Annotated in this window: 59 protein-coding genes and 1 pseudogene (1 of these 60 only partly in view); 52 read left to right on the top strand and 8 right to left on the bottom strand. The window is 55.6% G+C overall.

The window, feature by feature from the left end; all coding sequences use genetic code 11:
- A protein-coding gene (gene yegQ, locus D9N14_RS06445; protein WP_290578173.1) for a tRNA 5-hydroxyuridine modification protein YegQ crosses the window boundary here: on the bottom strand, nucleotides 1-131 show its 5' portion. It extends 1207 nt beyond the left edge of the window; only the first 131 of its 1338 coding nucleotides appear in the window; the start codon lies at nucleotides 129-131; its stop codon lies beyond the left edge, outside the window.
- A gap of 330 nt (nucleotides 132-461) precedes the next feature.
- Here yegQ and D9N14_RS06440 point away from each other — a divergent pair, with 330 nt between their 5' ends.
- Nucleotides 462-977 (top strand): Hcp family type VI secretion system effector, encoded by a 516-nt coding sequence (locus D9N14_RS06440; protein ID WP_290578172.1) that lies wholly within the window; start codon nucleotides 462-464, stop codon nucleotides 975-977.
- A gap of 111 nt (nucleotides 978-1088) precedes the next feature.
- Here the strand turns inward: D9N14_RS06440 and D9N14_RS06435 are convergent, their stop codons facing one another.
- Together D9N14_RS06435 and D9N14_RS06430 are read right to left on the bottom strand one after the other, a co-directional pair.
- Entirely contained in the window at nucleotides 1089-1853 is a 765-nt protein-coding gene (locus D9N14_RS06435) for a hypothetical protein (protein WP_290578171.1), read from the bottom strand.
- A 76-nt stretch (nucleotides 1854-1929) separates the two neighbouring features.
- Nucleotides 1930-2631, bottom strand: a complete 702-nt coding sequence (locus tag D9N14_RS06430) for a DUF6901 family protein (RefSeq protein WP_290578170.1) — start codon at nucleotides 2629-2631, stop codon at nucleotides 1930-1932.
- Nucleotides 2632-2887: 256 nt separating this feature from the next.
- Between D9N14_RS06430 and tssA the strand changes: the two genes are divergently transcribed.
- From tssA to D9N14_RS06395, 7 genes are read left to right on the top strand one after another with little or no spacing between them, the layout of a single operon-like run.
- Nucleotides 2888-4507: a type VI secretion system protein TssA gene (tssA, locus tag D9N14_RS06425; RefSeq protein ID WP_290578169.1), complete on the top strand. Its 1620-nt coding sequence runs from the start codon at nucleotides 2888-2890 to the stop codon at nucleotides 4505-4507.
- 48 nt (nucleotides 4508-4555) lie between these two features.
- Nucleotides 4556-5041 (top strand): type VI secretion system contractile sheath small subunit, encoded by a 486-nt coding sequence (gene tssB / locus D9N14_RS06420; RefSeq protein WP_290578168.1) that lies wholly within the window; start codon nucleotides 4556-4558, stop codon nucleotides 5039-5041.
- Between the two features lie 44 nt (nucleotides 5042-5085).
- The gene (gene tssC / locus D9N14_RS06415) at nucleotides 5086-6555 is read left to right on the top strand and encodes a type VI secretion system contractile sheath large subunit (RefSeq protein ID WP_317622584.1); all 1470 of its coding nucleotides are present in this window, start codon (nucleotides 5086-5088) and stop codon (nucleotides 6553-6555) included.
- Between the two features lie 53 nt (nucleotides 6556-6608).
- Nucleotides 6609-7025: a type VI secretion system baseplate subunit TssE gene (tssE, locus tag D9N14_RS06410; RefSeq protein WP_290578166.1), complete on the top strand. Its 417-nt coding sequence runs from the start codon at nucleotides 6609-6611 to the stop codon at nucleotides 7023-7025.
- A gap of 2 nt (nucleotides 7026-7027) precedes the next feature.
- Nucleotides 7028-8815, top strand: a complete 1788-nt coding sequence (gene tssF / locus D9N14_RS06405) for a type VI secretion system baseplate subunit TssF (RefSeq protein WP_290578165.1) — start codon at nucleotides 7028-7030, stop codon at nucleotides 8813-8815.
- Nucleotides 8779-9789, top strand: a complete 1011-nt coding sequence (gene tssG, locus D9N14_RS06400) for a type VI secretion system baseplate subunit TssG (protein WP_290578164.1) — start codon at nucleotides 8779-8781, stop codon at nucleotides 9787-9789. Before tssF ends, tssG begins: the two co-directional genes overlap by 37 nt.
- A gap of 21 nt (nucleotides 9790-9810) precedes the next feature.
- On the top strand, nucleotides 9811-11502 hold the full coding sequence (locus D9N14_RS06395; protein ID WP_290578163.1) for a sigma-54-dependent Fis family transcriptional regulator: 1692 nt from the start codon (nucleotides 9811-9813) through the stop codon (nucleotides 11500-11502).
- A 47-nt stretch (nucleotides 11503-11549) separates the two neighbouring features.
- On the opposite strand, the gene D9N14_RS06390 is transcribed toward D9N14_RS06395, so the two are convergent.
- On the bottom strand, nucleotides 11550-12980 hold the full coding sequence (locus tag D9N14_RS06390; RefSeq protein WP_290578161.1) for a hypothetical protein: 1431 nt from the start codon (nucleotides 12978-12980) through the stop codon (nucleotides 11550-11552).
- Between the two features lie 268 nt (nucleotides 12981-13248).
- On the opposite strand from D9N14_RS06390, the gene D9N14_RS06385 reads away from it, so the two are divergent.
- The 13 genes from D9N14_RS06385 (at nucleotide 13249) to D9N14_RS06325 (ending at nucleotide 25781) form a co-directional block, all read left to right on the top strand.
- Nucleotides 13249-14019: a hypothetical protein gene (locus D9N14_RS06385; RefSeq protein ID WP_290578159.1), complete on the top strand. Its 771-nt coding sequence runs from the start codon at nucleotides 13249-13251 to the stop codon at nucleotides 14017-14019.
- Between the two features lie 78 nt (nucleotides 14020-14097).
- Entirely contained in the window at nucleotides 14098-14619 is a 522-nt protein-coding gene (locus D9N14_RS06380; protein ID WP_290578157.1) for a hypothetical protein, read from the top strand.
- A 20-nt stretch (nucleotides 14620-14639) separates the two neighbouring features.
- Entirely contained in the window at nucleotides 14640-16199 is a 1560-nt protein-coding gene (locus D9N14_RS06375) for a type II secretion system protein GspD (RefSeq protein WP_290578155.1), read from the top strand.
- A 24-nt stretch (nucleotides 16200-16223) separates the two neighbouring features.
- Nucleotides 16224-17084 carry a hypothetical protein gene (locus tag D9N14_RS06370; RefSeq protein ID WP_290578153.1) on the top strand — a complete coding sequence of 287 codons (861 nt, stop codon included), beginning with the start codon at nucleotides 16224-16226 and terminating at the stop codon, nucleotides 17082-17084.
- A gap of 1 nt (nucleotide 17085) precedes the next feature.
- Nucleotides 17086-17556, top strand: coding sequence for a hypothetical protein (locus D9N14_RS06365; RefSeq protein ID WP_290578151.1), 471 nt, complete (start codon nucleotides 17086-17088; stop codon nucleotides 17554-17556).
- A gap of 8 nt (nucleotides 17557-17564) precedes the next feature.
- Entirely contained in the window at nucleotides 17565-18032 is a 468-nt protein-coding gene (pilP, locus tag D9N14_RS06360) for a type IV pilus biogenesis protein PilP (RefSeq protein WP_290578149.1), read from the top strand.
- Between the two features lie 4 nt (nucleotides 18033-18036).
- Nucleotides 18037-19803 (top strand): GspE/PulE family protein, encoded by a 1767-nt coding sequence (locus D9N14_RS06355; protein WP_290578147.1) that lies wholly within the window; start codon nucleotides 18037-18039, stop codon nucleotides 19801-19803.
- A 35-nt stretch (nucleotides 19804-19838) separates the two neighbouring features.
- A complete protein-coding gene (locus tag D9N14_RS06350; protein WP_290578145.1) occupies nucleotides 19839-20342 on the top strand; it encodes a type II secretion system protein in 504 nt (167 codons plus the stop codon).
- 3 nt (nucleotides 20343-20345) lie between these two features.
- Nucleotides 20346-21515, top strand: a complete 1170-nt coding sequence (locus D9N14_RS06345) for a type II secretion system F family protein (RefSeq protein WP_290578143.1) — start codon at nucleotides 20346-20348, stop codon at nucleotides 21513-21515.
- On the top strand, nucleotides 21515-22039 hold the full coding sequence (locus tag D9N14_RS06340; protein WP_290578141.1) for a prepilin-type N-terminal cleavage/methylation domain-containing protein: 525 nt from the start codon (nucleotides 21515-21517) through the stop codon (nucleotides 22037-22039). Before D9N14_RS06345 ends, D9N14_RS06340 begins: the two co-directional genes overlap by 1 nt.
- Nucleotides 22029-22850, top strand: a complete 822-nt coding sequence (locus D9N14_RS06335) for a type II secretion system protein (protein ID WP_290578139.1) — start codon at nucleotides 22029-22031, stop codon at nucleotides 22848-22850. The genes D9N14_RS06340 and D9N14_RS06335 overlap by 11 nt, the downstream gene beginning before the upstream one ends.
- On the top strand, nucleotides 22843-23718 hold the full coding sequence (locus tag D9N14_RS06330; RefSeq protein WP_290578137.1) for a type II secretion system protein: 876 nt from the start codon (nucleotides 22843-22845) through the stop codon (nucleotides 23716-23718). Before D9N14_RS06335 ends, D9N14_RS06330 begins: the two co-directional genes overlap by 8 nt.
- Nucleotides 23719-23723: 5 nt before the next feature.
- Nucleotides 23724-25781 (top strand): hypothetical protein, encoded by a 2058-nt coding sequence (locus D9N14_RS06325; protein ID WP_290578135.1) that lies wholly within the window; start codon nucleotides 23724-23726, stop codon nucleotides 25779-25781.
- A 91-nt stretch (nucleotides 25782-25872) separates the two neighbouring features.
- On the opposite strand, the gene D9N14_RS06320 is transcribed toward D9N14_RS06325, so the two are convergent.
- On the bottom strand, nucleotides 25873-26163 hold the full coding sequence (locus D9N14_RS06320) for a PAAR domain-containing protein (RefSeq protein WP_290578133.1): 291 nt from the start codon (nucleotides 26161-26163) through the stop codon (nucleotides 25873-25875).
- Nucleotides 26164-26297: 134 nt separating this feature from the next.
- Here D9N14_RS06320 and D9N14_RS06315 point away from each other — a divergent pair, with 134 nt between their 5' ends.
- The 26 genes and pseudogenes from D9N14_RS06315 to D9N14_RS06190 all read left to right on the top strand — a co-directional run bounded on the left by D9N14_RS06315 (nucleotide 26298) and on the right by D9N14_RS06190 (nucleotide 50448).
- Entirely contained in the window at nucleotides 26298-26561 is a 264-nt protein-coding gene (locus D9N14_RS06315) for a DUF4404 family protein (protein WP_290578131.1), read from the top strand.
- Between the two features lie 69 nt (nucleotides 26562-26630).
- Nucleotides 26631-28499, top strand: a complete 1869-nt coding sequence (locus D9N14_RS06310) for a flagellar hook-length control protein FliK (protein WP_290578129.1) — start codon at nucleotides 26631-26633, stop codon at nucleotides 28497-28499.
- A gap of 269 nt (nucleotides 28500-28768) precedes the next feature.
- The gene (locus tag D9N14_RS06305; RefSeq protein ID WP_290578127.1) at nucleotides 28769-29317 is read left to right on the top strand and encodes a flagellar basal body-associated FliL family protein; all 549 of its coding nucleotides are present in this window, start codon (nucleotides 28769-28771) and stop codon (nucleotides 29315-29317) included.
- Between the two features lie 2 nt (nucleotides 29318-29319).
- Nucleotides 29320-30282: pseudogene (fliM, locus tag D9N14_RS06300) on the top strand (flagellar motor switch protein FliM); the annotation flags it as partial.
- A 104-nt stretch (nucleotides 30283-30386) separates the two neighbouring features.
- Entirely contained in the window at nucleotides 30387-30800 is a 414-nt protein-coding gene (gene fliN, locus D9N14_RS06295) for a flagellar motor switch protein FliN (RefSeq protein ID WP_290578121.1), read from the top strand.
- A gap of 7 nt (nucleotides 30801-30807) precedes the next feature.
- The gene (gene fliO / locus D9N14_RS06290; RefSeq protein ID WP_290578119.1) at nucleotides 30808-31338 is read left to right on the top strand and encodes a flagellar biosynthetic protein FliO; all 531 of its coding nucleotides are present in this window, start codon (nucleotides 30808-30810) and stop codon (nucleotides 31336-31338) included.
- Nucleotides 31331-32092, top strand: a complete 762-nt coding sequence (gene fliP / locus D9N14_RS06285) for a flagellar type III secretion system pore protein FliP (RefSeq protein WP_290578117.1) — start codon at nucleotides 31331-31333, stop codon at nucleotides 32090-32092. Before fliO ends, fliP begins: the two co-directional genes overlap by 8 nt.
- Before the next feature lie 9 nt (nucleotides 32093-32101).
- Complete coding sequence (fliQ, locus tag D9N14_RS06280) at nucleotides 32102-32371, top strand: flagellar biosynthesis protein FliQ (protein WP_290578115.1); 270 nt, start codon at nucleotides 32102-32104, stop codon at nucleotides 32369-32371.
- Nucleotides 32372-32374: 3 nt separating this feature from the next.
- The gene (fliR, locus tag D9N14_RS06275) at nucleotides 32375-33148 is read left to right on the top strand and encodes a flagellar biosynthetic protein FliR (RefSeq protein WP_290578113.1); all 774 of its coding nucleotides are present in this window, start codon (nucleotides 32375-32377) and stop codon (nucleotides 33146-33148) included.
- Nucleotides 33149-34285 (top strand): flagellar biosynthesis protein FlhB, encoded by a 1137-nt coding sequence (flhB, locus tag D9N14_RS06270; protein WP_290578111.1) that lies wholly within the window; start codon nucleotides 33149-33151, stop codon nucleotides 34283-34285.
- 102 nt (nucleotides 34286-34387) lie between these two features.
- On the top strand, nucleotides 34388-36508 hold the full coding sequence (gene flhA / locus D9N14_RS06265; protein ID WP_290578109.1) for a flagellar biosynthesis protein FlhA: 2121 nt from the start codon (nucleotides 34388-34390) through the stop codon (nucleotides 36506-36508).
- 37 nt (nucleotides 36509-36545) lie between these two features.
- Nucleotides 36546-38048: a flagellar biosynthesis protein FlhF gene (gene flhF, locus D9N14_RS06260; RefSeq protein WP_290578107.1), complete on the top strand. Its 1503-nt coding sequence runs from the start codon at nucleotides 36546-36548 to the stop codon at nucleotides 38046-38048.
- Nucleotides 38049-38081: 33 nt separating this feature from the next.
- Nucleotides 38082-38903, top strand: coding sequence for a MinD/ParA family protein (locus tag D9N14_RS06255; RefSeq protein ID WP_290578105.1), 822 nt, complete (start codon nucleotides 38082-38084; stop codon nucleotides 38901-38903).
- Between the two features lie 25 nt (nucleotides 38904-38928).
- The gene (locus D9N14_RS06250) at nucleotides 38929-39654 is read left to right on the top strand and encodes an RNA polymerase sigma factor FliA (protein ID WP_411267924.1); all 726 of its coding nucleotides are present in this window, start codon (nucleotides 38929-38931) and stop codon (nucleotides 39652-39654) included.
- A 179-nt stretch (nucleotides 39655-39833) separates the two neighbouring features.
- On the top strand, nucleotides 39834-40220 hold the full coding sequence (cheY, locus tag D9N14_RS06245; RefSeq protein WP_290578098.1) for a chemotaxis response regulator CheY: 387 nt from the start codon (nucleotides 39834-39836) through the stop codon (nucleotides 40218-40220).
- A gap of 35 nt (nucleotides 40221-40255) precedes the next feature.
- Nucleotides 40256-41026, top strand: a complete 771-nt coding sequence (locus tag D9N14_RS06240) for a protein phosphatase CheZ (RefSeq protein ID WP_290578096.1) — start codon at nucleotides 40256-40258, stop codon at nucleotides 41024-41026.
- Nucleotides 41027-41038: 12 nt separating this feature from the next.
- Nucleotides 41039-43345: a chemotaxis protein CheA gene (locus D9N14_RS06235; RefSeq protein ID WP_290578094.1), complete on the top strand. Its 2307-nt coding sequence runs from the start codon at nucleotides 41039-41041 to the stop codon at nucleotides 43343-43345.
- 42 nt (nucleotides 43346-43387) lie between these two features.
- A complete protein-coding gene (locus tag D9N14_RS06230) occupies nucleotides 43388-44551 on the top strand; it encodes a chemotaxis response regulator protein-glutamate methylesterase (protein ID WP_290578092.1) in 1164 nt (387 codons plus the stop codon).
- Nucleotides 44552-44555: 4 nt separating this feature from the next.
- Nucleotides 44556-45299 (top strand): flagellar motor protein, encoded by a 744-nt coding sequence (locus D9N14_RS06225; protein ID WP_290578090.1) that lies wholly within the window; start codon nucleotides 44556-44558, stop codon nucleotides 45297-45299.
- A 12-nt stretch (nucleotides 45300-45311) separates the two neighbouring features.
- Entirely contained in the window at nucleotides 45312-46289 is a 978-nt protein-coding gene (gene motD, locus D9N14_RS06220; RefSeq protein WP_290578088.1) for a flagellar motor protein MotD, read from the top strand.
- Nucleotides 46290-46298: 9 nt separating this feature from the next.
- On the top strand, nucleotides 46299-47102 hold the full coding sequence (locus D9N14_RS06215) for a ParA family protein (RefSeq protein WP_290578086.1): 804 nt from the start codon (nucleotides 46299-46301) through the stop codon (nucleotides 47100-47102).
- 65 nt (nucleotides 47103-47167) lie between these two features.
- Nucleotides 47168-48214, top strand: coding sequence for a chemotaxis protein CheW (locus D9N14_RS06210; protein ID WP_290578084.1), 1047 nt, complete (start codon nucleotides 47168-47170; stop codon nucleotides 48212-48214).
- Between the two features lie 132 nt (nucleotides 48215-48346).
- Nucleotides 48347-48829 carry a chemotaxis protein CheW gene (locus D9N14_RS06205; protein WP_290578082.1) on the top strand — a complete coding sequence of 161 codons (483 nt, stop codon included), beginning with the start codon at nucleotides 48347-48349 and terminating at the stop codon, nucleotides 48827-48829.
- A 94-nt stretch (nucleotides 48830-48923) separates the two neighbouring features.
- Nucleotides 48924-49406, top strand: coding sequence for a chemotaxis protein CheW (locus D9N14_RS06200; protein WP_290578080.1), 483 nt, complete (start codon nucleotides 48924-48926; stop codon nucleotides 49404-49406).
- 10 nt (nucleotides 49407-49416) lie between these two features.
- The gene (locus D9N14_RS06195; protein ID WP_290578078.1) at nucleotides 49417-49824 is read left to right on the top strand and encodes a hypothetical protein; all 408 of its coding nucleotides are present in this window, start codon (nucleotides 49417-49419) and stop codon (nucleotides 49822-49824) included.
- Nucleotides 49825-49992: 168 nt separating this feature from the next.
- Nucleotides 49993-50448, top strand: coding sequence for a rhodanese-like domain-containing protein (locus D9N14_RS06190; RefSeq protein WP_290578076.1), 456 nt, complete (start codon nucleotides 49993-49995; stop codon nucleotides 50446-50448).
- Nucleotides 50449-50617: 169 nt separating this feature from the next.
- Here D9N14_RS06190 and D9N14_RS06185 read toward each other — a convergent pair whose 3' ends face one another.
- The 3 genes from D9N14_RS06185 to D9N14_RS06175 all read right to left on the bottom strand — a co-directional run bounded on the left by D9N14_RS06185 (nucleotide 50618) and on the right by D9N14_RS06175 (nucleotide 53660).
- Nucleotides 50618-50956 (bottom strand): EscU/YscU/HrcU family type III secretion system export apparatus switch protein, encoded by a 339-nt coding sequence (locus D9N14_RS06185; RefSeq protein ID WP_290578074.1) that lies wholly within the window; start codon nucleotides 50954-50956, stop codon nucleotides 50618-50620.
- Nucleotides 50953-52836 (bottom strand): flagellar hook-length control protein FliK, encoded by a 1884-nt coding sequence (locus D9N14_RS06180; RefSeq protein WP_290578072.1) that lies wholly within the window; start codon nucleotides 52834-52836, stop codon nucleotides 50953-50955. Before D9N14_RS06180 ends, D9N14_RS06185 begins: the two co-directional genes overlap by 4 nt.
- 68 nt (nucleotides 52837-52904) lie before the next feature.
- The gene (locus D9N14_RS06175) at nucleotides 52905-53660 is read right to left on the bottom strand and encodes a sulfite exporter TauE/SafE family protein (RefSeq protein ID WP_290578070.1); all 756 of its coding nucleotides are present in this window, start codon (nucleotides 53658-53660) and stop codon (nucleotides 52905-52907) included.
- A 195-nt stretch (nucleotides 53661-53855) separates the two neighbouring features.
- Here D9N14_RS06175 and ccmA point away from each other — a divergent pair, with 195 nt between their 5' ends.
- From ccmA to ccmE, 5 genes are read left to right on the top strand one after another with little or no spacing between them, the layout of a single operon-like run.
- Entirely contained in the window at nucleotides 53856-54515 is a 660-nt protein-coding gene (gene ccmA, locus D9N14_RS06170; protein ID WP_290578068.1) for a cytochrome c biogenesis heme-transporting ATPase CcmA, read from the top strand.
- A 35-nt stretch (nucleotides 54516-54550) separates the two neighbouring features.
- A complete protein-coding gene (ccmB, locus tag D9N14_RS06165) occupies nucleotides 54551-55225 on the top strand; it encodes a heme exporter protein CcmB (RefSeq protein ID WP_317622583.1) in 675 nt (224 codons plus the stop codon).
- Nucleotides 55226-55249: 24 nt separating this feature from the next.
- Nucleotides 55250-55996, top strand: coding sequence for a heme ABC transporter permease (locus D9N14_RS06160; RefSeq protein ID WP_290578066.1), 747 nt, complete (start codon nucleotides 55250-55252; stop codon nucleotides 55994-55996).
- On the top strand, nucleotides 55996-56175 hold the full coding sequence (gene ccmD, locus D9N14_RS06155) for a heme exporter protein CcmD (RefSeq protein ID WP_290578064.1): 180 nt from the start codon (nucleotides 55996-55998) through the stop codon (nucleotides 56173-56175). The genes D9N14_RS06160 and ccmD overlap by 1 nt, the downstream gene beginning before the upstream one ends.
- The gene (ccmE, locus tag D9N14_RS06150) at nucleotides 56172-56612 is read left to right on the top strand and encodes a cytochrome c maturation protein CcmE (protein ID WP_290578062.1); all 441 of its coding nucleotides are present in this window, start codon (nucleotides 56172-56174) and stop codon (nucleotides 56610-56612) included. The genes ccmD and ccmE overlap by 4 nt, the downstream gene beginning before the upstream one ends.
- The last annotated feature ends 61 nt before the right edge of the window (nucleotides 56613-56673 follow it).

The following is a 56673-nucleotide window of genomic DNA, read 5'->3' as shown; positions in this document are numbered from 1 at the left end:
TTGAACTCGTTATTGCGAACACGCAGGCTGTAGCGGGGCTGCCCGGCATAGATTGCATCGGCGCCGTAGGCGAAGGCATAACGCATGCTTTTCAGGGAGCCGGCAGGAGACAGTAATTCGGGTTTGTGCATGATTGTGACACCAAATTGCGTTGGCTGAAGCAAAGGGCCGGGGATTTTAGTGCATATGGACACAGCAAAGTATTAATCCAGATCAAATTGGCGGTTGGTCGTACATCAGTGGAAAAAGTTGAGCAATAAAATGCTCAGGTTAGCGGTGTTTTGCTTCTCGTGGTCGTCACTAATTTTGGCAATGCCGGTTATTTGTCAATAAAAACAATAAGATAGAGTTTGTGGCACGGGCTTTGATATAAGGCTTGTGTCAGCGAATAAATGGACCAATAGGGGTTATCGCTGCAGAAACTGAACATTAAACGGATTTTATAGATAGAGGTATCGGCAATGCCAACTCCCGCGTATATGAGCATCGAAGGCGAACTGCAAGGTTTGATCACCGCTGGCAACTTCACTGAGCCCAGTGTTGGTAACATTTTCCAGGAAGGTCACGAAGACCAGGTTCTGGTTGAAGCATTCAAGCACAACATCATTCTGCCCCGTGATCCGCAAAGCGGTCAGCCCACCGGCCAGCGCGTGCACCAGCCGGTTACCATTACCAAGGTGTTCGATAAGTGTTCCCCTCTGCTGTACTCCGCGCTGACCTCCGGTGAGCGCATGGTGGGCTGCAAAATCGAGTGGTGGCGTACGTCCGCTACGGGTACTCAGGAGCATTACTTCACCATCGAACTGGAAGACGCCATCATCGTTGACATCAAGGCCTACATGCCCAACTGTCAGGATCCAGGCCAGTCTCACTTCACTCACCTGGAAGATGTGTCCTTCACCTATCGTAAGATCACTTGGACACACGAAATTTCCGGCACTTCCGGTCACGACGACTGGCGGGTACTCAAAGTGTAGTCCTGACCTGTCAGGCACAAAAAAGCTGGTTGCCGCAAGGCACCAGCTTTTTTTGTGTCTAGCGATAATGCTGGAGGGCGGAAGGGAGCGAACAGGTGTGCCTCGAACCTCCTAAAAGCAGCCGGTGATTTCTTCCACGGCGCGATGATACCGTTGCCCAAACTCCTCTTCGTCCTTATGGGACGCCTTGATGATCCAACCCAGATTAACCGGATTAATGGCCTGCTGTTGATAGTTGGCGTTGTAATCATTCTGAAACAGGTAATTGGCGTTGGTGGTGCTGGAACCAAGATGATCATCCTGATCCCAAAGCCCAGCCTGGGATTTTGGGGTGCCAGACAACGTGTCAATGACGTAATGGGATTGATTGGGTGGCTGATAAATGAGAATGGTCTTTTTGTTGTAGGTCACAATGGAAAACTGATGGCTGCCGCAATGCTTGGGAAACTGATAGGTGCACTGTTGCAAGGTGCCTTTATCCTTTCCCCAAAAGCTGTTTTCACTGGTGTTGATCTGATAAGCCAGAGGCTGGCAGTGGATCTGGGCGGTCTTGACGATTTTATTGATGAGCCCGGGGTGGCCGTAGCGCACCATGTGGTTCCCCAAATGGCTTGTGGTGCCTGCCTGGCGGGATAGGCGGGTGGTTTCCCCCGGGAAGTCCGGCACCGGGGCCGGTACGCTTCCGGTGTTCAGATTGCCGGTTCGGCTCTCGAATTCTTCGTCAACGTATTTTTGTACCTGTTTCGGGGGCTGATGACCGATAGAGCGATAAGAACCATCGTCCATTTTGGTATTCGTGCCGCAGGCGGTCAGCAGACAGGCTGACGCCAGGGTGCAGAAAAACGTGCCACTGTAAACCGATATTGTTGCTTTCATGATGGATTCCAAACCGCTGATGTACCTGTATATAGACAGGCGCCAGGTAAAACTGGAGTCAATCGTGGGGCTTGGATCAGTTGAAGAGGTTTTTGTGGCTCTCGAACAGGCGCTTGAGCTCATCCAGATCCTCATCCACCGCGATTGGAAGGTCGTTGGTGATCAGGTCCAGCAAGACGATGGCGTTCAGGGCGGAGTCAGTATCCGAGTAATTCTTGATGCGGGCGGCTATCTGCACATTGATCTGGTGGATGTTGTGATAGATCACCTTCAAGGCGGAAAAGTCCAGCTTCTTGCCATCCCGTCGATGAATGTAGTGGGAGAACAGGTAAGCCGTACACACCCGGTACATGGTTTCTTCCGGGGTGGAAAAGGGCTGATGGTACCAGGCCATGGGTTTGAAAAAGCTGGTGTGAGGGCAGCCGCTGGTGGCCATCACCAGGCCGAGTACCGAGCTGAACGCCTCCTGGGCTGAGGTCTCCGCAATGATGGTTTTGTGATTCAGGGTGACTTCTGCCCGCACTTCATCGTAAGAGTTGCATGCAGGCAGCTTGACGAACGGGATCAGGCGTACGGCAAGGGGGCAGTGCTCATGCCAGATGCTGCTCAACGTGCAATTCGGGCACTTCTTGAATTCCAGATTGCACCACTCCGGTATCTCCTCATCAGGCGCCGGGTGCTCGTAGGTTTCGTCATTCAGATGGATGGTCTGGTCGAAGACATAATCCTGGGTCTTGAAAAAAATCTGATAACGAACCGACTTTTCTTCAGTGCTCATTAGCCCCACTCCTACCTAATAAGCTAAGTGTAGACCATGATGTCGGACCGTTTAGCGTAAATTGTAAAATTGTGTTGGTTGAAAATTATCCAGAGTGGCGGTGCAAGAGGAATAAATTCACCCTCCTAAAAAGATTTTCCAAAAACAGACTGCTTTTTTAACGGTCACCGGTCTCTATTTACATAAATCTGCGCACTTTGGTGCACGAGCTTGTCGTAAGCCTTGCCTAAAACCAGCAAACCCAAATGGAGACTGAATGAGCCTGCTTTCGGTGGAAGAGATCAGCCTACTGGCCACCCAGCCAATCCCCGGGGACAATCCGGCGGGTGAGAGTGTGCGCCTGGAACCGGCATTCGAATCCATTGCGCAGGAAATCGCAAAACTGGATTCATTCACCGCCGATGATCCGGTACGTTGGGAAACCATCCGCGACACCGCCCGTCAGATCTTACAGGAACAATCCAAGGATTTTCTGGTAGCCTGTTTCCTGACCCGCTCCCTGTGTGAAGTGGACCTGCTGGACGGACTCCATCAAGGGCTGCAAATCGGAACCGGTATCGCCGAGACCTATTGGGAGCACGCATTTCCGCCTAAAAAGCGATTGCGCGGTCGGTCCCAGGCATTTGAATGGCTGGTGGAGAAGTGTCACCCCCTGCTGGAGGATTATAACCCTTCGGTGCATGATCTTGAGCGCATTCGCCAGGTGGAAGAAAGCCTGTCCGCCCTGGATGGCATGTTGCTGGAGAAAATGTCGGACCAGGCGCCGAACATGGCGGAGTTTCGCCAGGCGTTGAAGCGTCTGCGGCAGGGCCTGGAGGTAGAAGCGCAAAAGAACGTGGCGTCCAGTGCAGTCCAGACCGGCTCCGGCGCGCGCCAGGCCAGCACTTCATCCACTCCGTCCGCCTCGGCGGTGTCCTCTGTGGCGACTTCAGCGGCTGCGGCCAACGCTCCGGCCCAGGTAGCCAGCGACCGTGACTTGATGGCGGTTTACCGCTTGTGTCAGGAACAGTTGCGCAACGCCAGTCAGCATCTGGCAGGCAAAAACCCACTGGATGCCGAGATCTTCCGCATCAACCGCTTCATCACCTGGCTGGGAGTGAACCAGCTGCCCCCGGCCACCCAGCAAAAAACCCAATTGCGTCCCATCTCCAAAGAGAAATTGGACACCTTCAATGGGCTGTATCAAGAGCAGCGCTGGCGGGATCTGATCGTGGAGCTGGAGCCAAGCCTGGTTAAGGCGCCGTTCTGGATTACCGGGCAGCGTCTGCTGGCAGAAGCACTGGATCACCTGGATGCCGAACTGGCGCTCAATGCCGTTAAACAGGGCGTGCGCGATTTTGTCGGCCGCCTGCCAGATGTAGTGAATCTGGCCTTCAACGATGACACCCCTTTTGCCGATGAAAAAACCCGCCAATGGCTGCAACAGATCGTCCAGCCCACTGCCTCGTCTGCGGGGGCTGCTCTTATGGTGGATGCGTCCGAGATCAGCAAGGACTGGGAAGGCGCCCTTCAGCAAGGGGCGGCCCTGGCCCGGCAAAAGAAAATCCGTGAGGCGCTGGACCTGTTCCAGGGCGGCGTATCCCGCTCCACGTCTCTGCGGGAGCAGGCGCTGTGGCGCTTGAGTCAGGCGCAATTCTGTTTCGACCAGGGCATGTTGAAATTGGCATTGCCTTTGTTGGAGAACCTGGACACCCAACTCAGCCAACAGGGAGTGGCCGAGTGGGAGCCCCAGGTAACAAAGCGGGTACTGGAGTTGCTGTTACGTTGCCATCAACAGGGTGATGACTCAGAGCACAGGAGCCGCAGGGTGGAGCAACTCCACGGCCGGCTTTGCAAATTGGATCTGGCATTGGCATTTGATCTGGCCGCACATTAACCACGTAATCATTCAAGACTAACCAGGATAACCAGGAAAGGTGACGTTATGTCCAAAGAGGGTACGGTAGCGCCAAAAGAGCGCATCAACATCAAATATCGCTCAGAACACGGCGGGGCGCAGGAATCCATCGAGCTGCCCTTCAAAATGATGGTGGTGGGCGATTTCACACAGCGCGAAGACGACCGGGTGATCGAGGCACGAAAACCCATCAACGTTGACAAGGACAACTTTGACGACGTATTGCGCAATCAGAAAATCGGTGTGGACATGACCGTGCCGAACCGACTGTCAGAGGAAGAAGGTGCCGAAATGGGACTCAGCCTCAAATTTGACACGATGAAAGATTTCAGCCCCGAGAACGTGGCCCGCCAGGTTCCGGAACTGAAAAAACTGCTGGAGCTGCGTGAAGCTCTGGTGGCGTTGAAAGGCCCCCTGGGCAACGTTCCCGCTTTCCGCAAAGCCATTGAGAGCATTCTGGAAGATGATGAACAGCGCAAAGTCGTGCTGGGTGAACTGAAGATTGAAGGTTAACAGGATCTACTGATCAGGAGAGTATCATGGGCAATCCCGAACGCATGGTACAAAATGGCGACAACGCGCTGGAAGTCACCGAAGGCTCGTTGCTGGACCAGATTGTATCTCAAACCCGAATGAATCCAGGTGATGAAGGTTACGACGTTGCAAAACGTGGTGTAGGTGCCTTTATCGCAGAATTGCTTCGTCCGGAGAACAAAGAGGAGCGGGTCAATAAAAATCTGATTGACCGTATGATTGATGAACTGGACGTCCAGCTCAGCGCGCAGATGGATGAAATTCTCCATCACAAGGAGTTTCAATCTCTGGAGTCCGCTTGGCGCGGGCTGAAATTGCTGGTGGATCGAACTGATTTTACCCAGAACATCAAAATTGAAATGCTGAACGCGTCCAAGCAGGACCTGTACGACGATTTCGAAGATGCTCCGGATATCACCAAATCCGGCCTCTACAAACTGGCGTACACCGCTGAATACGGTCAGTTCGGTGGTCAACCGGTGGGGGCGATCATTGCCAACTACGAATTCAATCCCAGCTCCGCGGACATGAAGGTCATGCAGAATGCGGCTGCCGTAGCGGCGGTATCCCACGCGCCGTTTGTCGCGGCGGCCGGGCCCAAGTTCTTCGGGCTCGATGAATTCGAAGGCCTGCCCAACCTGAAAGAGTTGAGCTCTATTTTTGAAGGCCCTCAATTCGCCAAGTGGCGCAGTTTCAGGGAATCCGAGGATGCGAAGTATGTTGGCCTGACTCTGCCGCGTTTCCTGCTGCGTTCTCCCTATCATCCGGAAGACAACCCGTCCAAAGGATTCAATTACACCGAAACGGTAAGTGAATCCCACGAAAATTACTTGTGGGGTAACACCTCGTTCGCGTTTGCTTCCCGCCTGTCCGATTCCTTCGCTCAGTTCCGTTGGTGCCCGAACATCATCGGTCCCCAGAGCGGGGGTGCAGTGGAAGACCTGCCAGTGCATGTGTATGAGTCCATGGGTGAACTGGAATCCAAGGTACCCACCGAGATTCTGATCTCGGATCGTAAGGAATTTGAACTGTCCGAAGAAGGCTTCATTCCCCTTACCATGCGCAAGGGCAGTGACAACGCGGCTTTCTTCTCTGCCAACTCGGTACAAAAAGCCAAGTACTTCGGCAATAACGAAGAGGCCAAGTCGAAAGAGCTGAACTACCGTCTGAGCACCCAGTTACCCTATATGTTCATCATCAACCGTTTGGCGCATTACCTGAAAGTGCTGCAGCGGGAGAACATCGGAACCTGGAAAGATCGGGTGGAACTGCAGCGGGAGCTGAACCACTGGATCAGCGCCTATGTGGCCGATCAGGAGAATCCCTCCGCCGCCGTTCGCAGCCGCCGTCCGTTGCGATCTGCCGCCATTGTGGTGGAAGACGTGGAAGGCCAACCGGGCATCTACCGTGTGGACCTGAAAGTGCGCCCCCATTTCAAATACATGGGTGCGGATTTCGAGCTCTCCCTGGTGGGTAAACTGGAGAAATCCTGATCTGAGCCGGGCTGAATTGTCAGCCCGGCACGAACAGGGAAGAGGGGCTTGATGTGAGAAAAGAGCATAGCTTGTTGGATCGTCTGGATAACGAAGTGCTTCCGGCCAGTTATACGACGCGCTTTGACTGGAATGCGTTTCTCGACAGCGTGACCCTCAATATTCAAAATATGCTGAACGTGCGTCTGGGGAGTGTGAAAGCGCTGCAGGAGTTCGGAATGCCGGACTTTAATGATGTGGTGAACCAGTTCCCCGACGCCGTACAGTATATTCGCAATGCCATTCAGCATTTTATCGAACAGTATGAACCCCGCCTGGAAAGTGTCAGTGTCTACTATGTGCCGGATACCGAACAGCCCTTGTTGATGAAGTACTCCATAGAAGGTCGTCTGCGTTATCAGGGTCAGGTATCCAGGGTCGCGTTTGATACAGTGCTCACCGGCAGTGGCCAGGCCACCGTCAGGGTGTAAGTGTGTCCTTCAATAAATACTTTCACGATGAACTGTCCACGATCCGTGAGCTTGGCAGGGAGTTTGCAGAGCGCAATCCGCGGTTGGCGCCTTTTCTGACCGTGGAGGGTCAGGACCCGGATGTGGAGCGCCTTTTGGAAGGGTTCGCGTTCCTGACCGGTCGGCTTCGGCAGAAGCTGGATGATGAGCTGCCGGAAGTGACCCATTCCCTGATGGCGTTGATGTGGCCGCACTTTTTACGACCGATTCCAGCCCTTTCCATCCTGGAATTTACCCCGTTGACCACGCTGTCAGAAAAGCAACGTATCTCCCGTGGTGTGGAAGTGGAATCCCGTCAGGTGGATAGCACAGCCTGTGTGTTTCGGACCTGCTACGATGTTGACCTGCTGCCGTTGGCCGTGGGGGATGCCAGACTGCATCAGCGTCCAAGTGGGGCCAGCGTCTCCGTGATGTTAGGGCTGACCGCGCACATCAGTTGGCAGGACGTGGCACTGGATAGGCTCAATCTGTATTTGCATGGTGAGGTCCACGTCGCCCAGTCGCTCTACCTATGGATGTTTCGCTATTTGGAGTCAGTGGATGTGGTGGCCCACACCCAGGATGGTGACGAGCTTCTGATCACAAGACTCGGTTGCGAATCCGTGACCCCCAGTGGCTTTGCCGATAACGAAGCGCTGTTGCCGGCCTCACCGCATTTGCTGAATGGATACCGTTTGGTGCAGGAGTACTACGCCCTGCCGGAAAAATTCCATTTTATCAATGTGACCGAGCTTGGGTCTGTCCAGGCACGGGCAGGGCGGGATGAGCGCGTTGCCGGCGCCACACAGATGGAAGTCCGATTTAACTTTGATCGACCATTGGACAGCCATGTGCATGTAGGGCCGGACAATTTCCGGCTGTTCTGCACGCCAATCGTCAATTTGTTCAACCACGAAGCCATTCCCATTCGTGCCGATCATAAGAAAGCCGAGTATCGGGTGATGCCCGGGGGGCAAAATCCGTCACATTATGAGATTTTTGATATTGTGCGTGTGCAGGGTTGGGGACACCAAAGCCACCACAATCGTGAATTCAAGCGCTTTGAATCCTTCGAGCATTTCCAGAGCGCTCCGGTGGACAATCAAAAACGCTTCTATCGGGAACGGCAAAAACCGTCTGTCACTGGCTACGGGCTGGACAGCTATTTGAGTTTTGTGAATCAGTACGAACATGGTGTGTTTCCGGAAACCGAGACAATTTCCATTGATCTGGTGTGTACTAATCGGCACTTGCCCACCTTGCTGGGGGTTGGGGACGTTTGTGTGGAAACCGGGAGCAGTCCTGAGTACGCCCGCTTCCAGAATATCACCCATGTTACGCCTTCGTTTGCCCCCCCTTTGGACAAGGCGTTTCACTGGCGCCTGATCTCAAACATGTCACTCAATTACCTGTCGTTGACCGATATGAATTCGTTGAAGGCCATTCTGTCGACCTATGATTACAAGAGCTATTACGACCGCCAGCAGGCCCTGGCCGCCCAGCACCGGCTGGATGCGTTCGACGGAATCCAATGCGGCAGTGAAGACCGGGTTCACAATGGCTTGCCGGTGCGCGGTCGGAAAACGGTGCTTCGACTGAAAGAAAGCCACTTCGCTAGTGAAGGGGACATGTTTCTGTTTGCGTCCGTACTGAACGAATTGTTTGCACTGAACAGTACTATGAACAGTTTCCACCACCTTTATGTACACGGTGTTGAGAACGGTGAGATTTACGAATGGAAACCAAGAACCGGCTCATACCGTCTACTGTAAATGAAGAGCTTGAAAAAGCCGGCGACTATGCTTTTTTTCAGCTAAATGCGCTGTTGCAGCAGTTCCGCACGGTGTACAACAAAGCCAATGACAAGCCAGTGGATATTCGCTATCGCGCACTGGCCAGTCTTGGGTTTCCGGCGTCGGATATCGCCGGTGGGCGCTGGCTAGAGCAGGCGGACCGGGAATTCATCGAGCTTACGGTGAGTTTTATGGGGTTGTATGGCCCGGCTTCGCCCTTGCCGGTGTATTACACTGAGCGGGTGTTGCACTCCAATGACCCCCAGCACCCCAGCCGGGATTTGATGGACATGTTCAATCACCGGTTGATCAGCCTGATGCAGGTGTGTTGGGAAAAGTATCGCTATTACATTCAATATGGTGTCGATGGTAAGGATCACTATTCCCGTTGGTTGCTGAGCCTGGCGGGGGTGGATCAGCCCCTGCTGCGGCAGCAAAGCCGGTTGAAGTGGCACCGCCTGTTGCCCTTTGCCGGCGTGTTGGCGGGTGCGAATGGGGGGGCGGATTTTATGTCCAAGGTGATCGCCCGCTACTTTCGGCTACCGTCAGTTGAGTTTGAGCCCTGGGCCGTGCGTACGGTTGTTGTTCCAGCGGGGCAATGTAATGCCATGGGGATGCGTAATGCCAGTCTCGGCAGCGATCTGGTGATGGGGGACAGCATGCAGGATTGCATGGGAAAGTTCCTGATTCACCTGAAAGGATTGGCGCAAGATCAATATGAGAGCTTTTTGCCGGATGGTGACGGCTTCGACGAACTGATCGAGTTGCTTCAGCTGCTGATGTCTGACCCCTACGAATATGAGCTGTTGCTGCATGTGGAGGGAGAGCAGGCTGTAGGGTCAGGCGATAGCCTGGGTGGCGCACTGGGATGGAACCTGGCGCTGGGTGAGCCGGAGGGAGACAAGTCTCCCGAGCCGGTGAGAATTTGTGTAACGGATTACCGTTCTATTTAACCCTAAGTTGTCTTTGTAGGTATGAACGATATCGGTAAGCTCGTCAAATCCCTCAGCTTCATTGAAGAGTTTGTGGAAACCACCACAACCCTGGCGACGGAGCGCAATGTCCAGAACCTACTGAGTAAGGTGCTGCTGTCTGCCCGCAACTTTACCAATTGCGATGCCGGACGTATCTATGTTCTGGACGTGACCAAGCGGATGCTGCAGTTGCGCATCAGCCAATGGGAAGACGAATCCCCGGATCCGGGCTGGTATCAGGTGCGGGATTTCGGTCAGGTGGGTTCACTCGCTGCCAATGATCCGCTGCTGTACTGTGGCATGACGGGATCTGTGGTGTTGATCGATGATGTCTACAGTTACAGCGGCTTTGACCTGGAATATATCTATCAACATGATCAGGATAGCGCGGTTCGTACCCAATCGCTGATTCTGGTGCCCCTGAGGGATCACGACGGGCAAACCATCGGTGTGCTCGAGCTGATCAATGCCAAGGACGCCTACAACCGGCGTTACGTCTCATTCAAATCGTTGGAACCCATCATTTGTGCCTTTGCGGCTCAAGCCGCGGTGTGCATCAATAACGCCCTGTTGATAGAAACCAATAATCACCTGATTGAGCTGTTGAACGACACCAACCAGCGTCTGGAGGAAGAGAACCGGCAGTTGAAGGAGCGCGGTAGTCGTAAGCAGGAGTACAACATCATCGGTCAAAGTGAATCGATGCAGAAAGTGTTCGGGCTGATGGAAAAGGCTATGGATACTGGCGTCAGTATCCTGCTGACGGGGGAAACAGGCACCGGTAAGGAAGTCTTCGCCCGTGCCATTCATGAGAACAGTGTCCGCAAGTGCAAGTACTTTGTGACGCAGAATTGTGCTGCATTACCAGAGCAATTGCTGGAAAGTGAGCTGTTTGGCTATAAAAAAGGTGCATTCACCGGTGCCACCACCGAAAAGAAGGGGCTGTTTGAACTGGCCAATGGTGGCAGTATTTTTCTGGATGAGATCGGGGATATGCCCCTGAACCTGCAGAGTAAAATTTTGCGGGTATTGCAGGAAGGTGAAGTCAGACCCTTGGGGGGTACAACCTCAATTAAAGTGGATGTGAGAGTCATTGCCGCAACCCACTGCAATCTGGGCGAAAAGATTGAAAAAGGCGAGTTCCGGGAAGATCTGTTCTTTCGATTAAACGTGTTTCCCATTACGTTGCCCGCGTTAAGGGATCGGGGTGGGGACATCAAGCTGCTGTTGGATCACTTTGTCAGCAAATACAAAAAGCAATACAGCAAACGGGTCACCGGCATTTCGCCCGCTGCGTTGGATGTGTTGCTCAAGTATCACTTTCCCGGTAACGTGCGGGAACTGCAAAACGCGATAGAGCGCGCGGTATTGCTCTGTGAACAGGAAGGCGCTGTTTTGATCGAGCACTTGCCGGATGCGATGCAACAGCAGGTGCGCAGCAAGGTCTCCCTCGCGGGGCGCACCGGTGGCACCCTGGTGACACCCCAGCCCGCTGACCAACGGTTCTCGTCACTGAAAACCGCAGTCAATGCCTATGAGATCTCCGTGATTGAGCAGCATTTGCAGGCCAACAACTGGAATCAGACGCGCACCGCAGAGACTTTACAGATTCCGCGCCGTACGCTTATTGACAAAATGAGCCGCTACAACATCAAGACACCAGATCGGAAAAGACGCCGTAGCCTTCAGTGAATACGGCTATTCACCTTGTCGACAAAAAATCCCGTTTATCCAGGCCGCTAGCCAGCTCTTTTTGATCGTTTGCTGGGGGGCGTGGTCTGGAATTCATCCAGATATTGGGTTAACTGGTCCGCAATACGCCGAATTTCCTCTTGCCCGTTTGGGGTCCTGGTGGGGTTGCCGGCATTCTGAGTATCCACAATGCTATCCCGCCAGCCTTTGCGAATCCGAACCCGGATTTCATCCAGAAGGTGATCGGTGCGAAGGCATTGGGCTAATATCAGCTTGCGGTTATCCTGGCCCTCCGTCGTCAGGGACTTGGTGCGGCGGATGATCCCCTCCAGCTCAGCCTGGGCTTTATAGGTCAGATCTTCCAGCGGCTTGGTGTCGATCTGGATATCGATCTGTTCTCCATCATCCACCGGACTATGGGTCAGCTCGCTTTGCAATGATTCCGCCAGTGCGCGCAGGTGCTCAATACGCTGGATCAGTGCCTCCCGGCTGTGATTGAAACAGCGGGCCAGATCGCTGGTGGACTCGTAATGCTCATCAGCGCGTATGTACAGAATCCCATCGGCCAACGGCCGGATATCGTTCATCAATTTGTTTTTATCGGTTTTGATTTGGTTCAGGAAGTGGCTGCTGGTGATTTCGCTGGCGGCTTCCGGCTGGGTCACTGGTACCGGTTTCGGGGCGCTGGCCCGTTTGTTCAGCGCGAGAAATGTGCCAGCGAGAGCACTGGCAACGGCCACCAACCACAGCCCGGCTGTCAGAAGCCAAAGGGACGTAAATCCGGACAGCAATTGCACTTCCACCGTCTCCATCGCCTCCGCGAACACCGTTTGGGCTTTCTGCAGTTGCGTGACCTGGTTTGAAACCGACTCTTCCAGGGTGGAGAACTCCTGAATCCCGTCAGCCTTCGCCGCAAATGCCTCGATGTTGTCCAGAAGGTGGGCGGCGCTGCGCCGTAAAATGGCAGACTCTGATGCCTGGCCGCCGCGGGTGAGCGTACCGATGGCACTGCGAATGTCGTCAAGGTCGAGGAGCGCATAACGGGCGGCGTTGTTAAAAACCTGATTCACGTTCCGGTGGTGTTTTGCCAGTACCAGCGCCAGCTCATAGGCGGTAGCGACCTGGGGCGTGCTGGCGCCGTACTGCAGAATGCCCTGGGCCAGGTCCGATGCCTTGTCGGCCAGGTCCCGGGATGCCAACAGCGCGTCCTCCTTTTTCGCGGCCAGTTGAGTCAACCGGGTACGACTCTGCAGCAGGCCGGAAACGTGGTTCGAGAACTGATTGAACTGCCCGTTGAGGTTTGTCAGATCGGTGTCGAGCAGGTCATCAAGTGGGGGCAGTCCCTGTTTGATACTCCCATGGGTGATGGCCTGGAACTCAACAATGTTCTGGTCCTGGAGTGACTGAATGATGGTGAGGCTATCGGCCTGTTGCAATAGCGAACGGGACTCCCCCGCCAGGCGCTTGGTTCCGTGCACGAGGTGTTGGATATGCGCTGCATGCTGGAGTTGGTCATCGCGGACGCTGTTGTAGTTAACCAGGGTCCAAACCGCCAAAATGGTGAACGTCAGGCAAGTAAACAAAGAGGCCCCTAGAGGTCTGGAAATGGTCTGCATCGTGGATATCCCTGTTGGTGCTTCGTAAATAGACAGGATCGGGTCATAAAACCTCCCTTTTTTTAACCCGATGCTGTCTTTGAACTAGATGAGCTTTTTGTCACGGATTGGAGTCCATTGGGAGGTAGAAATGGTCAAGCGAATGGTGGTGTTGAGTGGTGCAGTGTGGCTGTTGGCCGGGTGTTCGCTGTTTGGGGAAATGGCGCCGGGCTCTGAGGAAGGCTACTTTGAGCCAAGATCCGCAGCGACCCAGGACCCTTATTGGGAGCGTTTCTACGCACTGGAGCAGGAGATAGCCCGCCTGCGGTCGAAAATGGGGGAGCCCGCTGCGGTTCCGCAAGCAACTCAGGTCATTACAGGCGAATCGGCCCCCATTGCCGATCGTCAGGCCGATGAATTTCTCGCGCGCCTGAAATCCAAAGCAGATAAGGCGGTACAGGTGATTGATCAGGCCATCGCTGCTCTCGACGTGGCGCCAGCGGCTCAGGAGCAAACGGAAGCGCTGGCGGCGGTGCCTGAACCTGTGACGCCTGCTGACTACGCTGTTACTTCTCTCTCCCCCCAGGTCGCTGTTGCAGGCAGCGTTCAGCGGGGTGAGCAGGGCCAGGTGGTGGGGCAAGTGACGCATTCGCAATCCCGGCAGGCTAAATACAACTATTCATTGGTCTATGTCTATCAGGAGCCACAGCCCTGGAATGACATGTGGGAAAAGTTGGAAGAGGCCCAAGAGCGTGATAAATGGAGAGGCTCCAACCCCGCCAAGCCCAGCTATTTCATTTATGTAGGGGCGTATTACCGGGAATCCGATGCGCTCAAGCGGCATGACACATTAAGTGCCTTGTTCGGTGAGGGGCCTGAAATGCGTGCGAATGTGCAATCCTCTGCACTTGCCTCCAATTAAGTGAGCAGTTTTTCGTAAGTTCTTTGCGAGCTCACTGTCTTTGTTAACGATCATTGGAAAATCTTGGAGTAACTGATCATGAATCGATCTTTGGCGTTAGGGTTGACGCTTATTGGGGTGCTGAGTAGTGCCGATGCCGTCTTGGCTGCGCAGGAATCTGCTCAGGTGGCTGATCTGGATTCGGTAAAGGTGGAACTGGAAGAGGCGAGGGCTGCGGTGGAAGAAGCACGCCAGATCGCCGAGCAAATTGTGCTGGAAGCACAACAGCATGCAAACCAGATTCGCCAGAGCTCAGTGGTCAATGATCAAGCCGGCGATTTGAGCCCGGTAGAGATCCAGCGGGGGCAGGTGGCGGTGGAGGTTTCCGCTGCCACTGTGGAGGAGATCGCCGTGGCCATCATGCCCTCTGACTGGCGGGTGCTGGTGGACGTTAAAAACAAAGACGTGTTGCAGAAGCGCTTTCAGTATGTGACCACGAAGAGCCGTGACCAGGCGCTGAGGGATCTGCTCGCACCGATCGGGCTCAAGCATCAGTACTTTTTTGATTTAAAAGATGCGTCCGGCGCCAAAACGCCGTTACTCGTCATTAGCCAGCGCTGATATTTGCGGGGAACCAGAACATGCAATTCAATTTTAAAGTCGCGTCATCCTCCTTCGTGTTGGCTTCGTTGTTGGCCGGTTGTGCGGTGACGCCGTACAACGAAAAAGAAAAGTACCAGCCACTGCAGGATAAACCCACCCAGCTGGTGGTGGAGCGCAGTGACACCTACGTGCGGGAGGTCACTCCGGAAGAGGCTATTTTCAATCGTAAAGTGAGCTTTAGCGGAAAGGTGGCGTTGATCGACGCCATTCGCAAGCAATTTGAAGATGTGAATATCGTGCCCGGGGATCAGAATGTTCTGCTGAACAAAGAGATCAGTGTGTTTGCACAGGGCATGTACCTCAAGGACTACCTGCGTTATCTGGAATCAGTGACCGGCTACAACATTGAATACAGCCGTGGCGTGGTAACCGTGCGTTCATTTGTGCGCAAAGAGTGGAATGTGGCTGCGTTTGCCTCCCATCGTACGGTCAAGTTGAAAGTGGGCTCCACCTTCAACACCGAAAGCACCACGACGCAGTCAGACGGTGAAAGCACCTCCACCCGGGGTGGTACCGATAATAAGATTGAAAGCAACTACAACGACGATGAATGGAACATTCTGGTGAGCGGAGCCCGCGATATCCTGAATGTGAAGCAGTCCGATACCGAGACTAACACGGTGGACGACACCATGATCAAACCCTATGTCCAGGCGGTGCGTTCCGTGGGGACCATCAGTGTGGGAGGTCAGGCCAATCGGGTCAATGCGCTGGACGAATTCATCTCCAATCTGATCGAGCGTGGTCAGCGTCAGGTAAATATCAATGTTCAGGCGTACGACGTGACTCTCAAGGACGATCGCGGTGCCGGTATAGACTGGACCCAACTGGCGTTAAAGGACGCGACCATCAACGGCAACCCTTTGGATTTCAGTCTCAATAGCATTTTATCGTCTGATGGCACCAACACCGTCAGCAAGAACGTTGTGAATAGCAACAATGGTCTGTTTGAAGCCAATGTGGGCTATAGCAGCGACTCGGTGGATGCCAATGCCATCGTCCGTTTCCTCAGTGAATATGGTGAGGTGGAACTGTTGACGCAACCTAACGTCACCGTTCGGAACGGCTCATACGCCTATATCTCCACGGGTGAGGAACTGACCTTCATCGGTGAGATCGAGACCGAACAGGGTGATAACAATAATGACCGTATCACCGCTACTTTGAACTCCGTGAGGGTCGGGGTCACCCTGGCAGTAACCCCCCGGGTGCTGGGAGACGGCCGCATCATGTTGGAAATCTGGCCTGTGATCAGCTCAGTGTCGGGCAACTCCACTTACACCTTCGAGGGGCTCTCCTATGATGTGCCGAACATCGCCCTGAATGAATTGTCTACTGAAGTCATCACGGAAAGCGGCAAACCCATCCAGTTGGGTGGCTTTATCCGCCGCTCGGTCGCCAAGAGTCTGCAGGATTTGCCCTGGAAAGATGCGGTTACCCAAACCTTGGTGAATCCCTTGTTCCGCTCCGAATCCAATGAGCTGAGTCGCCGCGAGCTGGTGCTGACGGTAACGCCCACCATCGTGGAGGGGGTTTAATCTGTGAGTTCGCTGGCGGACTACATGAAGCGGCCAATCACCATTCAGGGGCAGGAACTGGTTCTGGTTCCCGACCTGGTTGGCCCGGTACCCATTAGTGAGCAACATCAGTATGTGGAATCCTGCCCCGCGACCAATACCTGTCCGGCGATCCATGTGCGGGAAACCGATATTGAAGAGATGCGTGAGCGTTATCCGGATCATCCGGTGTACGGTCTTTGGCATGTTCTGATCAAGAGTGGGCTGGTGTCCTTCAAGCGCACCCTGCAGGTGGTGCCGATCACCGGGGACGATGGCTATTACATCCACTGTGATTTGGGGCGGGCAGAGTACTCCGGTATTTATGAGGCGGGCTTCTTCGCAGCCGACGCCGGGTTCTCTCTGGATGAGGCGCTGCCCATTGAGGCGTCCCTGGATCAGCTGGTGCTGCCGGAGCACGAGGCCAAGTTGGCGGCGGAGCTGCGTTTCGAGCGGCAGATGATCACCCGTCAATCCTGGTCTTATCTGGCCATTGTCCTGGTGCTGGTGCTGGCGACTGCCTTCGGTGTCAATTTCGGTTTGGCCACGATTTATGCACGAGCCCATCAGCAGGTGGAAAGCAAGACGGCCATGCTCAACAGCCTGCAGACGGGCCTCGACAAGCTGCGCACAACGCGCTTGACGGAAGTGCCGAACAATCATGAGGATCTGGAGCGCTTGGCCATACTTTGGCGGCAATATCCGAATATTGAGACCCAAGGTGATCAAACCCTGGCTGGCGGAGACATGATGTTGCAGTACAACACCGATCATGGACCGGACTCCGTCCCCCAGTATCCCTGGGTGGAAAGCCGTTACGACCCGAAAGGCATCGTGACGTTGAGAATGCCGGTGAAGAGAAACTGATATGGCTGCTGCGAGATTAAACTTTGGGTTTGTGAAGAACTGGACTTGGGTGCATTGGGTTGCCCTGGCGGCGGTTCTCGTAATCTCCGTAAAGGAAGTCTACGAGAACCAGGTGAAACGGCTTCAGGTGCTGGACCAGAACCAGGTGGAAGTGATTGAACAGAACATTCAGGAATACAACACCATGGCGGAGCGCCTGGCGCAACTGGAAGTGTTGCCTCCGGTGAAGGAGCAATGGAAGTATGTCCCGGCCATCGCCGGTCGCTATGGCGTGGATCTGAATGTGCTGAGCAACCCTGCGAACATGTACGACGGCCCCTTGCGTGCCTGGAATGGCCAATTGGAAGGCAAGGTCGGTTCAGTGCTGGTGGCTGCATTGGAAATCCAGCAAACGGTACCGACGTACCTTTACAAGCTTAACATCAAAAATGGAAAGGCCACGCTGGGCTTTTCCGTACTGGGAAGTGAATAGGTGATGCTATGAAACGATTGATGATATTGAGCATGATGTGCACATCGGGCTTGGCTTACGCAGAAATGGACGGATCCAAGATTCTGATGGAAGAAGCCGAACGGGCAAAAGAAGTGCAGCGTCTGCAGTATCAGGCGGAGCTGCTGAAACAGCGGGCGGAGATCGCCAAATACATGGACGAGATCCAGAAGCACGGTGGTGATGTTACCGACTTCGGCACCGTATCCACCCGATCCACTGGCACCAGCAATGCGCCAGTGTCTGTGTCGGCGCCGGCCATACCTAAGGTGGATGAACTGCCGACGGTATTGAATATCGAGAATAATCGAGCGGCCTTTCAGACCAATGAAGGCAAGGTGTTCGGCAAAGTGGGCCAAACCCTGCCCGGTGGTTACCGGGTGGTGGCCATCAGTATGCGGGATGGTGTGCGCCTGCAGAAAGACGGCATGCGCTATGACATCGATATAAGCTGGTAACGCAATGAGCGAAAAGCAACAATCCAGGTTGCATCAACAATTTGATCAGTTGTTGGGTGAGTTGATTAAATTGGGCGCCATCACCGAGGCCTCATCGCGCAACTTACCCTTGCCGTCCGAGGCGGGGGAGATCGTACCCCGTCTTTGGGAGGTGGGGATCGATGATGTGAAATTGGCGAAAGCCCTGTCGTTGTTGTTCAAGCGTGATTTGTTCAACGGAGTCATCAAGGATCGTGACGGGTTGATTAGGAGCAGTAATGATCGCTGCCCCTGGCTGATCGTCGACCGGGTGCTCTACGTGTCCAACCCCTATGATCGGGCCCAGATCGAGCCGTTGATGCGGCGCAAGAATGACCTCAAGGATAAGCTGAAGTTCGAGAAACTGGGCATCCTGGCGATGTCCGATTTCGAATCGGATCTGATTGTTCAGGCGAACTACGACCAGGGTGTTTCGGTAGCGGAAGTGTCCGGGGCCTGGGCAAAAGGCTTCGTGGATGATCTGCTCAATGAGGCCATTTCCCTCAGAGCCAGTGATATCCACATCAATCCAGAATCCCATGGTGGCGTCATCAAATTTCGGGTGGATGGTCGCTGTCAGGTGTGCCGCGTACCGGGGTTGCAAACCATCGAGCGGGAGCGGTTCCGTTTAGTGTCCAACAACCTTATGGAACGGGTTGGTAAACAGAACAATTACCTTGAGCCTTCCAGTGGCTACCTGGTATTTCAATCAGCCCACAAGCAGGTAAGCATGCGGCTGGAGATGGCGCCGGTCAAAATTTATTCCGAGATCCAGCCTAAGATCACCATTCGCTTGCTGAACAACCAGCGCGGCGTCAACAAGCTGGAAAGCCTGGGTTTGAGTCCATCCCATGTGGCGCAATTGCGCGGTCTGGGCCATCGTGCCAATGGCATGCTGGTGGTGACTGGGCCGACCGGGAGCGGGAAATCCACCACCCTGAAAGCAATTTTGAAAGACATTCGGGACAGCTTTCCCGAAAAGGCCATCTACAGCATTGAAGACCCGGTGGAGGACCAGTTGGACGGTATCACCTCATTGGAGGTGACCAAGCACATGGGGTTTGCCAAAGCCTTACGGTCACTGTTACGGCATGACCCGGATGTGATCATGGTGGGGGAAATTCGTGACGGAGAAACCGCGGAACTGGCCTTACGGGCCAGTATGACCGGTCACTTGGTCCTGACGACATTGCACACCAATGATTCCCATGGTGCCATCAACCGCCTGCGCAACCTGGGCCTGGACAACGCCCTGATGGCCGAGAACCTGATGGCGGTCACGGCCCAGCGGCTGGTGAACAAGGTCTGCCCCCATTGCTCCGAGCACTTGCCCATTACCCAATCGAAAGAATTATGGGCGAAATATCAACACGTTCCCGAGCTGAAAAGTCCCGAAATATTAGTGCCCGTGGTGTCTAATAGGGAAGGATGCCAATACTGTAATTTCGGGTATACCGGTAGGCATCTGGTGTGTGAATTGTTTATGAATGATCCGATTTCCGAAGCGCAGATCATTGATGGGGTGCCCTCGAATGAGATCCGGCGTCACCAGTCCCAGCGGGGTGTGTTCCAGGACCTGTGGGACGACGGTATACGGCTGGTGAAAGAGGGGGTGACCACCTTGGAAGCACTGGAAACCAAGATCAACCCGATCCGGGTGGCGCGGGCCTACCGTAAGGCGGAATACGTCAAAGGGGGTGCCCGCCACCTGCAAAATATGGAAACACCTTTGCTCGAAGTTGAGCAGGCTTAACAACATTTCTGACCAAGAAGGAAAGAGGAAACGTTATGGGTAACAAGCAGTTTATGAAAATGCGCTTGGGCGCGCGTCCAGCAAAGACACGAGGCTTTACGCTGGTTGAGTTGATCGCAGTGGTGGCCATTATCTCCATGATCGCAGTGTATATTACTATCGAGATCAACCAGTCCAGCGATGACGCCAAGGTGGGTATTGCCACGGCGTTTCTGGCTTCGAATGTGCCAGCAGCGATTTCCTCTTATCGAGCACGTAACCGATCCAGTTGTAGAGATCTTGGCTCGGGCACCGGGGTTGATATCACGTCCACATTGGTATCCAGAGGTTTGGCACCAAACTCACCCTGGGATGAGCCATGGTCAGCTGTATACAATGATAGTACTCGTGAGATCTCTGTCACTATCACAACCACCGGCCAGCAGGCGAACGATAGTGCATCGACCATAGCAACAAATCTGAATGATGCAGAGGTCCCTCAGGTGGTGCGAGCTACTGCTTCGAATAATACGGCAACCGTAGTTTACAGCTGCTCCTGATCCATGTACTACGTTGTTCAATATCTAGATGCCAAAGGTGAGCAGGCCTCTCTGAAAGTAGAGGCCCCCACCCGGGAAGAAGCCCGCTGGCTGTCCCGCATTCCTGAGCGCCGGATCATTTCCGTGCGGGAGGACATGCTGGGCCAGCTGAGCTTTGTGCTGGAGCCGCCAGGGCCGGATCGCAAAAACCAGGCCCTGTTCATGCAATCCCTGAGCAGCTCCCTGTCCAGCGGTAAAACCGTCAAGCAGAGTGTTGAACAACTGGTCAAGAAAAACCGTTGGCTTAAGGTCAAACCGGACGAGCTGGATAACTGCGAAAACCTGGCAGACTATCTGGAGTTGTTCCGGTTTGACCATTTTGCGGTGTTGATGGCACGGGCGGCGGAAAAAGCAGGAGAATATTCCGGTGCGTTACGCCAATCCGCTCAATTCCTGTTGACCCGGGAAAAGATCAAGTCAGAAGTCAGCTCTGAGCTGAAGACCGGCCTGATTTATATATTCGTGGGCTCCGCCTTCTTCTTTGTGGTACCGGCGTTCCTGGATAATTCCTTGCAGTCGTTGATGGGCGTGGGTAGCAATGGGTTTGTAAAGCCCAATAATTTTACCCACGTGCTCATGGGGTTGGGGCAGGCAACCAAGTCATACGCTTGGGTTGTGCTGCCAGTGGCCGGTGTCGGTTTTTTCTACCGCAATGTGGTGTGGTCCATCCTGAAACGCCTGCCGCTCTTCAACTTGATCGAAACCAAGCGTATTCAGGAACGCTCCATTGAGTTTGTTTCGGTGTATGAAATGCTGCAGAAAGCCGGGTATGTGGACTCCGAGATTGTGGCGGAGTTGATGCGCTCCACCCGAGGTCAGTTGCGAGCCAGTTACCAGAGGGTCTACGCCCATCTTGCAAAATCCGAAGAGCTGGGGGATGCCCTCACGGACGATGAGTGGGATGATGCCCTGATCGAGGCCATGCAGGTGTTTAATGAAGTCGATGAAGAGCAGCAGGGCTTTATTCTCGACTCCGTGAAAGAAACCTTGCATCTGAAGAACGTTAATACCAGCCGCCAGATTTCCAAGTTTCTATCCAGAATTGGCTTTCTGATGATGGTGTTGGCCGCTGTGGTCTCGGTGCTTGGCTTCTATCTGCCGTTGGCCGGCGCAGCGTCGAATGTGAATCACTGATGACCCGGCATCAACAGGCATTTACTTTGGTGGAGCTTCTCACCGTAGTTGCACTCCTTGCCCTTATGGCGGTGATTGCCGTTCCTTCCTTCATTCATGAGCAGCACTATCAGGAAGTGGGCAGCGCCGTTAAGCGGGCAGGAACCATAGCCGCTGCCATTGACAGCGCCCGGGCTATGGGGGTGGTAGGGAATTATGACGGAAGCCTGCGTAATTTCATCACGGCTCAGGCTTGGAATGTAAACGACTATATGTCGTCTCTTAATTCCAATATCGAAGTCTTGGGCGTGAATCAGCGTGACCTATACCGGGTAAAAGTCGGCCCTTATTCGGTGCAGGTGTCATTCAGCCAGACGGGCAGCGAATATTCCACGTTTCAATTTCCCTCTAGCCAAAGAACCGTCGTATTACAGGATGTGGCGGGTGTCCAGCAGGAAGTGGTGACCTGGACCACCGGCCCCGCACTCACGGATGGCATCAGTGCCGCACATTTGACAAATCACTACATGAATTATGAAGACTGAGTTTTATTTCCGACGCACACAACAACAGTTTGGTTTTACGCTGGTGGAAGTGCTGGTGTCAGTGGCCTTGCTGTCATTAGTAGCAGCTTATTTCATTACGGCTCAGATTAATCAGGTTCGTGAGAGGATGGTGGAGTCTATCGCCCAGGATGTGCTCAGCCTTGCCAATTCTTCCATGGCGTACTTTATTCAAACGGATGAGTGGCCCGATCAGGCGGGCAACTGTGGCAATCTGGTTGCGGTGCTGGCGGCCGCAGATGCGTTCCCGGCGGGGGCTGGCGGTTATACTGGCCCGAACGATGTAACCTTGGATGCCGACTGCTCAAATCTGGGGAGTGTGGGGAGCACCTTGCGGATCACGGTAGAGTTTCCTGCCGGAAGCGGCGAAGATGCGGACATGCTGATGAGCCTGTTGCCGACCGCAGCGCGCTCCACCTCCGGCAGTGGCGAGCCCCGCGTCACTCACTACGTGGCGACACCCCGCAGGGCGTCTGGGCGTTACACCTTTCATAAAGCAACTTTGGAAGCCGACTCTGCATTTTTCTTGACCAAGCCGGATTGCCCCGGTGGTGGTTCCAATCCCGCTTATATTGTGATCCCGCAAGCGGTGTGTATTTCCGGTGGCAGCAACGGGTTGGGTGGCTATTACTTTGCTGAAATCAGTGGCGGAGCTGGTAATCAATGGCGCCTTCAGCTTCGAGTCGCCAACGGCACTAACAACGGACTGCCGAACAACTTTGCCAGTCTGGGTGACGGTCCCACATGTGGTGGACAACCCATTATGGTAGGGGCCGTGACTTTCTGTGATTAAAATAGACTACCGCACCCAATCCGGACTGTCTTTGATCTATGTGCTGATCAGCATCAGTGTGTTTTCCGCAGTGCTGATTCATCGTGGCTATATGAACAGCGTGAAGGAAGAGCGTAGGGCGTTCGAGTTTACCTTGGCGCAATTGCAGAATGCACTCAATCTGGCTAATGCCTACCGATTGGAGCATAATCGCTGGCCGAGGAATAATGCGAACGACTGCCTGGCCCCCGATAGAGTGATTAGCGGCATGGGGGGCATGACCAATGGCTGGGGTTATGACATCGTCGGTAGCGGTGATTGCGGTGGCAACAATGCGACTTACACCCTATCTCAGATCATTCCGGACAAGTATTATGCGCGCTTCAGGTCAATGATGGATGAGGATATCTCCAGAAGTCATTCGGGTGTGCCTGCGGGGTATTCACGTATGTTTGTGCGGGTGAATCGGCAGGATATGAACGGTGGAGCCCTGGTGGAGTTTGGGGAGTTGTCGAACGATAATGAATACAATCCTCTTGAATTTACCTCCCCATTATGCACTGGTGTGCAAGTTGAGAATTACGTTTACGGTTTTGATGGGATGTGTATATCAGCGCGAAAAAACTTCAACATCCGTGAGCCATGGAATGAGCCGCCAGATCCCACCGTGCGGGGCTTTATTTCGTATAGGCGCAATGTTTTTCTTGGCAAGCAAGCTGCCCAGTATCGAGGGATAGTAGAGAACGCGTCTGATTATTATCCCAATTGGGAGGGAAATCCTCTTGACTTGAATGGCGATGGGCTTGAGTACGCTGACTGGCGGTGTCCCAAAAACACAGGGAACCCTGATTTCGTTATCGACGTGGTATATATGGCTTGGTGTGAGTGATGGTAATGAATAGAGAGTTGGTTTTAGCTTTCGCGGTTTTATTGTTTTCTTTGATTTTGGCTTCCTGCGGTGGCGGTGGCGGTGGTGGAGGCAGAGGTTCAGACTCCACCCCCGATCGCGTCAACAACAACGGCCCCACCGTGCCGGAAGACCTGCAGACCGGCCTGTTTACCGATGCACCCGTCACCGGGTTGCGTTATGTACAGGGTGATCGTCAAGGCTATACCGAAGCGGGACATTTCACCTATAACGTCAACAGCTCCAAGCCCGTCTGCTTCTACATCGACGAATTACTGTTGGGCTGCGCTCCCGGCGGTGAGGTCGTCACACCCTATCATCTGACCGCACCAGGTCAGCCTGCCGGACTGCAATCCGGCTACAACATCTCCCGCCTGTTGATCAGTCTGGATCAGAGCACCGCCCCCGGGATCGACCTGCCGTTTCAGAATCACAACATCAAGGGCAGCATCAACTTTGCGCTATCCGACGGAGCGTTTGCCACCGACATCGTGGTGACGGATCTGGTGGAGCGTTATGCACCCTCCGGCACGTTGGCGTCCCGTCAACAGGCCAACGAACACATGGCGGATAATGCTGATGTCCAACAAGCCATCAATCATCTGTACGCCACGCTCGATGCACAGATATCCAACCTGAACATCCAATGGGACTCCACCTTGGCGGGGCCTGGGGTGTTAGCCCATGTGGAGGCCAGCGCACCCGGTTCCAGTCCATCATCAGAGCATCTTTACCTGGAAGTCAGTAATGGCGATGGGGGCCTATACCTCTCCCGTATTACCCATGTGGATACCCAGGGCCACTACACCTACCTGACACTGAACGAATCCGGTTACCCCTTCAAAGTCAGCAAAAATGGGCGCAACTACGCCTATATCAACATACTCGACACCACCTTGGAGAGCATCATTGCCACCTCATCCTACCAGCCCAAGCGTTCAGGCACCTTGGTTGGGAATGGCGGTTTGTCGGATAGTTTGGAAACAGCGTACATCCAGGACCAGCAGGCCGAAGAACTGGTGGCGGCAGTTGGGAACTTATCAAATGCCACCTTCAACCGTGAGGATATGCTCAGGGTCGCCAGTCATGCGTCGAGTTACGTGCGCGGTGTGGCCTGTGCAAACGAGTCGGAGCACTGCAACACCTACCTGCAGGACGCTCTTCTGCTGGCAGAAGTGGATGACGACTATGCCAATCGCGTTCTTGGCTGGGAAGCAACGGAACTCTCACCGCGGTTGTGCCTGACCGTGGCCATTCCCGGGATGCCGGGTGAAGAGCAGTGCAGTTTTGCTCCGAATCTTGAGCAGTTTAATGTGGTGATGGCGCAGCAATCTGGTTCTTACTCTGGCGCAGGTAAGGTTGAACCGGAGACAGAACTCTCATTCCTCTACGAGGTTGCAATGCATGATTGGATTGGTAACGTAGGTGTGAACCACCGGTTTGTTTGTGTTGGTGGTTTGGAGCTGTATTCGTTTTCAGATGATAATTTCTACATCGAGAGTAAGAACGGAGCATGCTATCCATTGTCTTCATCTGATGTTTTTTCAGCAATGTATCCTGAGTTTGAATGCACTCCTCCACCGTATCAGGTCACCACTGAATACTGCAATGATATTGTTGATTTTTCAGACTGGCAAGACTTTAACGAAAAGAGGGAACTGGCATATCGAATTGCGAATAGATATGTGAAGTATGGGATTGGTCAGAGGCTAAGCTATTTTGGCCTTCTTGACGGTATGCCCTCGTATGTTGATACAGATAGGCTGAACGCACGGGAAAGCATTCCAGATTTTTCTGCGTTGAACTGGTTTGATTCTTATTCGGTTGATGTTGAAGGTGAGGACTTTTACGCACATGGCGTAATCGAAAACTTGTTTGGTTATTACTCTCCCACACCATTAGGTACTCTTGTTCAAGTGACAGATAGCAAGTTAAGTTTAGGTATGGCTAGCTTGGGGGTTAGCCTGAAATATAGAAGCCCAAGCGCCTCGGGTGTAACCTTGGATATTCGCGGTATTGGATTGGTTAGTTCGGTGATTCGTTAGTGGTTAATGTCGTTTTAGCTTGATCAAATTTGGAGGAAGGAGGCGATTGGGCCTCCTTCCTCCAATTAGTCATCCAGTTACTGCCCCCCAACTACCCCCCAATCAACACAGTCGGTGCCCCCATCACCACCACCCCGCCATGTGACGTACTGTCACCCATTCTTGCCGCAGGTTTATTTCCTATCAGGACGGAGGCGCTGCCTTTGGCGATGGAGTCTGGTGGGCCAACGCAGATGGCCATATCACCCTGGCGGGCGGCGGGCATGCCGACGATCAGGACATTGGGTTGCCCGATGGCAATGGGGCCGCCTACGTGGGGGACTGGGCCGGGGTTGACCTTGGGGCATACGTGGAAGTCACCGATTCTCGCTGAAGGGGGCATAAGCTGTCCTTTTTGAAGCAGTCTTTATATAAGACGGGGTTGGGGCAAAATTTCCGCTGATTTTTCCTGATTCCCATCATCTTTTTTCCTCTGGTCGATGCCGTATAATGGTTGAACAGCTATTGAGGTGCTTTATGCCAAAAGAAACATTGCAGAATTCTGTGTCGGAACTGAAAGACCATCTGGACCAGGCCGGTGAGGTGTCCACCGATGACAAAGAGGCGCTCACGGATCTGGCGGCCCGGCTGGAGGTGATGCTGAGTGGCTCAGCTGAGCACTGGGAAGAAGGGCTGGTGGAGGAGTTCGAAAAGCAGTTGATTCAATACGAAGAAGCCCACCCGCTGATTGCCCGCGTCATTTCTCAGATCATTACCACCTTAAACGGCATGGGGCTCTAGGCCCCGTCCACTCTTCTCTGGCACAGGCCTTGCTCTTCTCTTTGTCATAGTAAAAGGAGGAGGGCGTCCATGCGCACCGACAACAACCCCAGTAACAGTTCCCCTTCGGTTAATCTGTCCGGCAAACAGCAGGGGATGAGCCTTGCAAATCAGTTGTTTAGCGCGGGCGAGTCGGGGCAGTCCTTTGATCGGATTTTGATGTCCCAGGTGCAGACGGCGCGGGCGCAGGAGTCCGCCCGGGCGGATACAGCCGCCAGATCTGATGCGCAGGGGGCAAAGCAGCGGTCGGCGGGCGGCAATGGCTTGCCGGATGAGCGACGTGTAGAAAATCAACGACGCACCGAACGGGATGACCGGGTCCGCAGTGAGCGTGACAGCCGGGCCGAGGCCCATCGGGATGCCAAAGAGAACCGGCAGCGGGCGGCGCAGGGGCAGGCTGACCAGAATAGAGCTTTGCAAAATCGGGCAGCGGAGGAAAAAGCCCGCTGTGAGCACTATCGTGCCGCCTCTGAGGACCAGGCGCGTCAAGATGCCGCGGTCCGTGCAGAGGAGGTGGCGTCGTCAGAGGCTGAAACTTCCTCGAGCCCGGTCAATGGGCTTCCGGGTGAGGCAGAGGGCGGCTCGCCAGAGTCTGCTGAGAATCCGGCGCTGATGGGAGAGTCCGCGCAGTCTGGGCAGGATTCGCTGGAGCAGGCGTTGAATTCGGCGGATGAGGATGCGGCGTCGGCGGAGGGCTCACTGGTGGCTGATGTGTCGGCAGAATCGGCAGAGAGTGAGTCCGACACCGACCTGGTGGCGTCGTCGGAGCAAGCCGCGGCATCCGGGCAGACGGTAACTGGAGAAGCGGGCACGGACGGCGACGAGTCGAATGCGGATTCTGAGGGGGGCGATCCGGAGTGGCTCGGCGAAATGGAGGCGGGCGTCACCAGCAAAATGACTGAAGAATCCGGCTCTGCGGAGCACACCCTGGCTTCTGCACAGGTGAAGGATGGGAAGGCCGCTCAAGGCGCGCGCCCGGGCGTCGCGCAGGTGATGGAGCCAACGATGGATGCAGGCGCCAAGACCGCGGATGACGCTAAGTTCCCCCGTTCAGGCTCCGCTGCAGCGCATACTGCGGCAGCCGGTCAGGACTTTCAGGGCGGTGGTCAAGCCGCAGACTCGAAAGCCGGTGTAGCGCAAACAGGTGCCGAGGCAGATGAGTTGGCGGTATTCGAGCCAAAAACAGACAAGAAATCCGATCTCGGTCTGTTGGCGGACAAGCTGGCGTTAAAACCGGCGCAAGGGGAAGGGGTGGCCCCCACTCCGGTGCAGGAGCGTTTGGCCGCCCTGGCTAAAGCGCTGGACAAGGCCATGAACGGTACGGCGGACAAGTCCCTGGGACCGAAGGAGACTTCCGCGGCGAGCAAGACCTCTGAACCGGCGGATGGCAGTAAGCTGAACCCTTTCCAGCGCAGCCTGGAACAGATGGGGCGAGCGGCCGGCAGACCCGCGACGGCCAATATGCCGACGGCGATGCAGTCACCGCTGCAGAGTCGGGAATGGGCTGGTGAGATGACGCAACGCCTGGTGATGATGGTCAGTAGCAAGCTGAGCAGCGCCAGGATTCAACTGAACCCCCAGGAGATGGGCACCATCGATGTGAAGGTCGCGGTCAAGCATGATCAGGCCCATGTGGTGTTCACCAGCCAGGTCGCACCCACGCGGGATGCACTGGAGCAAGCCATCCCCCGGCTGCGTGAGATGATGGAACAGAACGGGGTGGCGCTGGGTGACGTGGATGTGCGGGACCAGGGTGCCCGGGAATCCCATGAACAGGCGGGTGGACAGCAACGCCGTGGCGAGCGGGCGGCGGAATTGGCGGCCGCCTCTGACGAGGGTGCAGATTCCCCCGCGACCAACAGTGCAGTGGCCCTTGGCCTGGTGGATTACTACGCCTGAGGCCGAGATACGATCCTCTGACTTCTAGCCAGTGGGGCCGCCCGGCCCCACAGACCTTCCTCGTTTTTTTCAACTAATTCCAGCACTTGGCAGTATTTTGACGGGCAGTTCCGGGAATCTTGTCTAAACTTGCCTGAGTAGGCCGATTTTTTGACGTTGCTGGCGCCGGGTTCTGTTTCTGCTGGCTAACCTCATGAAAACCTTGAAGAAATGGTTTTGGTATAGGCCTTGCTTTTGTTCATGGCAATGGAAATCCGAAGGGTGTTTTTATGGCGGACGACGACAACAAAAACGGTGAAGAGCAGGAAAAGCCGAAATCAAAAATGCTGCTGATCATCATCGCGGTGCTGGTGGTGCTATTGATTGGCGGTGGGGTGGCTGCATTCCTGATGCTCTCCGGTGGGGACGAGCCGGCTTCCGAAGAAGCGGCGGAGCCGACCCAGAAGCCCGCAATTTATTTCGATTTCAAACCACCCTTTGTGGTGAATTATCAATGGAAGGGGCGGCAGCGTTATGTGCAGATCAGTTTGACGGTGATGACTCGCGATGCCAGTGCCATTGATGTGATCAATACCCATATGCCGCTGGTGCGCAACAACCTGGTGATGATTCTGGGGGCCCAGGACTTTGAAACCCTGCGTACCACAGAAGGCAAAGAGGTTTTGCGCCAGACCATGCTGGAAGAGATCCAGAAGATTCTGATGGAAGAAAGTGGCGGAGCCGCAGCGGCCGGCGGGGCGGGTGGAGAAGGTGGCCTGTCAGCAGGTGGTGGTCCTGTGATCGAGCAGGTGTTGTTTACCAACTTTGTGATGCAATAGTTATGGCCGTACAGGATCTATTATCACAGGACGAAATCGATGCGCTCTTACACGGCGTAGACGATGGCGACATTGAGACCGGTACGGATGAACCGGAAGACGGGATACAGTCCTACGACCTGAGTACCCAGGACCGGATCGTGCGTGGGCGTATGCCCACGCTGGAAATGATCAATGAGCGGTTTGCCCGTTATACCCGCATCAGCATGTTCAACCTGCTGCGACGCACCGCCGATGTGTCGGTGGGCGGGGTGCAGGTGATCAAGTTCGGCGAGTATGTCCACAGTCTGTATGTTCCCACCTCTTTGAATATGATCCGCATCAAGCCCCTGAAAGGCACGGCGCTGTTTATTCTGGATGCCAAGCTGGTATTCAAACTGGTGGATAATTTTTTTGGCGGCGACGGCCGTCACGTCAAGATTGAAGGCCGCGAATTCACGCCTACGGAAAACCGGGTGGTGCAAATGGTGCTGGAGCAGGCCTTCGTGGATATGCAGGAAGCCTGGAAAGCCGTGCTGCCGGTGAAGTTCGAATTCCTCAGTGCGGAAGTGAACCCTTCCTTGGCCAACATCGTCAGCCCCAGTGAAGTGGTGGTGGTGAATTCCTTCCATGTGGAGTTGGACGGCGGCGGTGGCGAGATGCACCTGACGCTGCCGTATTCCATGATCGAACCCCTGCGGGAAGTGTTGGATGCCGGTGTGCAGAGTGATATCGGTGACCAGGATGAGCGTTGGATGAAGTCGCTGCGGGAAGAAATCATGGGCGCCAAAGTGGAGCTGAAGGGCAAGCTGTGCCAAAAGAAAATGCGGCTCACAGAGTTAGCCAAACTGAAAAAAGGCGACATCATCCCGATTGAAATGCCGGACAGTGTGTTGATGCTGGCCAACGGCATTCCCGCGTTTCGCGGCAAGTTGGGTGAGGCCAACGGCAACCTGGCGTTACAGGTGATGAGTAAGGTAGAGCGTCCGGAGTCCGACAGCGGCAAAGAATCCCGGTTGACCTGGATGCGTGAACAAGCAATATCGGATGAGGATGAACAGGCGAAGGCCTGATGCATGGGGTATGAACAATGACAGATGAAGATAAACCGGTGGATGATGATGCGCTGGCGGACGAGTGGGCCGCTGCCCTGGCAGAACAGGATTCCCCGGAGGAAGACGAAGTGCAGGCCGCACCCCTGGAGTCGTTGAGCGACCGCTCCACGCCTTTTTCCTCCGAAAACAGCCCCAACATGGACGTGATTCTGGACATTCCGGTGACGCTTTCCATGGAGGTGGGCAGCACCAACATCAGCATTCGCAACCTCTTGCAGCTCAACCAGGGTTCGGTGATAGAGCTGGATCGTTTGGCCGGTGAGCCATTGGATGTACTGGTGAATGGGACCCTGATTGCTCATGGTGAGGTGGTGGTGGTGAACGAAAAATTCGGCATCCGTTTGACGGATGTGATCAGCCCCACTGAGCGCATCAAGAAACTGAGTTGATCCAGCCATGAGAACGTTGATCGTAATTCTGTTTGTGATGGCCTGCGGTCTTGGCGCTGGGGCGATGGCGTCGGTACCGGTTCCGGAAGCCCCGTCGGAGTCAGAAGCCTCGGCGCACACACCCGCGCCACCGGTGTTTCGATTGAAAGACGAACTGGTCAGCAACGGTGAAGCCAAAAGCGGGGGAGACGTGGGCACCATGGTGGTGGGGCTGGCGGCGGTGCTGGGCATCATCCTGTTGTTGGCCTGGCTCAGTAAGCGCTTCAATTTTACTGCACCGGGCGGTCACAACAACATGCGCCTGATCAGCGCCATGAGCGTTGGGCAAAAAGAGAAAATTGTGCTGGTGGAGGTGGAGGGAGAAAAACTTTTGCTGGGGGTGACTCCACACCAGATCAATGCGCTGAAAGAGTTGGGTAAAACCGGACAGACAGAAGAGGAAGCGCTGGCATCGGAATCGCAGACCAACACACCGCGTACGGAATTCGCAGACCGCATCAGTAAATTGCTCAAAGCCGGAGTGACTGGACATGATTAAGGGAGCGCTGCGTCTACTGTTCCTGGCGCTGCCTTTGTTGGTGTGGTCGGCGCCGAGCTGGGCGGCCGATCCGTTCTCCATGCCGGCGCTCAGCGTGACCAGTAACGACGATGGTTCCCAGAGTTACTCCGTGACGCTGCAGGTGGTCATCCTGATGACCATGCTGTCGTTCATCCCCGCCATCATCATGATGATGACAGCGTTCACCCGGATCATTGTGGTGTTCGGGATTCTGCGGCAGGCGATTGGTTTGCAGCAAACGCCTTCCAACCAGATCCTCATCGGTCTGGCGCTGTTTTTGACGGTGTTTGTGATGGCGCCGGTGTTTAAACAGATTCACAGTCAGGCCATCCAGCCCTATATGAATGAGCAAATGGGTGCCTTGGAAGCGCTGGAGACCGCCAGTGTGCCCATGCGCCAGTTCATGTTGGCGCAAACCCGGGAAACGGATCTCAACCTGTTTGTGGAGTTGGCGGGGGATGACCAGAAGTTCGATTCCCTGGATCAGGTGCCCATGACCATCGTGATTCCGGCGTTCGTCACCAGCGAGTTGAAAACCGCCTTCCAGATCGGTTTTCTGCTGTTTATTCCATTTCTGATCATTGATCTGGTGGTGGCCAGTGTGTTGATGGCCATGGGTATGATGATGTTGTCGCCTATGATCGTATCGCTGCCGTTCAAGATTATGTTGTTTGTGTTTATTGATGGCTGGGCCATGGTGGTGGGCACCCTGGCCGGCAGTTTCGGGCTCTGAGGTTAGCTTATGTCGCCGGAAGTGGTGTCGGATCTGATGCGCGAGGGGTTGTTCATCGCCATGGTGCTGGTGTCGGTGATCATCATTCCCAGCCTGGTGGTGGGGTTGGTGGTGTCGGTGTTCCAGGCGGCCACGCAAATCAACGAGCAAACCCTTAGCTTTCTGCCGCGACTGCTGATCACCTTGACCACCCTGGTGGTCATGGGGCCCTGGTTGGGTGGCCTGGTGCATGACTTCGCCATGAAGATTCTGGTGGACATGCCCACGTTCCTGGGTTGATGCATGTTTGAAATCGGCATTGAGCAGCTGTACCAGTGGATTGGCCAGTATGCCTGGCCCTTCTGCCGTATTGCGGCGTTTTTCATGGCGATGCCCATTCTCAGCACGCAGTTGGTACCGGCCCGCATTCGCCTGGGGTTGGCGGCAGGGGTGACCCTGGTGGTGGCGCCGATGATCGATCCGGTGCCCATGATTGAGCTGCTGTCCATCGAATCCTTCCTGATTATTCTGCAGCAAATTTTGATTGGCGTGGCCATGGGGTTCGTGTTGCAGCTCATGTTCCAGGTGTTTGTGGTCGGTGGCCAGATTGTGGCCATGCAGAATGGTCTTGGCTTTGCTCTGATGGTGGACCCGGTGAACGGGGTCAGTGTGGCGGCCATCAGCCAGTTGTATCTGATGACGGTCAACCTGCTGTTTTTCGCCCTCAATGGCCACCTGGCCGTGATGTACCTGATCGGAACCAGTTTTGAGCAGCTGCCGATAGGTCAGCTGGGGCTGCCGGTGGATAATTATCTGGAAATTGCCCGCCTGGGCAGCTGGATGTTCACCGGTGCCGTGTTGGTGGCGCTGCCCTCCATCATCGCGTTGCTGGTGGTGAATGTGTCCTTTGGCGTAATCAGCAGGGTGGCTCCGCAAATGAACATCATCGCGGTGGGATTTCCCTTCACCATGGTGATGGGGCTTATCATTATCTGGCTCACGCTTTCCAATATTCTGCCTCAGTATGAGCACCTGAGTGCAGATGCCTTCGACTTTTTGCGGCAAATGGTGCAATAGGTGGCTGAGAACGAAGACGGGCAAGAACGCTCGGAAGAACCCACCCAGAAAAAGTTACAGGAGGCCCGGGAAAAGGGTCAGATACCCCGTTCCCGCGAGTTGGGTGGGGTGGCCGTCATGATTTTCGGCGCTGCCGGATTGATGCTGTCCGGCCGGATGTTGTTTGACGCTGCGCAATCGGTGTTTGAGATGAACTATGAGTTCGATCGGGATGCGCTGATGACACCGGATGTGATGGTGGAATCCCTGATTCTGTCGGCTCAGACCGCGTTTGCCGCCCTGGTGCCGTTTTACATTGCGGTGTTGCTGGCGGCGGTGCTGATTCCTCCCATGGTGGGGGGGATGAATTTTTCCACCAAAGCGCTGGCACCCAAGTTCAGCAAGATGAACCCGCTCACCGGGTTGAAGCGCATGTTCTCCGTGCAGTCCCTGATGGAGGTGCTGAAAGCGGTTTCCAAATTCGGACTGGTGTCGACGGCGGCCATCCTGATTCTGGATCACAACCGCGAACGGTTTATGGCGTTGGGCTTTTTACCGCCCCATGAGGCGATGGCAGAGGGCATTTCCATCGTGGCCTGGGCCCTGTTCCTGTTGTCCTGTACGTTGCTGGTGGTGGCGGCCATTGATGTGCCGTTCCAGGTCTATCAACACAATAAACAGTTGAAGATGACCAAGCAGGAAGTGAAGGATGAGTACAAGGACACCGAAGGCAAGCCGGAGGTAAAAAGCAAACTGCGCTCGAAACAGCGGGAGATTGCCCAAAGTCGCATGATGTCGGCCGTACCGGATGCGGATGTGGTGATCACCAACCCCACTCACTATGCGGTGGCCCTGAAATACGATCCCCAGAAAATGCTGGCGCCCATTGTGGTGGCCAAAGGTGCGGATCACCTGGCGTTACAAATCAAAAAAGTGGCCCTGGCCAACGACGTCATGATCCTCAATTCGCCACCATTGGCGCGTTCGATCTATTATCACACTGAGCTGGAGCGGGAGATCCCCCAGGGGCTGTTCCTGGCGGTGGCCCAGGTGCTGGCCTATGTTTTCCAGCTGCAGCAATTCCAGAAGGGCAAAGGGCCCAACCCTGGAGTGGTGCCGGATTTCCCGGTGCCGGAAGATCTCCGAAAAGACGAATAACCTTTCCCATCAATTGTTTGCCCGTTCGGGCACGATCTTTGCGATATACCCCTGTAGAGCACGTAAGGTGTCAATTTTTCGTTATTGCGGGATCAAGGTGTTATGGCAGCAGGTGTTGCATCTCAAACCGGAAATATTCTGAAGCAGGGAAACTGGGGCGCGCCCATCTTCCTGCTGATCATCATGGCCATGATGACCCTGCCCATGCCGTCCATCCTGCTGGACGTGTTGTTCACATTCAATATCGCATTGGCCCTGGTGGTGTTGCTGGTGTCGGTGTACACCATGCGGCCCCTGGAGTTCGCCATTTTTCCGACGGTGCTGTTGATTGCCACGTTGTTGCGTCTGGCCTTGAACGTGGCCTCCACCCGGGTGGTGTTGTTGCGCGGCCACGAAGGTGGGGATGCCGCAGGTAAGGTGATTCAGTCCTTTGGTGAGGTGGTCATCGGCGGTAATTACGCCGTGGGCCTGGTGGTGTTCCTGATCCTGGTGATCATCAACTTCGTGGTGGTGACCAAGGGTGCCGGGCGTATTTCCGAGGTAAGCGCGCGCTTCACATTGGACGCCATGCCCGGCAAACAGATGTCCATCGATGCGGATTTGAACGCCGGTATTATTGATCAGGAGGAGGCCAAGGTACGGCGGGCGGAAGTGTCCCAGGAGGCGGACTTCTATGGTGCCATGGACGGTGCCAGCAAGTTTGTGCGCGGTGATGCCATCGCCGGCATTCTGATTCTGTTGATCAACATCATCGGCGGACTGGCCATCGGCATGGTGCAGTACAACCTGGGTTTTGCCGAGGCCCTGAAAGTGTATGCGTTGCTCACCATCGGTGACGGCCTGGTGGCGCAGATTCCCTCCCTGTTGCTGTCCACGGCGGCGGCGATCATCGTAACCCGGGTCAACAGTTCCCAGGATCTGGGGAATCAGGTGATGGTGCAAATGTTCGGGTCACCGCAGGCATTGGCCATCGCCGCGGTGATTCTCGGCATAATGGGGGTGATTCCCGGCATGCCGCATTTTGCTTTCCTGGGATTGGCCACCCTGTGTGGTGGTGGTGCTTACTGGATTTACTATCGTCGACTGGCCCAGGGTGGTCAGGATCAGGAAGAGGAAAAAGACGCCCGCAAAATGGAGGAGATGGCCGCGCAACGTGAAAGTGAGTTCAAGGAACTGGGTTGGGATGACGTGCAGCCGGTGGATTCCATCGGCTTGGAAGTGGGCTATCGTTTGATTCCGCTGGTGGACAAAGCCCAGGGCGGGCAGCTATTGGGGCGCATTAAAGGCGTCCGCAAAAAACTGTCCCAGGAGCTGGGCTTTCTGATGCCCTCGGTTCATATTCGCGACAACCTGGATCTGCTGCCCAATGCCTATCGCATTACCCTGATGGGAGTGGCCATTGATGAAGCCGAAATCCATGCGGACCGGGAACTGGCCATCAATCCCGGCCAGGTGTTCGGTTCCATCAACGGCATTGAATGCAAAGACCCGGCGTTTGGCCTGGATGCGGTCTGGATCGAACCGGGGCAACGGGATCAGGCGCAGACCATGGGTTATACGGTGGTGGATGCCAGTACAGTGGTGGCCACCCACATCAACCAGGTGATGTTGCGGCATTCCCATGAGCTGTTGGGCTTCGAGGAAGTGCAAAAGCTGTTGGAGAATCTGCAGAAAGCGTCGCCCAAACTGGTGGAAAACCTGGTACCGAATCCGTTGCCCCTGAGCAAGCTGCACAAGGTATTGCAGAATCTGTTGCAGGAAGACGTGCCCATCCGCGACATCCGTACCATTGCCGAAGCTTTGGCGGAGCTGGCACCCAAGAGTCAAGACGCTGACGCTTTGACGTCCGCGGCCCGCGTTGCGCTTTCCCGCATGATCGTGCAGACCATATACGGCGTGGGCCGTGAGCTGCCGGTGATTACCTTGCAACCTGAATTGGAACAGTTGTTGCTACAGGCAGTACAACAGGCTCTGAATTCTGGCGGTACCGCCAGCGACGCAGTGATCGAACCGGGCTTGGCGGAAAAACTGCAGCGTTCCGTTTCAGAAGCTGTTCAGAAACAGGAACTGGCTGGCAACCCGGCAGTTTTGCTGGTATCCGCAGGCATCAGACCGATGCTGTCACGGTTCCTTCGGTTCAGTGTTCAAGGCTTGAATGTGCTCTCGTATAACGAGATACCGGACAACAAACAGATCACCATTACCGCTTCGGTGGGCCAATAAACTGGCAGAGCCGTCGAAGCAGAGAGGCTAGACAATCATGAACACAAAAAAATTCATTGCAGCCGATATGCGCCAGGCTTTGAAGTTGGTTCGTGAGGCATTGGGAGCGGACGCGGTCATTCTTTCCAATCGCAAGGTGGCAAACGGGATTGAGATTGTGGCGGCAGCGGACTATGACGAGTTTGTTGAGCAGCACAAAGCCCGTGAACGCCGTGACAACCATATTCCGGATTTTATGGCGGACAGCGCGCGGGCGCCGGCCCAGGGTGATCCGGCCAAACTGCTGGATTCCCGCGCTGCACGGGAGGCCTCGGCGGAAGATAAAGCCCGCCTGGTGGAGGCGTTGCAGCGACGGGAGCAGGCCAATCAGAAATTCAATGATCTGTGGTTGCAGCAGCTTAATGACGGTGATGACGCCGATCTGAATGTGCAGCTGAGCCAGCAGGGGCGCTCGCAGGCGTCGCGACAGGCACCCGGTCAGGCGCCCGGCATGCCCGCCTCGGTCGCAGCCCCGATACCGTCCAGAGCTGCGCCGGCGGTGAACCAAGCTCAAGCGGCGGCACCGGTGGCCGTCACGCCACCTGCCCAAAGTCATAGCGAGCTGGCAGCGATGCGGGGTGAACTCAATCAATTGCGCCAGATGCTCAACGTGCAGATGGCGAACGTGGCCTGGGGGAGCTTCTCCCACCGGCATCCCATGGAGGCCTCGGTCTTCAAAAAATTGTCGCGCCTCGGGCTGTCTCCCGCCTTGTGCCGTAAGCTGGTTCGCAACCTGGCACCGGATGCACAGATCAAATCCGCCTGGCGCGATGCCCTGTTGGAGTTGAGTGAAGATCTGCCGTTGATGTCGGAGGATATCGTGGCCCACGGCGGGGTATTCGCCTTTGTGGGCCCCGCCGGTGTGGGCAAGACCACCACCATCGCCAAAATCGCCACCCGCTTTGTGCTGGAACACGGCGCCGAAAATTTGGCGCTGGTGACCACCGACAGCTATCGCATCGCCGGACATGAGCAGTTGAGCACGTTGGGCCGCATTCTGAAGGTGCCGGTGCGGGTGGTAACTGACCAGGCCGGGCTGGACCATTTGCTGCGCTCCCTGTCCCGCAAGAAGCTGGTACTGATCGATACGGCCGGTTTAAGTCATAAAGATCAGGTACATCAGGAACAAATGGCTATGATTGAGAGTATGGGGGCCAATGTGCAACGCTGGCTGGTCCTGTCCTCCACCAGTCAGCGCCGGATCCTGGATCGGGCGGTCAATGAGTATAAACATCTGAATCTTGAGGGTTGTATCCTCACAAAACTGGACGAATCCGCCAGTTTGGGCGAGGCTTTAAGTGTTGCGATCGAGTCGCAGCTACCCATAGCCTATATCACGGATGGTCAGAACATCCCGGACGACATCGCCCGCCCGAACGCCACCCGCCTGATCAACCACGCCATCGCACTGGCGAAGGAATATCGCGTGGACGAGGATCTGGTGGCAGATATGTACAACGACGCCATGTCGGGAACGGAATCGGATCTGGCCTACGGATAAAGAAGACACAACAAGGTGTATAGAAATACGTTTATGAGCAATCATCCCGTACAGGTAATTGCCGTCACTGGTGGTAAAGGCGGAGTGGGCAAGAGTAATGTCTCCATTAATCTGGGGGTGTGTCTTGCAGAAATGGGGCGCCGGGTGGTGATTCTGGATGCCGACCTGGGTCTGGCCAATCTGGATATCCTGTTGGGAATCAGTGCCCGGGAGAATCTGTCCCACGTGTTGCGCGGGGAGTGCAGTATCCGGGATATTCTGGTGGAAGGACCGGCGGGGGTGAAAATCGTGCCCGCCTCATCCGGTACCCAGGAACTGGTGAGCATGGGCCCGCGGGAGCACGCCGGCCTGATCCACGCCTTCAGCGAACTCAGCGACGACGTGGATGTGCTGATTGTGGACACCGCCGCCGGAATTTCCGAGATGGTGATGAGCTTTGTCACCGCTGCCCAGGAAAGCCTGTTTGTGGTGACCAACGAGCCCACCTCCATCACGGATGCCTATGCCATGATGAAAATCCTGAATCAAAAGCACGGCATGTACCGTTTCAACGTGGTGGCGAACATGGTGCGTACGCAACAGGAAGGGCGGGAGATCTATTCCAAACTGACCAAAGTCACCGATCGATTTCTGGATGTGGCCCTGCAATTCTCCGGCTGCATTCCCTTTGATGACTACCTGCGCAAGGCAGTCATGCGACAGAAGCCGGTAGTGGAGGCCTATCCCCGCAGCAAGGCGGCCCTGGCCTTCCGCTCCCTGGCCAATAAAGTGGACAGCTGGCCATTACCTTCCACGCCCAGGGGGCACCTGGAGTTCTTTGTGGATCGGCTGGTACAAGGAGCGGTTGCCCGATAGGACAACAGAGTATCCCATGCTGGGCATGAAGCGACACGCTATGTACAACGACGAATCGGCGCCACAATTGGATGTTTTGGTTGAGCAGCACACCCCGTTGGTGAAGCGCATCGCCCATCATCTGATTGCCCGTATGCCGTCCGGCGTGTCCGTGGAAGACCTCTACCAGGCCGGCATGATCGGTCTGCTGGATGCCCTCAAACGCTATGACAACAGCAAGGGCGCCAGCTTTGAAACCTATGCCGGTATCCGCATTCGCGGTGCCATGGTGGATGAGCTGCGCAAAGGGGAGTGGGCGCCCCGCTCCGTGCACCGGAATGCCAGACGAATTCAACAGGTTATCCACGAAATAGAGCATGAAACCGGGGCCGACGCCCGGGACCGTGATATTGCCGAGCGCCTCGGCGTTTCGCTGGAGGAGTACCATGTCATGCTGCAGGACAGCATGGCCACCCGTCTATTCAGCCTGAATGAGCTGGAATCCACCGAGGAGAACATCAGCGTTGGTTTGCAGCAACAGCAGGCGGAAAACCCCCTCGACAATCTTCAGAACGGCGTGTTCCGCACCCACCTGGCCCGAGCCATTGAGCAGCTCCCGGAGCGGGAGCAGTTGGTACTGTCGCTGTACTACGACGAAGAGCTCAATCTCAAGGAAATAGGCCAGGTGCTGGGTGTCAGCGAATCGCGGGTCAGCCAGATCCACAGTCAAGCAGCTCAACGGTTGCGCTCGCGCCTGCAAGAGTGGCTTTGAAGCCTGAACAGAGGCCTTATCAGACAAAAACTGGATCAGATAAAAACAGCTACTAGACTTAATCAAAAGGGTCTGTTGAAAGTCCAGCCTGCCGGACGAATTCTCGGGAGGGTTTATCAACAGCCAGATAAATCAGATGTTTGCGTAGTAGTAGTGAACTGGGTTCATTGGAGGCAACCTTGGACAAGAACATGAAAATTCTCATTGTCGATGACTTTTCCACGATGAGACGAATTATCAAGAACCTGCTGCGGGACCTGGGTTTCACCAATACCCAGGAAGCCGATGACGGGAGTTCTGCTCTGCCATTACTGAAATCCTCCGATTTTGACTTTCTTATTACGGATTGGAATATGCCCGGCATGACCGGGATCGATCTTCTCAAGGCTGTGCGGGCTGACGAAAAGCTGCAGAGCCTGCCGGTGTTGATGGTGACCGCCGAGGCCAAGCGCGAGCAGATCATTGAGGCGGCGCAGGCGGGTGTGAATGGCTATGTGGTGAAACCTTTCACCGCCCAGGCATTGAAAGAGAAGATCGAGAAAATATTTGAACGGGTGGATGCCTAGTACCCTTCGTTCCCAGAGTCAGATGTGAGATGAGCATGACGGAGCAAGCCCATCAGGACAACTTGGTGGAATACGCCAAGACCCTGGTAGAACAGTTGGAAAATGGAGACGCCAAAGAGGCGATGCGCACCATATCCTCCTTGCACCAGCAGCGGGATCAGGTGTTGTTTCAGGAAGTGGGTAAGCTGACCCGTAGCCTGCATGAGTCCATCAAGAACTTCGCCATTGATACCAGCAACAGTGAAATGCGGGAAGAGATGTCCCGCATGCAGGATGCCTCTGAGCGGTTGAACTACGTCATCGAAAAGACGGAGAACGCCGCCAACAAAACCATGGACATGGTGGAGCACACCATGCCTGTGTCCGCTCATCTGCGGGAAACCGCCCAGGATCTGAAAAGCGAATGGGATCGGCTGATGCGGCGCGAAATGTCAGCCGATGAATTTCGTCAATTAAGCAAGAAAATCGATGGTTTTCTGTGTACCGCGGTGGACGAATCCAGCCGCATTGATTCCAATCTTTCCAGCATCATGCTGGCCCAGGATTACCAGGACCTCACCGGACAAGTGATCAAACGGGTCATTCAGCTGGTGAAGGAAGTGGAAGACAACCTGGTGAACCTGGTGACCATGGCCAGCACCATCGACCAGATTACGGGCGTCAAGCACGAGCTCCAACCCCAGAAAACCGAAAGCAAAGAAGAACAAATTGGTCCCGAGGGACCCATCATGAACCCCGAGACACGGGAGGACGTCGTATCCAATCAGGACGACGTCGATGCCCTGCTGTCCAGTCTTGGGTTTTAAAGGAGTAAGGGCATGAGCTTCGATGGCGACGAAGAGATACTACAGGATTTTCTGGTTGAGGCCGGAGAAATACTGGAAGTGCTGTCTGAGCAGTTGGTGGATCTGGAAAACCGACCGGATGACGCTGACCTCCTGAATGCCATTTTCCGCGGCTTTCACACGGTAAAAGGCGGCGCTGGCTTTTTGCAGCTGGACACCCTGGTGGATCTTTGCCACGCAGCGGAAAACATTTTTGATTTACTGCGCAACGGTAAATTGTCCATCAATGCCGAGTTGATGGATGTGGTGCTGCAGGCATTGGATGCCGTTAATTCCATGTTTGAGCAGGTGCATGGGCGCGAGTATCCTGACCCGGCCGACCCGGCCCTGATGACCGCCCTGCATGCCATTTTAGAGGGTGACGCACCGGCAGCCCCGGCTCCTGCAGCGGAAGCAGCTGCAGTGGAGCCCGAACAACCCGCAACCAAGGGCGATATTACCGACGAGGAATTTGAACAATTCCTGGATGCGCTGGATGAATCCGGCACGCCGAAGCAGGCCGCCGCCCAGGAAGCCGGTGGTGGAGTCGACCTGTTCGGTGAGGACGAGGAAGTGGCTCAAGCCGCAGCATCCGGTGGCTCCGATGAGATCACGGAGGATGAATTTGAGGCGCTGCTGGATCAGCTTCATGGCAAGGGCAAATTCAGCGCTGCCCCGGCTGCGGAACCGGCAGCTCCAGCCGCCGCTGCCACCGGCGGCTCCGATGAAATTACCGATGACGAATTTGAATCTCTGCTGGACGAACTGCACGGCAAGGGCAAGCACGGTGGCATTCCCAAAGCCTCTGAAGACGGTGATGAAGCGGCGGCTTCCGGGGCGGCCAGTGCCGATCTGATTTCGGACGACGAATTTGAATCCCTGCTGGATGAGTTGCACGGCAAGGGTAAAGGTCCTACTACTGAGAAAGGCGCCACCGCAGGAAAAGGTGCCACGGCGGAGCAGGCCCCCAGTGCAGCGAAAGCCCCCCCTGCTGCGCCAGCGGCCAAACCCGCTGCGCCTCAATCTGCGGCGCAGCCACCCAGCCCGGCCGCAGCGGCAGCGAAACCCGCTGCTGCAGCGCCTGCGGCGAAAAAGCCTCCTGCCAAACCCGTACCCGGCAAAGAAGCCCCTGCGGCGGCTGAAAACACCGTGCGGGTGGATACCAAACGCCTGGACGACATCATGAATATGGTGGGCGAGCTGGTGCTGGTGCGTAACCGCCTGGTGCGCTTGGGATTGCGGACGGCAGATGAAGATCTGGCGAAAGCCGTGGCCAACCTGGATGTGGTCACCGGGGACCTGCAAACGGCGGTAATGAAAACCCGCATGCAGCCCATCAAGAAAGTATTCGGGCGCTTCCCGCGGGTGGTCCGCGATCTGGCCCGTAACCTGAAGAAGGAAATCACCCTGGAGTTGGAGGGTGAGGAAACCGATCTGGACAAGAATCTGGTGGAAGCCCTGGCCGATCCTCTGGTGCACCTGGTCCGCAACAGTGTGGATCACGGTATCGAAGCCCCGGACGTGCGTGAGCAGATGGGCAAACCCCGCATGGGCAAAGTGTTCCTGGCCGCAGAGCAGGAAGGGGATCACATCGTGCTTTCCATCACCGACGATGGTGGCGGTATGGACCCGGACATGTTGCGCCGCAAGGCGGTGGAAAAAGGGTTGATGGACACCGAAGCAGCGGATCGCCTGAGTGATCCCGAAGCCTTTAACCTGATCTTCCATCCCGGGTTTTCTACCAAGGAACAGATTTCCGATGTGTCCGGTCGGGGTGTGGGCATGGACGTGGTCAAGACCAAGATCACCCAACTCAATGGCACCATCGACGTTCACTCTGAAAAAGGTGTGGGTACCCGGATCGCCATCAAGGTACCGCTGACCCTGGCCATCATGCCCACCTTAATGGTCATGTTGGGCACGCAGGCGTTTGCCTTACCGTTGGTGAACGTGAACGAGATTTTTCATCTGGATCTGTCCCGCACCAACGTGGTGGATGGCCAGGAAGTGGTGGTGGTGCGCGAAAAGGCGCTGCCTCTTTTCCACCTTAAGCGTTGGTTGATTCGGGGTGCGCAAGGCAAAGACACAGAAGCCCACGTGGTGATTGTCAGCGTCGGCACTCAAAAAGTAGGGTTTGTGGTGGATCAGTTGATCGGCCAGGAAGAAGTGGTGATCAAACCCCTGGGTAAAATGCTGCACGGTACCCCAGGCATGGCCGGCGCAACGATCACCGGTGATGGCCGTATTGCCTTGATTCTGGATATACCCAGTATGCTTAAAGCTTACGCGCAACGAGTCTGATCGTACTGGATTGCACGGCGTTGCCGTTTTTGGAGATGTTGAATGCCAACCAACGTGCTGGTCGTGGATGACTCCGCATTTTTCCGCAGAAGAATAAAAGATATTCTGGAAAAGAACCCGGCTTTGAACGTGGTGGGCTTTGCGGACAACGGCAAGGTGGCTGTTGAGAAGGTCAAAGAGCTCAAACCGGATGTGATTACGATGGACTATGAGATGCCGTTGTTGGACGGTATTTCTGCAGTGCGTCAGATCATGTCGGAACAGCCGACGCCGATATTGATGTTCTCGTCTTTAAGTTATGAAGGTGCCCGCGTCACCCTCGATGCGTTGGAAGCCGGCGCATTGGATTATCTGCCGAAAAGTTTTGAATCCATGTCCGGTGACCCGGGCGACAGCGCCAAACTGTTGCAGGATCGGGTGCTCGCGATTTCGCGCCGTGGTGCGACGATGCGACGGGCTACTCCCGCCGCCGCGCCGCGGCCACCGGCTACAACGCCAAGCGCAGCAAGTGCCCCCAAACCCAAACCCAAATCCACCCCTGCATCCGCTGCGGCGCGAACCCCTGCGTCGATCGCAAAAGAAAGCCCGGTTTCCAAACCCGCTGCGCGAACCGGTAAATCCCCATTGGACAGCCTGCAGGGGGATCGGCCCCGCATTATTCTGATCGGTGCATCCACCGGTGGCCCGGTGGCACTGCAGAATATTCTGATGTCGTTGCCGGCCAATTATCCGTTTCCCCTGTTGCTGGTTCAGCATATGCCGGGGACATTTACTTCCGCCTTTGCGGAAAGATTAAACCGCCTGTGCAAGATTAATGTGAAGGAAGCGGCAGATAACGACCTCATCCGCCCGGGCACAGCACTGCTGGCACCCGGTGGCAAACAGATGCTGGTGGAGGGAAGCGGTCAGTCGGTGTCGATTATCGAGGGTGATGATCGAATTCAGTATCGTCCCAGCGTGGATGTCACCTTTGGATCAGCGGCGCGCGCCATTAGAGGCAAGGTTCTTGCATTGGTGCTGACAGGCATGGGCAGTGACGGTCGTGAAGGATGCAAATTGCTGAAGCGGAATGGGGCCACCATCTGGACCCAGAACGAACAGAGTTGCGTGGTTTACGGCATGCCCATGGCAGTGGCAACCGCAGGACTGTCGGATGCGGTGATTGACGTAAAAGACGTGGGAACCCTGTTGGGCGAGTTACGCTGATACTATGGATATATTAAGTTTCCTTGGCCTCCTGATTGGCATTGTGGCCATTGTGGGAGGTAATGCGCTGGAAGGAGGGCATCTTTCCGGCCTGGCCAATGGGCCGGCGGCAGTGATTGTGCTGGGCGGCACTCTGGGTGCTGCCATGTTGCAAACCCCGATGGCCACGTTCCGGCATTCTTTCACAGTATTGCGTTGGGTGTTTTTTCCTCCCACTGTGAACATGAAAGAAAAGATTGATCATGTGATTAACTGGAGCATGACAGCCCGCAAGGAAGGCCTGCTGGGATTGGAGGCCATCACTGAAAACGAAACCGACCGCTTTGCCCGTAAAGGGCTGCAGTTGCTGGTGGATGGCGGCGAGCCGGAATCCATCCGCAATGTGCTGGAAGTAGATCTGATCACACAGGAGGACAGAGATCTGCATGCGGCCAAGGTCTTCGAGGCCATGGGCGGATACTCTCCCACCATCGGTATCATCGGTGCGGTGATGGGGTTGATTCATGTCATGGGTAATCTGGCGGACCCCAGCAAACTGGGAGCGGGGATTGCCACCGCCTTTGTGGCCACCATCTATGGGGTGGGTGCCGCCAACCTGATCTTCCTGCCCATCGCCGCCAAGTTGAAGTCCACCATCAAAGCCCAGAGCAGCCAGCGAGAGATGATCATCGAGGGTTTGATTGCCATCGCTGACGGAGAGAATCCACGTACCATCGAAATGAAACTCGAAGGGTATCTGGATCAATAATCCGGAGGGGATATGCGGCGCAGGCAATTGGAGGAACCTGAGAATCACGAACGCTGGGTGATTTCCTATGCGGACTTCATCACCTTGTTGTTCGCTTTTTTTGTGGTGATGTATTCCATCTCCTCAGTCAACGAAGGCAAGTACAAAGTACTGTCCGATTCCCTGGTGAGCGTGTTCAATGCCCAGCCTAAAACCCTCGACCCCCTGACCGTGGGGGATAAGGATGTTTACAAGAGTAATGATCAACTGATCAAGCTACCGGTGCCGGGGGATTACCCCAGTAAAGAAGATTTCAAATACGGTGTGGAAGGCTTGTTCGACGATGTGGAAAACCGGGCGGCCCGTCAGGGTGAGATGCGTGACAACGAAGTCGCTCATCTGTCCCGGATCACGGATCAACTGGCTACCAAACTGCAGCAGCAGATCCAGAATGACGAAGTGGAAATTCGCGGCAACGACGAATGGATCGAAGTCAATATCAAGGCCAGCGTACTGTACCCCAGTGGCAGCGCGACGCTGTCCAGCGGCGCAAAAGAGGTCCTGGCCAGGGTCAGTGACATTCTGAAAGACAAGCTGAACCCGATTCACGTGGAGGGCTATACGGATAACGTCCCCATCGAAACCCGACAATTCCCATCCAACTGGGAGTTGTCTGCCGCGCGGGCGGCCAGCGTGGTACGTTACTTCGAAGAGCTGGGGGTCAATTCCAGTCAATTGGCGGCTGTGGGCTATGGAGAACATCACCCGGTGGCCGATAACACTACTGAGGAGGGGCGCTCCCGCAATCGGCGGATTGCCCTGGTGATTTCCAAAGCAGAACCGGAATCCAGCGCTGCGCCGGCGACGGCTCCGCAGGATTACAAACTGGGTACAGGCAAAACCGAAAGCAAAGACCGACGTCAGCGGGATGAGGCGGAAGTACCTTTGCGAATCATCCGCCTGCAGGACGGAGGCTTACTGTTCTCTGCCCCGGGCGCAGCAGCAAAATAGGTCGACATCGTGAAAGTATGGGCAGTGGCAAATCAGAAAGGTGGCGTCGGCAAGACCACAACGGTGGTGGGCCTGGGTGGCCTGTTGGCGGAGAATGGGCACCGGGTGTTGATGATCGATCTGGACCCCCATGGCTCGCTCACCAGCTATTTCCAGTACAACCCGGATGAAATGTCGAAGTCGGTGTATCAACTGTTCCAGCACAAAGGTGATGTGCCGGCCCATTTACCGCGCGAGCTGGTGCTCAGCACCGGCTATCCGCGTCTGGATTTTCTGCCGGCGTCGACGTCGCTGGCGATGCTAGAGCGTCAGGCGGTCAGTCAGGGCGGCGCCGGGCTGGTGATCTCCAAAACCATCGCCTGGCTGTGGGATGACTATGACTACGTGTTAATGGATACCCCGCCCATCCTGGGGGTGCTCCTGATCAACGCCCTGGCAGCCTGCCAGCAGCTGCTGTTACCGGTGCAGACCGAATTTCTGGCCATCAAAGGGCTTGAGCGCATGATGCGTACGCTGCAGATGGTGATGAAATCCCAGAAGCGGGAGCTGCCCTATCTGGTGGTGCCCACCATGTTTGACCGGCGGACTCAGGCCTCGGTGGGCAGCCTGCGTTTGCTGCGCCAAACCTATGACGGCCACATCTGGCCGGCGGCCATCCCCGAAGATACCCGGTTTCGTGATGCCAGCAAGGCGGGTAAACCCCCCAGCGCTTACGATGCCAACAGCCGTGGCGTGGCAGCCTACAGCTCTCTGCTAAAATATCTAATGAACCGTGAACCGCAGTTGGCACCGAAACATGAGCTGTCTTCCTAACCTGATTTGGGCCGGTGCAAGGTTTCTGAATCGAGCATGCTTGGGTCGAACGCAGTAGCAAAGACATGAACGACGAAAAGCAAGACGATTTGCCCATCAGCGACACAGAGCGGCAAATCTACAGTTATCTGGATGAGATGCTCCACGACCCGGCGGCAGGGCAGCCGGTGTCTGTGCAACCGGAGCTGGGGCTGGTGATTCCGGATAACGTGGCGCGTTTTGATCGCAATAAGAAAAAGTCGGTGCAATCCACCCCGGCTGCATTTCCAGCTGCGCCTTCGACTTCACCCTCAACTTCACGCCCGGTTCGTCAATCGAAAGAAACCAAGCCTCTTGCCCTGATCGAGCGACCGGCATTGCTGTCCGAGTCGTTGTTGCCGGAGTCTTTTTTGCGAGCACCCACCCCCGCGCCGGAATCGGAGCCGGTTTCGCCGCAACCTGAAGCAACGGAAATCCGTCAGCCTGCCGTCACAGACCGTATTCCCAATGACCTTGCTCCCCAGGAAACGGTGCCCCAGGAACCTCCGCCGAACGAGGTTGAGCCTGCTAGCGACGAATCAGCGCCGGAGGTGCTGATTGCCGGACTGGAAACGGACAGTGTCTTGGATCGGGGTGCGGAGGACGCGGCGGAGCAACATTCCTGGTGTCCAAACGGACGCCCCCAGTGGGCGCAATCCCGTTTTGAATGCCTGATTTTTACCGTGAACGGGCTGAAACTGGCGGTACCGTTGGTGCTGTTGGGTTCCATTCACCCCATTGATCGCAGGTTCAACGCCTTGCCCGGACAGTACGACTGGTTTATTGGCATTCTGCAGACCCCAAGCGCTGGCAACATCAAGGTGCTGGATACCGGTTTATGCGTGATGCCAGAGCGACACGACCCGGCCTCCCGCGAGTCGTTGGCCTATGTGATTACCATTCATGGTTTTGCCTGGGGGCTGGCCTGCCACCAGGTGGAAAAATCCGTCACCCTGGAACCGGATCAGGTAAAGTGGCGAACCCAGCGCGGCAAGCGGCCCTGGCTGGCGGGCACCGTGCTGGATTATATGTGCTCCCTGGTGGACACCGATGGCTTTCAGCACATCATCAACCAGGCAGAGCAGGGCACTTAACCCTGCGTTGATCACGATCTCACCCGATTTTTCCCCGCGCTAAAAACTGGCGTGCCCGTTCCCCTGTTCTATAGTTATAAAACAACCAGTTAAACTGGCCGAAGTGTCATCAAAATCGAGTGGCATATAACTATGGCAAATACAGCACAATCCCGTTCCAGCGACGATCCCGTCATCCAATGGGTCACCTTCCAACTGGCGGGGGAAACCTATGGCATCAACGTAATGCAGGTGCAAGAGGTGCTCCGTTTTACGGACATCGCCCCCGTGCCAGGGGGCTCGTACCATGTACTGGGCATCATCAACCTGCGCGGCAATGTGGTGACGGTGATCGATACCCGCCTGCGATTCGGTCTGCCCAAAGGGGAGATCACCGACAACACGCGTATTGTGATCATTGAAGCCAATGGTCACGTGATCGGCATCCTGGTGGACAGCGTGGCGGAGGTGGTTTACCTGCGCCAGTCGGAAATCGACAGCTCTCCCAATGTGGGTAACGATGAAAGCGCCCGCTACATCCAGGGCGTTTGCCACAAGGATGGCGAACTGTTGATCCTGCTGGAGCTGGATAAGCTGCTCACGGACGACGAGTGGGCGGAACTGGAAGCCATCTGATCAAGGGTAATTGGCATGCAAGCTGCATTTTTCTCAATTGCGGCCTGTTGCGATAGAAATTTGACGTTAAGGAAAGACTGCAGGAGTCCTGATTATGGCCAGAGCGGAAGCTGCCTCCGATGACCAGGTAACACAATGGGGTACGTTTCGATTGGGCGATGAGATCTATGGTGTGAACGTGATGCAGATCCGTGAGGTGCTGCGCTACACCGAGATCACCCCGGTGCCCGGTGCGCCGTATTTTGTGCTGGGAATCATCAATCTGCGGGGTAACGTGGTCACGGTCATTGATACCCGTATCCGGTTTGGGCTGAGTTCCGGCGACATCGACAACAACACCCGCATTGTGATCGTCGAGGTGGATAAACAGGTGATCGGCATGCTGGTGGACAGCGTCGCGGAAGTCACTTATCTCAATGAGTCCGAAATTGAAAAGGCCCCCAACGTGGGGAACGAGGAGACATCCAAGTTCATCACCGGGGTGTGTAATAAGCATGAAGAGTTGCTGATATTGATCGACCTGGAGCGCATGATCGACAACGCCAGTGGTGGTGTGGGCATGGCCATGGGATTCTAGTGAGGCTGCTATGTACATAGATCAGTTCTGGTTAGGGGTTTTGATTGCGGTGCTGTTGACCACCGGCATGGTGTTTCTGTTGTTGCAAGTGCAAAAAATGAAGCACAGCCAAGGGCAATTGCTGCAAGAGAAGCAAGCCCTGGAGAACCGATTGAAAAGCCTGGAAAGTAAAATCGAATTTCTGAACACCGGTTCGGTCGGTATTGGACAACGACTGATGAACGCTGAAAAGCGCCTGAACCAGGCTTTGGACCGCCAGGAAGACATCACCAACCAGAGCAGTGAACATCTGTTTCGCCGGCAGGCGGATCGGGTTTTGAAAGGCAGGGATATGGAGCCGGTGGAGGAGGAGTCTCCTTCGCGCTCTGAAGCCAAATTAATGGCACTGGTAAGCAAGCAGCCCGCGAAAAAACCCTAAGTGCCTTCGTTGTGTCTTTCTTTCTGGCGCTTTGCTTAAAATAGTTCTATAAAATTCAAAGTCTTGCGAATAGATTTCCCTATTCTTAGAGCCAAATATTCCAACTCGCCACACCCCCCACACCTATACTCATAAAGAGTTTTCAAGAGCCTGTCCGGGTGTAATCGTATGAAGCATTTTGCGAAAGTAGTGGGTAGTCTGGCGTTTTTATTGTGCTCAGTGGTCGCCATGGCGGAAGCGCCGGAAGCTGTGAACGGTGCAGAAACGGTGGATCTGGAACAGGCCAAAACCCTGTTTGATGATGGCGCGGTGTTCATTGATGTTCGGGATGCGCAGTCCTGGAGCCTGGGCCATATTCAGGGCTCGGTGAACCTGGATTTCAACGCCAGCGAATTTGCCGTGCTGTACATTTCCAAAGAGCTGGATCGTTCCACGCCCATCGTGTTTTACACCAGCAGCCCGCTCAATGTCAGCAGTGCCATGGCCAGCTACTTCGCCTCCAACTGGGGCTACAGTAAGGTGTATTACTTCCGGGAAGGGTTTTATTCCTGGATGGCGGCAGACTTTCCGGTTGAACTGAAAATGGCCGGTCGTAGTGTACAGGTGGACAGCGTCATTCAGTAGGCCTGTATCACCGTATTGGATTCGTATAACCAACGCTCGTACAACCAAGTGCTCGTATAGCCTGGTGCTCGCATTAAAAGCGGTTTTCCCTCGGGAAAGCCGCTTTTTTTTATGGGGACTGATGGCATCGATGAATAGTGGTGTTGATCGATGAGAGATCGGTAGTCCCTCAGGGCGTGGTGTCTGTAGGTGTATCGGGGCCGTTGAGCACGTGGTTGTGGGGGCTTGTGTCCGTATCGAATCCAGCCGGGGTTTTCCCTTTCAGCATGTACACAAACGCAATAATTTCGGCGATGGTGCGATACAGCAGTTCTGGTATTTCATCACCTACTTCCAGGCGCGCCAGGATGTCCACCAACTGGGGGTTCTCATAGATGGGAACCTCATGCTCCCGGGCGATGCGGATGATTTCCTCCGCCAGCTCGCTGCCACCGGAAGCGCTGATGAAGGGAGCGCTCTTGCCGTCATAGGTGAGAGCCACCGCCTGGTTGGGATGATGTTCGCTCATGTGCGGATGTCCACCAGTTGATTGTGCAGGATGGCTTGCTCGGATTTGGGAAGGCCCAGGTGGCCCTGCAGTTTCTCCACTCGCAAACCCATTTCCGTGAGCACCGTTTGCAGGTAATCAAAATGGCGGCGGGTGTGTTCCAGGGTGCGCTCCCATTCCGCCCAGAACGATACCGAGGCACTGTGCCCCAGCATGCTGATCTGACACAGCATGGGCCCCAGTCCCTCCACATCAAACGCCATTTGCACCACCCAACGTTTGCCCAGGGTTTTGGCTTCCTGTTCATCCCGGCTTGGTTCTTCCTCAATCCGAAACTGAAAAATCTGCACCTGATTCTGGTGCAGAATGGGGAGCTCGAAACTGAGCAGTGGCTGAGGCGCGGCCGGGTCCTGGCTGCGGGGTTGCGATGCCACCTGATGCAGGTTGATTCGACTGATGGCGCCTTTCACCTGTTTTAACAGAACCGATACCAGAGCATCGGCCATATCACCGCTGGCCGACAGCTTGCTGCGCGCTTGTGGTTGTAACACGATATTGCCGGGCAGCGGCGGCAGAATGTAGGTCTCCAGCGTGGAGCGGGTGCCGTCTCCCGGCACACTGCCTTGGAAGCCACTACCTTGAAGACCACTGCCTTGAATACTACGGTAGCCCTGCAGTCGATTGGTCGCTGCGCGCTGTGTGTTGTGCAGCGGGTCAGTGCGTGTGGGCTCTCCGGTGCGGCCTTCCACAGGGCGGTTGCGGGCATCCTGTGGTTGGCCCGGCTGGGGCGGTTGACCGGGTTTGCTGTCTGCTGGCGTCGGCGCTAATTTGGCGTCGATCGGCAGCGCTTTGTCCAGCGCTGAGCCTGGCTGGGGGGTGTTGGGGGCTGCTTCGGCCTTCAGGGTATTCTGGGCCTGCTCCAGTTTGACTTGCAGCTGTTGCAGCAGGTGTTTTATATCCCCTTGCACGACCCGATTCAATGCCAGCGGCGGGGTTTTGGGGGGGGGTGCCTCTGATGCGTTAGCGCTACCGGAGTCCTGGCGGCTGACCACGTTCCTCAGGTGTTGGGAGGCCTGTTTCAAACTGTCCAGCAGTGCCGCGCCAGGTGGGGGGGCCGCGCCGGGTGGGGGGGCCGCAGCGGATGGGTTGGCCGACGTTCGGTGGTTGGCGGCGCTGCTGCTTGCCACGGAGTTCTGTTGTACCGCCTGGCGAATTTTGTTTTCCAGAAACAGCCCGCTGTTGTGGATGGCCTGGCGCACCTGATCGGCGTTGCGCAGTTGTTCCGGTGTGGGCAGCTGTTGCAGCAGGGACGCAGCCAAGGCTTGCACAGACACAGCCCGGTTGGCGCCAGCCTGATTCGCTGTTTGCTCCAGGGCTTGGAACAGGGGCGCCAGGCTCTGTTGTTGTGGCACCCATTCCCGCAAGGCCTGGCTGAGGCTGGCTGCCACCAGTGCCGGCAGAATGCGGTGGATCACCACCCCAGTGTTGGGTGTTACGGAGGCCAGTAACTGGCTGCCCACTGTCAGGGGGATTTCCCCCTGTGTTTTGATCAGCAGAGACTGACCCTGACGCAGGGCCTGGATGGCCTGGGCAGTGATCTGGGTTAGAGGGGTTTGGGTTAGTGGCGCTTGGGTTGTAGATGCCGGGTTAAGCGACGCCTGGCTTGCGGGGGGGGGCGCCGCTTCCGCAGCCAACGGCGGCGCTGTGCCCGGTGCCGCATTGGCCCGCAGCAATATTTCGTACACCGGCCTGCCATTGGCACCGACTTCCGCTACCAGGCGGGCTTCCTGCACCACCGCCTGGATGGTCTGGCTTACCTGCTGGCGGGCCAGATCCGCGGCCGAGCGAACCTCCGCCACCGTTTGGGAGCCGGCGGCCGGCAAGCCGGGCAAATTGATCATGGATTCAGTGTAAAGCGCGTATTCATGCTGCCAAGTATAGTTCGGATCGACGCAGCGCGGGCACCCTGTTATTTCAGCAGGGCCGCCACACACACCAGCATGGCCATCCCCAGCAGAATCCATTTCAGGGTCTGCTGGCGGGCGCTGATGGCAAATTTCACGCTCAATTGAACCCCCACAATGGAGCCCAGGCCCACAATCAGGCCGGGAATCCAGAGTACCTGATCCTGATAAATGAAGACTCCCAGCGCCACCAGGCTGAAGACCAGGGTGCACATCATTTTCAGGGCGTTGGCCCGCAGCAGGTCATAGCGTAATACCCCTGCCAGTGCCGTCAACAGGATAAAGCCGACCCCCGCCTGCACAAAGCCCCCGTAGAGGCCTGCGAAGAACAGCCAGGCGATGGCGGCGGGGCGCTCCTGCAGGGAATACACCGGCTCGTCAGAATCGGGGATGGAGCCAGGCTTCAGCACGATAAACAGGGTCATCGCCATCATGGTGCCCAGCAGCACCGGTTTCAGGATCTCCACCGGAATGACCGAGGCAATGGCCGAGCCCAGCAAGGCTCCGACGATAGTGGGCAAGACGATGGGCGCAACGGCATCGCGATCCAGTTTGTTATGGCGATCAAAGCCCCTGACCGCGGTCAGGGATTGCAGCAGCACGCCCACCCGGTTGGTGCCATTGGCCACGTCCGCCGGCATCCCCAGCAAGATCAGCGCCGGCAAAGTAAAGATGGAGCCACCCCCGGCAATGGTATTCACAAAGCCGGCGGCAACGCCGGAGCCAATCAGCAGGAGCAAATGAAGCGCATCAATATCCATGGGGTGAACCAGAATGGGTGGGATCAGAACTTCGGGCCGGAACCTTGATTCCTGGATCTTATCCTGAAACCTGAAACGTATTCTGAAAAAGGGAGGCCAATGGTAGGGGATGAAATACAGGACGGCAAGCCGTACAAAGTTTGGTTATAATGGGCCGCTTTAAATACTCTAACCAAGAATAATTAGGCTGGGTTTGTGGCGACAGCACTTTTGCAGACGGTGAAACTGTTTTGTGAGCGGGATGATCGGGTCCTGATCCGCGATCTGGATTTCGCGCTCCAGCCCGGCGAGGTCGTGCAGATAGAAGGCCCCAACGGCAGCGGCAAAACCACCTTGCTGCGGATACTCTGTGGCCTGTCTGATGATTTCAGCGGCAACATTCTCTGGCAGGGCGCGGCGCGGCGGCGGGTGGACAGCGAATTTCGCCGTGACACACTCTATTTCGGTCATCTGACCGGAGTCAAATTCTCCCTCTCTGCGCGGGAAAACCTGCGCTGGATACTGCAACTCAAAGGCATTCCCCCGCATGCTCCTGGCCTTGATGACCGCATCGACCAGGCCCTCAGCAACGTGGGTCTATATAGCTATGAAGATGTACCGGTCTATAGCCTCTCCGCCGGCCAAAAGCGGCGGGTGGCCCTGGCCCGGCTGTTTGTGGAACCGGCGGATCTGTGGGTATTGGATGAACCTTTCACCGCCATTGACCGCAAGGGCGTGACGCAACTGGAAGGCCTGATTCAGGCGCATGCCGGTCGCGGCGGCTCGGTCCTGATCACCACACACCACGCGTTGGACTTGCCCACCATCCGCAAACTGCAATTGGGCCTGGGGAGGGGAACTTGGCAGATCCAATAGTGTCTCAACCGCTGCGGGCGGTGGAAGTCCCCTCCATGTGGTCCGGTATGATGGCCATCATGAAGCGGGATCTGAAGATTGCCTTCCGTCAACGGTCGGACATGGTGAACCCGTTGTTTTTCTTCGTCATGGTGATTGCCCTGTTTCCCCTGGGCATTGGCCCGGAGCCGTCCACCTTGCAGAAGATCGGCCCGGGTGTGATCTGGATTGCCGCCCTGTTGTCCACGCTGTTATCGGTGGACAGCCTGTTCCGGCAGGATTTTGACGACGGCTCACTGGAGCTGGCGCTGTTGAGCCCGCAACCCTTGTTCGTGCTGGCATTCGGCAAGGTCATTGCGCACTGGTTAGTGACCGCCATCCCGCTGATTCTGGTGGCGCCCATTCTCAGCGTGATGCTGTATATGGACCGAGACACAGTGTGGGTGACCCTGTACAGTCTGTTATTGGGTACGCCGGTGTTGAGTATGATCAGTGCCATCGGCGCAGCCCTGACGGTGGGTTTGCGCAAGGGTGGTGTGCTGGTGGCTGTGATTGCATTGCCGTTGTACATACCGGTCCTGATCTTCGGTACCAGCGCGGTGGAGGCCGCCGCCATGACCTTGCCTTACGCGGGGCAGTTGGCGTACCTGGCCGCGTTTTTGGTGTTGGCGCTTACCTTCGCACCTTTTGCTATTGGTGCTGCGTTGCGCATCAGTGTCACCAGCCAGTAGTGTGAACATGAATTTGAGGTTCCTGTGTTCGAATACCTGAAAAGGCTTTATCACAAATTGGGGTCCCCCAAGTATTTCTACGACATCAGCGGGCGGATGCTGCCTTGGCTGGTGGCCCTGTCGGTGTTGTTACTGATCCCCGGACTGATCTACGGGCTGGGATTTGCCCCGCCGGAAAAATACCAGGGCAACAGCTATCGGGTGATCTACATCCATGTGCCGGCCGCCAGCATCGCCATGTCCGGCTATATGCTGATGGCGGTGGCCGGGGTAGTGGTGCTGGTTTGGCGCATGAAGATGGCCGAGATGGTGGCCAAGTCGGTGGCGCCCATCGGTGCCTCCTTTGCCTTCATCTGCCTGGTGACCGGGTCCATCTGGGGTAAGCCCACCTGGGGCACCTGGTGGGTGTGGGATGCCCGGCTGACCTCCATGCTGATTCTGCTGTTTCTGTACCTGGGGGTTATGGCGCTGAACGCGGCCATCGAAAATGCCCAGTCGGCGGCCCGCGCGACGGCGGTGCTAAGCATCGTAGGGGCGGTCAATTTGCCCATCATCAAGTATTCGGTAGAGTGGTGGAATACCCTGCATCAGCCGGCCTCCATCAAAATGACCAGCTCGGCCATCGATCCTGAAATGCTGTTCACCCTGTTGGCCTGTATTGCCGGATTTTATTGTCTGTTTGCCGTGATGGTGATCCTGTCCACGCGCTGCGAAGTGTTGCTGCGGGAGCAGCGCAGCAATTGGGTGAAGAAACTGGTGGGAGCCTGCTGATGGAATTTGAAACCTTCGCTGACTTTATTGCCATGGGCAAACACGGCCCTTACGTGTGGTCGGCTTACGGCATCACGCTGGTGGTGGTACTGGCCAACATCGTCGCCCCCTTGCTGCGGCGCAAAGGGCTGGTGGAAGCAATCAAACGCAAAGCTAAACGGGAGCAGTTGGAATCATGAATCCTAAACGCAAACAACGGCTGGTCATTGTCTTGGGTGTCCTGGTGGCGGTGGCATCGGCGACCGGATTGATTACCTTCGCGTTGCGGGAGAACATCAACCTGTTCTTTACCCCCACGGAAATCGCCGAAGGCAAGGCGCCCCTGGAACGTCGTATTCGCGTGGGTGGCCTGGTGGTACCCGGCAGTGTGAAACGGGGTGAGGAGCTGGAAGTCAGCTTTGATCTCACCGACAACGCCCAGCAGATCACGGTGCGTTATGCGGGTATCCTGCCGGACTTGTTTCGCGAAGGGCAGGGCATCATCGCCCATGGCAAACTGATTGGTGGCACCTTGGTGGAAGCCGATGAAGTTCTGGCCAAACACGATGAGAACTATGTGCCCCCTGAAGTGCAGGAAGCCATCGAAAAAGCCGGGCACCCCAAAAAACAGGGTTGATCGTTTGGGTTATTCCCGATGACAACCCCACAAAAAAGCCCGGCTGCGCAGCCGGGCTTTT

It is taken from the genome of Ketobacter sp. (genome assembly GCF_003671495.1).
Lineage (GTDB): Bacteria > Pseudomonadota > Gammaproteobacteria > Pseudomonadales > Ketobacteraceae > Ketobacter.
This window is presented reverse-complemented; position numbering and strand designations above follow the sequence as displayed.

Bases quoted from the DNA above. Each gene is read 5' to 3' on its own strand.
- D9N14_RS06440 (WP_290578172.1), top strand. From the start codon at position 462: ATGCCAACTCCCGCGTATATGAGCATCGAAGGCGAACTGCAAGGTTTG.
- D9N14_RS06435 (WP_290578171.1), bottom strand. From the start codon at position 1,853: ATGAAAGCAACAATATCGGTTTACAGTGGCACGTTTTTCTGCACCCTG.
- D9N14_RS06430 (WP_290578170.1), bottom strand. From the start codon at position 2,631: ATGAGCACTGAAGAAAAGTCGGTTCGTTATCAGATTTTTTTCAAGACC.
- tssA (WP_290578169.1), top strand. From the start codon at position 2,888: ATGAGCCTGCTTTCGGTGGAAGAGATCAGCCTACTGGCCACCCAGCCA.
- tssB (WP_290578168.1), top strand. From the start codon at position 4,556: ATGTCCAAAGAGGGTACGGTAGCGCCAAAAGAGCGCATCAACATCAAA.
- tssC (WP_317622584.1), top strand. From the start codon at position 5,086: ATGGTACAAAATGGCGACAACGCGCTGGAAGTCACCGAAGGCTCGTTG.
- tssG (WP_290578164.1), top strand. From the start codon at position 8,779: ATGGAAACCAAGAACCGGCTCATACCGTCTACTGTAAATGAAGAGCTT.
- D9N14_RS06395 (WP_290578163.1), top strand. From the start codon at position 9,811: ATGAACGATATCGGTAAGCTCGTCAAATCCCTCAGCTTCATTGAAGAG.
- D9N14_RS06385 (WP_290578159.1), top strand. From the start codon at position 13,249: ATGGTCAAGCGAATGGTGGTGTTGAGTGGTGCAGTGTGGCTGTTGGCC.
- D9N14_RS06380 (WP_290578157.1), top strand. From the start codon at position 14,098: ATGAATCGATCTTTGGCGTTAGGGTTGACGCTTATTGGGGTGCTGAGT.
- D9N14_RS06375 (WP_290578155.1), top strand. From the start codon at position 14,640: ATGCAATTCAATTTTAAAGTCGCGTCATCCTCCTTCGTGTTGGCTTCG.
- D9N14_RS06370 (WP_290578153.1), top strand. From the start codon at position 16,224: ATGAAGCGGCCAATCACCATTCAGGGGCAGGAACTGGTTCTGGTTCCC.
- D9N14_RS06365 (WP_290578151.1), top strand. From the start codon at position 17,086: ATGGCTGCTGCGAGATTAAACTTTGGGTTTGTGAAGAACTGGACTTGG.
- pilP (WP_290578149.1), top strand. From the start codon at position 17,565: ATGAAACGATTGATGATATTGAGCATGATGTGCACATCGGGCTTGGCT.
- D9N14_RS06355 (WP_290578147.1), top strand. From the start codon at position 18,037: ATGAGCGAAAAGCAACAATCCAGGTTGCATCAACAATTTGATCAGTTG.
- D9N14_RS06350 (WP_290578145.1), top strand. From the start codon at position 19,839: ATGGGTAACAAGCAGTTTATGAAAATGCGCTTGGGCGCGCGTCCAGCA.
- D9N14_RS06345 (WP_290578143.1), top strand. From the start codon at position 20,346: ATGTACTACGTTGTTCAATATCTAGATGCCAAAGGTGAGCAGGCCTCT.
- D9N14_RS06340 (WP_290578141.1), top strand. From the start codon at position 21,515: ATGACCCGGCATCAACAGGCATTTACTTTGGTGGAGCTTCTCACCGTA.
- D9N14_RS06335 (WP_290578139.1), top strand. From the start codon at position 22,029: ATGAAGACTGAGTTTTATTTCCGACGCACACAACAACAGTTTGGTTTT.
- D9N14_RS06325 (WP_290578135.1), top strand. From the start codon at position 23,724: ATGAATAGAGAGTTGGTTTTAGCTTTCGCGGTTTTATTGTTTTCTTTG.
- D9N14_RS06320 (WP_290578133.1), bottom strand. From the start codon at position 26,163: ATGCCCCCTTCAGCGAGAATCGGTGACTTCCACGTATGCCCCAAGGTC.
- D9N14_RS06315 (WP_290578131.1), top strand. From the start codon at position 26,298: ATGCCAAAAGAAACATTGCAGAATTCTGTGTCGGAACTGAAAGACCAT.
- D9N14_RS06310 (WP_290578129.1), top strand. From the start codon at position 26,631: ATGCGCACCGACAACAACCCCAGTAACAGTTCCCCTTCGGTTAATCTG.
- D9N14_RS06305 (WP_290578127.1), top strand. From the start codon at position 28,769: ATGGCGGACGACGACAACAAAAACGGTGAAGAGCAGGAAAAGCCGAAA.
- fliN (WP_290578121.1), top strand. From the start codon at position 30,387: ATGACAGATGAAGATAAACCGGTGGATGATGATGCGCTGGCGGACGAG.
- fliO (WP_290578119.1), top strand. From the start codon at position 30,808: ATGAGAACGTTGATCGTAATTCTGTTTGTGATGGCCTGCGGTCTTGGC.
- fliP (WP_290578117.1), top strand. From the start codon at position 31,331: ATGATTAAGGGAGCGCTGCGTCTACTGTTCCTGGCGCTGCCTTTGTTG.
- fliQ (WP_290578115.1), top strand. From the start codon at position 32,102: ATGTCGCCGGAAGTGGTGTCGGATCTGATGCGCGAGGGGTTGTTCATC.
- fliR (WP_290578113.1), top strand. From the start codon at position 32,375: ATGTTTGAAATCGGCATTGAGCAGCTGTACCAGTGGATTGGCCAGTAT.
- flhA (WP_290578109.1), top strand. From the start codon at position 34,388: ATGGCAGCAGGTGTTGCATCTCAAACCGGAAATATTCTGAAGCAGGGA.
- flhF (WP_290578107.1), top strand. From the start codon at position 36,546: ATGAACACAAAAAAATTCATTGCAGCCGATATGCGCCAGGCTTTGAAG.
- D9N14_RS06255 (WP_290578105.1), top strand. From the start codon at position 38,082: ATGAGCAATCATCCCGTACAGGTAATTGCCGTCACTGGTGGTAAAGGC.
- D9N14_RS06250 (WP_411267924.1), top strand. From the start codon at position 38,929: ATGAAGCGACACGCTATGTACAACGACGAATCGGCGCCACAATTGGAT.
- D9N14_RS06240 (WP_290578096.1), top strand. From the start codon at position 40,256: ATGACGGAGCAAGCCCATCAGGACAACTTGGTGGAATACGCCAAGACC.
- D9N14_RS06235 (WP_290578094.1), top strand. From the start codon at position 41,039: ATGAGCTTCGATGGCGACGAAGAGATACTACAGGATTTTCTGGTTGAG.
- D9N14_RS06230 (WP_290578092.1), top strand. From the start codon at position 43,388: ATGCCAACCAACGTGCTGGTCGTGGATGACTCCGCATTTTTCCGCAGA.
- D9N14_RS06225 (WP_290578090.1), top strand. From the start codon at position 44,556: ATGGATATATTAAGTTTCCTTGGCCTCCTGATTGGCATTGTGGCCATT.
- motD (WP_290578088.1), top strand. From the start codon at position 45,312: ATGCGGCGCAGGCAATTGGAGGAACCTGAGAATCACGAACGCTGGGTG.
- D9N14_RS06210 (WP_290578084.1), top strand. From the start codon at position 47,168: ATGAACGACGAAAAGCAAGACGATTTGCCCATCAGCGACACAGAGCGG.
- D9N14_RS06205 (WP_290578082.1), top strand. From the start codon at position 48,347: ATGGCAAATACAGCACAATCCCGTTCCAGCGACGATCCCGTCATCCAA.
- D9N14_RS06200 (WP_290578080.1), top strand. From the start codon at position 48,924: ATGGCCAGAGCGGAAGCTGCCTCCGATGACCAGGTAACACAATGGGGT.
- D9N14_RS06195 (WP_290578078.1), top strand. From the start codon at position 49,417: ATGTACATAGATCAGTTCTGGTTAGGGGTTTTGATTGCGGTGCTGTTG.
- D9N14_RS06190 (WP_290578076.1), top strand. From the start codon at position 49,993: ATGAAGCATTTTGCGAAAGTAGTGGGTAGTCTGGCGTTTTTATTGTGC.
- D9N14_RS06185 (WP_290578074.1), bottom strand. From the start codon at position 50,956: ATGAGCGAACATCATCCCAACCAGGCGGTGGCTCTCACCTATGACGGC.
- D9N14_RS06180 (WP_290578072.1), bottom strand. From the start codon at position 52,836: ATGATCAATTTGCCCGGCTTGCCGGCCGCCGGCTCCCAAACGGTGGCG.
- D9N14_RS06175 (WP_290578070.1), bottom strand. From the start codon at position 53,660: ATGGATATTGATGCGCTTCATTTGCTCCTGCTGATTGGCTCCGGCGTT.
- ccmB (WP_317622583.1), top strand. From the start codon at position 54,551: ATGTGGTCCGGTATGATGGCCATCATGAAGCGGGATCTGAAGATTGCC.
- ccmD (WP_290578064.1), top strand. From the start codon at position 55,996: ATGGAATTTGAAACCTTCGCTGACTTTATTGCCATGGGCAAACACGGC.
- ccmE (WP_290578062.1), top strand. From the start codon at position 56,172: ATGAATCCTAAACGCAAACAACGGCTGGTCATTGTCTTGGGTGTCCTG.